Source organism: Nonlabens antarcticus, assembly GCF_015356755.1.
Classification (GTDB): Bacteria; Bacteroidota; Bacteroidia; order Flavobacteriales; family Flavobacteriaceae; genus Nonlabens; species Nonlabens antarcticus.
In genome coordinates this window covers 288,358-346,028 of the sequence record NZ_JADFCO010000065.1, presented here as the reverse complement: position 1 = coordinate 346,028, position 57,671 = coordinate 288,358, and the positions used below count along the sequence as shown (strand labels likewise).

Here is a 57,671-nt window from a genome sequence, read left to right as displayed (position 1 = left end):
ACCTGTCCAATGAAATGGAACTTCCCATTGCCGTCTACCAAGTTAGTGGTGAATATGCCATGCTCAAAGCTGCAGCAGAACGCGGTTGGCTGGATCATGACGCTGTAATGATGGAGCAAGTGATGGCCATTAAACGTGCTGGCGCTAGTTTAATCGCTAGTTATTTTGCCAAGGATGTGGCACAATTGCTACAGTCATAATCTAGGAACCTCCACAGAAAAAGAATTTAGCCCTGAATTTCAGCTTATGTAAGCCATTAATTGCGAACTTTGCGGTTGATTAATCGTTATAACAAACATCAATAAGTACCAGTGAGCGATTAACCTACTACAGAATTATAAGAATCTGTAGCTTGTTTTATATGCGACTTAACGAGTCAATTTTTAAAAAAAGTTTTTCTTACCTCTTCCGGTTTGCATTCCTAATTAGCGTCCTAGGTATTGTTTTGTTTGTTGTGGATTTTGGTTTTGATCAAAGTTCTGAAGTCCAGACGTATCTCAATGCCTTCTACTTCTTTATCGTTGTCGTAGGTATTTTCACTACCATAGTTCGATATCTAACACAACGTAAAACCTATAAACCTAAGGTTCTTGTTTTTGATGCCTTTAGTATTGCATTTACCGTATTTGTTCTAGTCGCTCATTTTTTTGGGGAAGAGGCATCACGTCATATCTCTTTTTTATATAATGATACCTGGGTCAAGGTTGCGATTATTCTGACATTTATCAGGGAGTTTTTTGAATTGAATATCAATTTCAAACGCACCTATCTCAATCCAGCACAGCTGTTTATTTTGAGCTTTTTTGGAATTATTCTATTGGGATCCTTCCTACTAATGTTACCTAAAGCTACCTATGACGGGCTTTCCTTTGTAGATGCATTATTCACAGCGACTAGTGCCGTTTGTGTGACAGGCTTGATTGTGGTGGATACAGCCACCTATTTTACAATTTTTGGACAGACCATCATCATAGTGCTGATTCAAATAGGAGGTCTGGGAATCTTGACCTTTGCGAGTTATTTCAGTTACTTTTTTAAAGGAGGGACAACCTATGAAACTCAGCTAACGTTGACGGACATGACGGGTTCCAATAAAATAGGCGAGGTTTTTTCTACGCTCAAGCGAGTGATTTTTATCACCTTCATGATTGAGTTCTTTGCCGCAATTCTGATTTATTTCAGTCTGGATCCTAAATTATTTGAATCGTTTTACGAGCGTATTTATTTTTCTATATTCCATTCAGTTTCTGCGTTTTGTAATGCCGGATTTTCTACACTTTCTAACAATCTTTATGAAAGCGGATATAGCACGAATTATTTTTTACACTTGATCTTGATAGGCTGTTTTGTCTTGGGTGGCCTTGGTTTCCCAATCGTGGTGAATCTGTTCAATTACGTCAAATATTTTATTGCAAAAAAAATGTTTTTCTTAACCCGTAAGGAACAATCCAGTCGTCCCTGGGTTTTGAACCTCAACAGCCGCATCACTCTTATTACTACTAGTATATTGTTCGTGGGAGGCGCGCTTTTATTCTACATCAATGAATATGATAATACGCTGGCTGGGCTGAGTGGTTTTGGAAAAGTGGTTACGGCACTATTTGGCGGAGCAACGCCACGTACAGCGGGATTCAATACGGTGGATATGAGTGCTCTTCATTTTTCCACGATTATGATGATTTTCCTCCTCATGTGGATTGGAGCCTCACCAGCTTCTACTGGTGGAGGGATTAAAACGAACACTTTTGCAATTGCCACTCTAAACTTCTTGAGCCTTGCCAAAGGAAAATCAAGAATCGAGGTTTACCGTAGGGAAGTTGCAGATATCTCTGTGCGGCGCGCCTTTGCCGTGATTTCACTATCCTTAATGGTGATAGGTTTTGCAATCATAGGCATCTCTTACTTTGATAGCGAGATGAGTTTGTTGAGCATTGCTTTTGAGTGTTTTTCGGCATACAGTACCGTGGGATTGAGCATAGGTTTGACCGCACAACTTACCTCCATGAGTAAATTGATTCTCGTGGCCGTCATGTTTGTAGGAAGGGTAAGCATGTTAACCGTCATGATTGCATTTGTCAAAAAAATGAAGCAGAAAAATTATAGGTATCCGGTGGAAGAAATCACCATCAATTAAAGAATCGCATTATGAAATGTATCATTGTAGGGTTGGGAAGTTTTGGCGCGTCACTGGGAGAAAAACTGACCGCCGAAGGTCACGAAATCATAGGCATCGACATCAATATGAATCGGGTAGATCATTATAAGGAGCGCATTTCCCATACGATTTGCATGGATGCTACAGACGAGTTTACCGTTAGTGGTCTTCCTCTAAAAGATACAGATCTGGTCATCGTGGCAATAGGAGAAAACCAAGGTGCCAACGTAATGTCCACCGCACTTTTCAAAAATTTCAAAGTCAAAAAATTGATCAGCCGGTCCATCAGCCCCATACACGAGAAAGTGCTTATGGCCATAGGTGTGGATCGCATTGTCCATCCAGAAGAGGAATCTGCAGAGCGCTGGGCAAAGAAGCTGATTTTTAAAGGCGTCGTGGATTCCTTTGAATTGAGCTCAGAATATAGCGTTGTGGAAGTTGACCTTCCTAAAAGTTATGAGAACAAAACCATACGGGAGATTAAAATTAGAGAAGAATATCACCTTCTAATTTTAACCACAATCAAGCAAATCGATGTAAAACCGCTGATAGGAAGCAGCCGTAAGGAAGATCGCGTGCGTGGCGTTGCAAATCCAAATGATATGCTCAATCCTGGCGATATTCTTGTGGTCTGTGGATCGCACAAGGACATTAAAAACTTTTTACAGAAAGAGAAGTAGGAATATTTTCTCGCTTTCGCGAAAGCGGAATAAGAAAAAGTAGTGGAATTTTTAAAATACACAGATTAGGTCAAAATCATGCAACAGTTAACCATCATCAAAATCGTTGGTGCCAGTTTGATTGCTAGTTATTTTGCTAAGGTTGTCGTGTGACATTAAATACAAAACCGTCCTAGTTTCTCGCAGTTTCAAAATCATTAGCCTTCAAATTCTAGTTAATTAAATTCTCTAGCTGCTAACAGTCATCTCAATTAAGGAATGATGTATAGTGTTCCAGACTAATCACCGACTGACTCAAAGCAACTTGAAATCGTAAAAAGGAAACTATAATTCATCTTTTAAAGATCCTATTAGTTAATGCTGATGAAAACAGTCCGAATTCAGTTATTTTATAAAACTTAACTAGAACCACAAATCCCTTTCCTTATTTTTACCTAAAACAACCACCATGGGATTATTAATCCTTTACGCTGTCATATCGATTTTCTTTTCTTTTTTATGTTCTATACTGGAAGCCGTCTTGCTATCCATTACCCCCAACTTTATAAAAATGAAAAGTCAGGACGGTGCCTCTTACACAGATGCACTCAACGAACTTAAAAACGATGTGGACAAACCGCTTATTGCAATACTGACACTCAACACACTTGCTCACACTGTAGGTGCCATACTTGTAGGAGTACAGGCAGAAAGTATGGTTTCTGAAGGCTTTCAGGCTGCTGTTTTAGGCATACCACTAGTAGGTGTAGTCTCTGGAATAATGACATTATTGATTTTAGTAGTTTCTGAGATCATTCCTAAAACCATAGGTGCCACGTACTGGCAAAATCTGGCTGGTTTTTCTACACGCGTACTTGTAGTAATGGTTGCAGCTTTGAAATACACAGGAATTTTATGGGTGCTGCAATTGACAACTAAGGCCATAGGGAAGAGCGCTCATATGAATACGATGACCCGGGAAGAATTTATTTCCATAACAGAAACCGCCGAGGAAGAAGGCGTTTTCCATCCATCTGAAGGTCAGTTTATTAAAAGCCTGATGAATTTTAATCAGATAAAGGTTAAAGATGTGATGACACCTCGATCTGTAATGTTTATGGCACCTCAATCCATGTTGATCAAGGACTTTTTTCAGGCTGACAAAGAATTGCGTTTTTCGCGTATTCCTATTTATGGAAAGAATAGGGATGACGTCACTGGCTATGTGTTGAAAGATGCCATTTTAGAAGATATCATCCACAATAAACCTGCGGAAACCCTAGAGGATTTACGTCGGGAGATCACGCTGGTTCGATCTGATCTAGCTATTCCAAAACTCTTTGACCAGATGATCGCCAGCAAAGAACATGTTGCATTAGTACTGGATGATTATGGCAGCGTCCAGGGACTTGTCACGATGGAAGACATTATCGAGACCATGTTAGGTCTGGAAATTATGGATGAAAGCGACAACGTGGAGGATATGCAAATGCTCGCACGCAAAAATTGGGAAAAGCGCAGTAAAAAATTAGGCAGTTTTGATAAGAAGCGCGAGGACGAGGAATAGTTAGACTTTAAATAGCTGTTTCTAAAGCAATGGTAATTCCGCTTTCGCGAAAGCGAACTCCCTCAAACTTGTTTACAAAGTAAATTTTATAGGTTAATCAATGATCTCTGCATCGAGCATGTAGTTGACAATTGCTTCCTTCATAAGCAATGACTGTTCACCGGCCTTGAGGGATGGCAGGTTTTGAAGCACGCTATAATGTGGCCATTTGTCCTCGTCAAAGTGTGAAAACTCATAATAACCATATGGTTCTAACACCCGGCAAATTGCAATGTGCATGAGCTGGTATTTCTCATCCTTCTGGAACTTGCGGTGCAACTGACCCAGTTCCTGAACACCTATCATAAACAGGATCGCGTCCAGATCCATCGCCTCACCATCACTAAAACTCTTTTGAAAAAAAGCCGTAGTGCGTTCCCATCGTTCCTTAAGTTGCTCGTCTCTCGCCATAGATACAAAGGTACGCCACGGGATTTGATAGCGACAAACGACCCTCTTTTCATTTTGGGCTAGCGTTAAGAGTTTATGATCAGAACTTTAGATAGATTTGGTTAAAATAGATCCCATGAAACAGTTTATACTTTTAGCTTTATTTGCAGTTCTTACCGGTCTATCAAGCTGCAAGGATCAGGATTCTTCAGAAACCATGGAAGAAAGTGAACTCTCTGTAGTACCAAACACAGACAGTAGATCAAATGACGTAACTACCTATGAAATAGAGGAAAAGTCGAAAACTACTTCTTCTAGCGCAGTTGATTCTGAAGAACAAACGAAGTCAAATCCAACTACTAATGTAGAGGCGGGAAAAGTTATAACCTCACCTGACGAAACTGAAAAAATAAATACCGCGAAGCCCATAGTTTCAAAGAATTATAAGGCCAGCGTATTAAGTTCTGACGGTATTATTTTATTTGACTCTAGTGGTAGGCAGGATAAACTGAGTTTTGGTCAATCTGCAAGTGGGATTATTGAAAAAATGACTACTTATTTAGGAAAACCTAGTAGCGACGCTATTGAAAACAATTGTAATGGAGCCCAAGTGCACATTGTTAAATGGAATGAATATATCTCGCTCAATTTTAAAGGTACTGGAACCAGTTCAAAACTTTCAGGCTGGAATCTTCAATCCAGAGATAAATATGCTACCCAATTTAAAACAACGAGTGGCCTGACAGTAGGCAAAAAACGCAGTGAGATACCTGCTGTTTCAGATGTAAAACCTATTAAAACCTCTCTGGGTTATTTAGAGAAAACAGAGTCATTGAACGCCATATTTTCCACGTCTGAAAAGGATGCTGTATTGACTTATTTATTTGCAGGAGTGAATTGTTATGCTATTGAAGAAGGTGTTACTCCCGAGAGTGACAAGAATTAAATTTTCTGACAAACGACTGGCTTGTCTGTAGCTGTGCTTCTGCTCCGCTCAGCAAACAGCTCCAGGCTCACTGACGTATGACAAATGACTTAGTAAGGGTGGAATGAATTCCGCCCCAGAGAATAAGATGTTGCTCTGAAACTGAGTTCCAATTTTTTTGACGAACGACAGGATTGTTCGGAGCTGTACTTTGGTTCCACTCAGCAACCAGGTCCAGGCTCTGACGTATGACCTAAGACTAATAAATATGCTTCCGTTTTTTCTGGTAGAGCGGATTGAATCACGCCCCTGAGAATAAAGTTTTGATCTTGGGCTGCAATCCAGCGGTCTTGATGTATGATACAAGAATATCAGAGCTGATGCAAAGGCGTCTTTTCATAGGGGTAGATTTAAATCTACCCCTATGAAAAGAAAAAACGGCTGTTCAAAAAGAACAGCCGTTTTTGCATTTGTAAGTCGTAAAATAAATATCCTCTGTTCTAGGTTACAAGAGGTCCCCCAAGAAACGTAAGTCGCCTTAGGTCAAACGGCGGTTGTCAAAATCCTCACGACAAGACTGTCTTAAATCTTACATCACAAGAATTCCCACAGGGAACGCAAGTCGTGTTACGTCAAACATCGGTCTTCAACCCGTCAACCGTCAGGATTTATGAATTCATCAACTCCTCAATCTCGTCTGCTTCAATGGGAATATCGCCCATCAAATTCACCGGATCCCCTTTTTCCTGAATGACGAGGTCATCTTCCAATCGGATGCCAAATCCTTCTTCTGGAATGTAGATTCCCGGCTCTACCGTGAACACATTTCCCGCTTGCATAGGTTCCCATAGCAATCCATAATCATGCGTGTCCAGACCTATATGATGCGACGTTCCATGCATGAAGTACTTCTTATAGGCTGGCCAGTCCTTATCCTCATTTTTGACATCTGCCTTATCAAGTAAGCCTAATCCTAACAATTCACTCGTCATCAAATTGCCCACTTCAACGTGATATTCTTTCCATAGATTTCCTGGAACCAGCATTTTTTGTGCGGCTTCTTTAACTCTATTTACGGCATTGTAAACTTCTTTTTGACGTTTAGTAAATTTCCCATTTACAGGAATTGTACGCGACATATCTGCAGAATAATTTGCATAAGTGGCACCTACATCCATTAATATCAAATCGCCATCCTTACATTCATTTTTGTTCTCAATGTAGTGCAGCACATTTGCGCTGTTACCACTGGCAATAATAGGTGTGTAAGCAAAACCATCGCTACGGCTCTTGATAAACTCATGCAGAAACTCTGCCTCAATCTCATATTCCATAACTCCTGGCTTCACAAAGTTCAAGACTCTGCGTAAACCAGAATTCGTAATATCACAGGCGTTTTGCATCAATTCAATCTCTAGCGGGTGCTTCACCGCACGCAAACGTTGCATGATCGGTGCACTTTTAGCATAGTTGTGAGCTGGAAATTGCGCTTTGGTTTTGAGGATAAAACGATCCTCGCGCGTCTGCATTTCTACTGACTGACGATAATGCTCGTTTGTGTTGAAATAGATGGTTTCTGCCTGAACCATCATTTCAAAAAACTTCTTGTCAAAATCTTTAAGCCAGTAAATCGTATCGATTCCCGTGACCTCTGTTGCAGTTTCTTTAGTCAGCTTCTCGCCTTCCCATACGGCAATATGTTCGTTCGTTTCCGTTACAAAAAGAACCTCGCGATGGGCTGGATCTGGGCAATCTGGAAACAAAACTAGAATTGTATCTTCTTGATCTGCACCGCTTAAATAAAATATGTCGCGATGCTGTTTGAAGGGCATGGTACTGTCTGCTCCCGTTTTAAAAACATCGTTAGAATTGAACGCTGCAAGACTTTTAGGCTTCATTTGGGCCATAAAATTCTTACGATTCGTCTTGAAAAGTGTGTTGTCTATTTGTTTGTATTTCATGAAATATTATTTATTGTTAATAGGCTTTGGTTTGAGTTCGCTTTCGCGAAAGCGAATTGATTCAACATTCTAACTATTGCCAACTCAAAAGAAAGCAGAGTAGTTTATGATTTAAGCACTGTCACGAGGAACTATTCATTCACAAAAACACCAGCGCTGGGTTTTTCATACATGGAATTATCCATGGCAGCGGCGTCAATGTCCACCTTGGTAAATTTTCTTGCTGGTCCACTAGGCTCCGTAGGTTTTCCATTCTCCACGTTGTACCAAGTCAATTCTTCAGGCAATAAAAGCCCGTTGATTTCCTGCCACTTATTATAGTTGATGTAGCTCAATTTATCAGATTTGCCCTCTTTACCATAGGTCACCGTATAACTCAACCACGCCATTTGTTTTGTGGAAGGATCGTAATAAAGGATGTATTCATCATCTGGAGAGTTGCCGATTCCTGCGTCATAACTCACTTTAATACCGGGATAACTAACGCCATTCATTTCTAGAGCAGGCACGTCTGTATAGGTAATTCCATCGTCTGCGAGGACAAAAGGCATTGCATAGAAATAGAACATAAGATTATAATAGAACTCTGCACGCTCCGGTTTAAAATAGGTGCTGTCTTGTTGCAGCCATATCTTTTCACCATCAAAACCTAAATCATACTTCTCGGTTTTAATAAAGGTTTTACGGGTCTTGAGATCAATGGTTTGAACTTCATCTTTATTCTCTCCAGGCATGGTAAAAGTCAAACTATGCATATTATTCCACTTTTCTAGACCACCGTGAGCGGCAAAAACGTCTTGCAAATTTTGGGAATATTTGCCCATATTGACTGGTTGTACTTCCATTTCTACAGGATTTGAGTCCTTTAAATCTTTGTCAGTCTGCTCTCTACAGCTTACCAGCAATAGAATAGCAAGTAATGGGAGGACTAGTTTACTCATAGAAAAGAAGTTATCTTTCAAAATTAAGCAGACCATCAAGCATTACTGTTATAATAATTGTAAATGACCTAGTTTCCAAAACAATAATAGCTTGCTTATCTTCACGCTACCTAAAGTTTACCAAATGAAATACCCATTACTCGCCGTCTCACTTATTTTAAGTTCCGCGCTTTTTGCGCAACAACCCACGCCTGCAGCGCAGGTTTTAGAAGGTGTTGAAAGCCTGCAAACCGATGCGGAAAACTCTTTTTACAAAAATCTAAAATTTGATAATATAGGTCCGACAGTAATGTCTGGACGTGTAGTTGATGTAGATGTAAATCCAGTGGATCCCACTGAAATAATGGTTGCTTATGCCAGTGGTGGTCTATGGCATACTAAAAATAACGGTACAAGCTTTACTCCTATTATGGATAACGCCGGTACTATCAATCTAGGAGATATTGCGGTAGACTGGCAGTCTAAAACCATCTGGGCAGGTACTGGAGAAAATAATTCTAGCCGCAGTAGTTATGCCGGAATTGGTGTTTTAAAATCAACAGATTGGGGCAAGACGTGGAGCAAACCTATGTTACCTGCTTCTCAACACATCGGACGCATTTTGATCGATCCAAAAAATGCAGATCACGTTGTGGTAGCGGTAACCGGACCTTTATATTCCTTAAGTGATGATCGTGGGATTTATATTACTATGGATGGAGGGTCTACATGGAACAGAACCTTAGAGGGAACAAATATGGCAGGTTTCATAGATCTAGCAACGGTTCCTAATAATTTCAACATTATGTATGCTACAAGTTGGGAAAAGGATCGAAAAGCCTGGAATTTTGATGGAGATGGGGACGCGAGTGCAATTTACAAAAGCACCGATGCTGGTCAGACTTGGAATAAAATATCTACAGAAGCAAGCGGTTTCCCAACCGGCAGCGGCGTGGGAAGAATAGGCCTAGCTGTTTATGATGAGAACACTATTTATGCACTTCATGATTCCCAGTTTAGAAGAGACAAAGTGGAGGATGACGCTTCCGCGAAAGCGAGCTCTTCTCAATCCTTAAACAAGTCAGATTTTCAGGGAATGACCATGGATGCATTTTTATCCTTAGAAGATAAAACGCTGAACGAATACCTAAAGGAAAATGGTTTTCATGAAAAATACCGCGCTCAGAACGTAAAGAACATGATACGTGGTGGTATGGCTAAACCAGCGGACCTCTCCTTATATCTGGAAGATGCAAACACCCAACTTTTTGACACACCCGTTAAAGGTGCAGAGCTATATAGATCTGATAATGGCGGGAAAACCTGGGTAAAAACACATGAGGGTCAATTAGATGATGTGTTTTATAGCTACGGGTATTATTTTGGAGAAGTAAGAGTGGATCCTAGTGATGTTCAAAAGTTATATGTTATGGGTGTTCCCATTATAAAGTCTGCAGATGGTGGAAAAAATTGGGTCAATATTTCTCGAGAAAATGTTCATGCAGACCATCATGCATTATGGGTGAACCCTAATAAAGGTGGTCATTTGATCAATGGAAATGACGGTGGATTAAATATTTCTTATGACGATGGGGAAACCTGGATTAAAAATAACTCCCCTAGCGTGGGTCAGTTTTACTACATCAATTATGATATGGAAGAACCCTATAACGTTTATGGTGGTTTGCAAGATAACGGCGTCTGGGTAGGTGCAAATAATGCTCGTGAGGATCGCTCCTGGCAACAACAGGGTCAGTATCCATGGGAATCCATTATGGGTGGCGATGGAATGCAGGTACAGATCGATTCCAGAAATAAAGATATTGTTTATACCGGGTTCCAATTCGGTAATTATTATCGCCTCAATAGAAAAACTGGAGAGCGTGCTTATATCCAACCCAAACACGAACTGGGTGAATCGCCGTATCGTTTCAACTGGCAGACTCCTATCTTGCTGAGCTCCCATAATCAGGATGTTTTATATTTAGGTGGTAATAAGTTACACCGTAGCATGAACCAGGGAACTGACTTTACAACTATTTCTCCTGATTTGACACAAGGTGGAAAGGAAGGTAATGTGGCTTATGGTACGCTAACAGCTATCAGTGAATCTCCTTTCCAATTTGGAATGATTTATACCGGTTCCGATGATGGATTAGTGCAATTAACGAAAGATGGAGGTGCAAATTGGACCAAACTAAATGGCGACTGGCCATCGGATTTGTGGGTAAGCAGGGTCGTTGCTTCCCAGCATAAAAAAGATCGCGTTTATGTAACCTTAAATAATTACCGTGCAGATGATTTTACTCCTTATGTATATATGAGTGAAAATGCAGGACAGACCTGGACAAACATAAGTACTGGATTACCTGTTTCTCCCGTAAATGTAATTATCGAGCATCCATCTGATGAAAATATGATTTTTGTGGGAACTGATAATGCTGTTTGGGTGGCAGAGCAAGCAGGAGCATGGTCCCTCTTAAATGCAGATATGCCGCCAGTTGCTGTGCATGACTTAAAAATCCAACCCAAATCCAACGATCTTTTAGTTGGAACTCACGGTCGATCTATATACAAAGCAAATCTGGATGCCTTGTCTTTAATAAAAGCTGGGTCTGAGGAAAAAGTAACGGGATATACCAGTAAGAAGCTTAAGATAGCAGCTGTAAATGGCTTTAGAGCTTCCAGTCGTTACGGTAGTACTCGATTTCTGAGCGATGAAAGTCCAGAACCTTCTGTTGAAATTTCCTATTACAGCCCAGAAGCAGGTAAAACAAAACTGGAAGTGATGAATGCTGAAGGCAAAACCATACAAGAATTCACAATCGATAGCGATGCGGGATTGAATTTCTATGAATACGATGGATCGGTTTCTGAATCTGGAGTGAAGCGTTTTGATAAAAAAGATTCTCCCAAAAAAGGAGATAATGGAAGGTATTACTTGCCGGCTGGAAAGTATACTGTGAAATTGAGCGGGAAGGGCGGGAGCGCTGTGGAGAGTCTGGAGGTGAAATAGGATTTACTATACCCATTTTTTATAGAAATAGGAAAGGTGAATTCGTGGCGATAGCCACAATGACGAATAGGTTGAAGTTAAGTGAGCTTAATCTGGAGTTCAGGTTTTTCATCTTAAGGATTCGCCGTAAACCGTTCGTGATTGTTTTGTCGTACACGACAACAATCTATTTTATGCTTTAGACACGCAAAAGAACGTAGGATGCAGTCCCAATAGTTATGGGAATAGGCAAGGAACCTTTGGCATACATTATTTCATAAGGGTGGACTTAAGTCCATCCTTATGAAATAAATATTAAAACTCCTTTCATAGAAATAGGAAAGGTGGATTCGTGCCTTTCGCCACAAAGACGCATAGGTTGAAGTTCCACAGAGCTTGAATGGATTTTAAGAACTAGGTTCAAAACTTAGAACAACTTCAACCACTCTTGGTTGTTTTGCATAGACGACAACAACCTGTCCACGCCTATTTTTTGCAAATGATCCATTATTTTTCCATCATTGGTTTTCATAAGGGCAGGCTTGAGCCTGCCCTTATGAAATAAAAGCGTCACACCTCTTCAATCACAAAAAAGCCATCATTTCCCTGTCCTTGATACAGTGGCATAAAAATGAAAGCATCCCAGGTGCTTTTGAGTTCGATGCCATTGCTAGTCGCGAGGATTTCCCCTTTGGAGATTTTTTGGAAATTGTCAAAACCTAATTTCATTTTGAAATCGTCCCCTTCCCTAATCTCGTGTCTGTGGATAATTTCAAAAGTCTTTTGATCTGGCGCATCATTTTTCAAGCTTTCCACACATTGAGGATACGTTGCAATTCTTGACAAAGCGAGTCCGCAGGCTTCTTTAAGCATTAACCAGATCATGCTTTGGTGGTGTTTTTCAGATGCTGGATCATCGTGTTGTCCGGCCTCAAAAGTAAATCCAGTCAGTCCACGATCCGTAAAATAATGATCGATGCTGCCATTGACAATATCGCTGAAACCACGAACGATATAGGTCGGGAATTTATGCGCCCACTCGTCATTATCATTCTTTACTTGAACTGACATGTAGGGCGCACTCCGGGATGATGTCGTGTGACAATCCAGGAAATAAGCTTTATGCCCTCGATGATGAGCAAGTTCCATGTCAAGAATCTCGATGATTTCTTCCATCTCCAGTTCTTCGTTGGTGTCTTTGATGAGTTTGACGATTTTCTTGGGTTTCCAGGTTCTGTTTAAATCCTCGTCTATATATCTGACCGCCTTTTGTAGGGCGACTTTATTTCCTCGCAGCCCTATTAAAGTCCCATTTATAGAGGCATTGCTGGCTCTCAATTGTTTGAAAACTTCTTCTAGTGCTCGTACGCCGCTGGGTTCATTGCCGTGCACTGCCGCAGTTACAAAAACCAGCGGCCCGTCGCCTTTGCTGCTATATCTATCTATTATTCGCTTCATTATTTATTGTTTTGGAGGTCATATTTTCACTAAATGAAATTCTCAATGTTTTCGATTTCATACTGCAATTCGTAGGGTAAAGTCTCTTATATGAGTCCGCTTTCGCGAAAGCGAACTCAACACAAAGCGAGCAAAATCTCAGAGTTTTACCCTACCATTTTTAATCCATTGCCGCCAAAACTTTGTTGCTCAATTCACCCTGGTATTTTTCTCTATAGTGCACCTTGTGCTCAATCGCCTCGATAATACTCTTAGAAAAATCTGGTAAACCGATGTCTTTGAAACGTTCCAAACCGCCCGGACTGAGAAGGTTGATCTCGATCAATTTATCATCTACAATATCCAGGCCGACGAAAAACAGGCCGTCCTTGATCAATTTAGGCGCGACAATGTCCACAATTTCTTGCATGGCGGGCGTCAATTCACTGCTGTCTGCCGTTGCTCCCAAAGAAAAATTACTACGGAACTCTCCTTCACTAGCCACTCTGCGGATAATTCCTTTCTTGCCATCTTCTTCCACAACTCTTCCATTGAGCAACAAAACGCGCACGTCGCCATGCTTTACTTCTGGAAGGAATTCCTGTGCAATCACATAACCCTCCCGCGCAATAGTCTCAATAATCTGGGTAATATTCTTCTCGTGCTTGTCGATCATATATACATTCTGGCCACCAGAACCTTCCAGCGGCTTGAGCACCATTTTATTGCCCATTTCCTCATAAAATTTCATCAAACGATCCTTATCGCGAGTAATAATGCTCTTAGGTTTGATATATTCTGGCAGCGTTTCAAAATAGAGTTTGTCTATAAAAGCGTTAGCCAACGTATGTGCATCGTTTAATACTAAAACGCCACTATCCTGAATCATCTGACCAAATCCAATTCCCGAAAACTCTGCCCACTGTCGTTCTCCTGATTCTTCTGTAGGGTTGTTTCTTAGGAATAATACATCCAGATCTGTGGAGTTGAAAAACTCTGGTTTTTTGCCTTGAAGGTATTCTAGGGTTTCATCTGGCGAGCGTTTTTTAGCAGATTTCGGAATCTTAACCGCTTCTATTTCGATAGGTCCGTTACTATTAAAGGTAAAGCCGCCCACACCGCAGACGTAAACCTCATGCTTACGGTCATGAGCCTGAGTAATTAGGCGGATGCTGGAGCCGCTTTTTTCAGTAGCTATCGCACTTAATACAAAACATATTTTCATTTTTTTATCATTTGGGCAAGATAGGTTCCTGCAGTTGTTTCTTTCATCTGGTCTTTATAGCAATCCATTTGCAGGTATCGTGGTTTTATCACCGGTGCTATCAACACTTGTCGTTCTATTAATTCCTGAATAATATTTACATGATGGAGCGCAAATTTCCCAGATAACAATAGTTCCAGATCACCACCAGAATTTAGGTAATGGCGCAATTGCACAAATCCTTTTAGGTAAATAATATCTTTCAAAAACCCGCCACCCTGAAACATTCTAGAGACGATATTGAACGCGCGATCCTTGCTGAATCCATAGGTGTTTTTAAGCAAGTCAAACATATCCTTAAAATTGCAGCCTTGCATTAAAGCATCGCCAGCAACAACACGGCCAGCAAGCGTTCGCAATCTGTTAGGGGTGATGGAGCCACTTAAAAACTCAGACATCACCGCAAGACCTTCCTGCAATGTGTCATAGTCTGCCAGACCTGCTTTTAGCTGAGATAAAGGTTGTTTTGAACCATTATAGTATGTCAAAACGTGAGTTCCTATCTCGTGTTGTAGCAATGCATTTGCCTCCTTATGCGTTAACTTATAGTTCTTAGGTAAGTAGAATTCACCCTGTGAGACCATCATCACGTTGAGATCCTCTTTAATATGAACTTTACTTTGAAATCCAGAGTCCTGTTTTTTAAAGAAATTAAATTCTTGTTGCACCAGTTCTTTAAATTGAAAGGCATTTATCAACTCTGATGGATCGGGCTCTTGTTCTTCTGGAAGAATGGAAAGAATATTTTCGGCTTCTTTTTTAAGGTCTTTTTCCACCCCATGAAATAATCTTATGCTGCTGTAGAAAAAGTTTCTGCTACCTCGCTCTTTAAGCATTGATAGTTGTTTGTCAAGTTCTTCCCGTTTTTCACTGTATAAGAAGGCCAGCGCCGGGTCGTCAATTTCATCAATACGTAAATTAAAAAGTTTGCGCTTAAGCCGGTCAGGATCTACAGGCAACAATCTATAATGGTAGTCTGGAACTTCTTTAAAACCACTCTCAAAAAATGTTTCCCTTATGTTGTTAATATTAACCGGAGCAACTAACATTAATAGACTAAATGAGGATTCAATATCTGTGAGCTGTTTGTCCAGCTTATATAATTCTTCATGAATATTCCTTTTCCCAATAGCCGAAAAACTGGGAATTCCAGAAGTCGTCTGCACCCGTATGAATTCAAAAATTGCCTTCTGCAATGCTCTAGAAAAATGATCGCGGAATCTTCTAAAAAATACGGGAAACAAAACACCCTGAGAACTGCGATAAACCGGCGGAACTTCTATATGAATTAATGTAGCACCACAATCAAGAACCTCGTCACTAGAACATGGCAAAACCGAAACACCTTCTACAGCAACCACTTCATTATCCACGGTTACCCCTAAATATGGGGCCTCATCGCTTACTCTAATCTTATGTAATTCATGTTTCAATGCTTCCATCGAGGCAGGCAAACGGGACTCTGGTGCATGAATCTTAAAATCTGTTGAGCCATAGCTGCCACTATAAATATCGACGATCAGGAACGCATTGTGTTTGCTGGTCATTGCTTCACTAACTTGAGTAATTAGCTTGCCATATTCAAAAGCAGAAACGTCTCCTATAATAAGGTATGACGCACCACTTTTTGCCAGTCTCTTTGTCCCGGCATCATTAGGTTTTATTCTGTGAAGGAATAAAAACGGTAGCTCTGGTTCTAGATGTATAAACCCTTGCCCTGGAATTTCAAACATGCTGCGCAGCCCGTTAGAAATATTTTCCATCACGCTATTAAAGGTGTCATCTTCTGAAGTAGAAATCGCTGTATTACTAGTCAAACTGATAATTCTTTGTGATTTACTGACACAAATTACTAGATTTCCCAATTGCGGTAGCCGCGTTTATAGTTTCTTTAATACATTAAACAGGTTTTCCAAAGTCTCCTATTAGAACGGAATGTCGTTTTCTGAAATCTGTTTTTTTCAGGAGTTCGCTTTCGCGAAAGCGGAAGGATTTAGAAAGAACAGACGACATTCAACAATGTAATTTGAGCACAAAATGTTCGACTGAAACCTTGTAAAGGAATAATCTAAGGCTCAGGAATTATTAAGATTGAATCCAAATAATGCTAGCAAAACCGATATTACAAAGGCCTTAATTGAATATGGCAGCATTCGCCACTATCTTTGCACTAAATTAAAAACCAATACATGAGCGCATTAGTAAAATCTTCTCTTGCACGTAAATGGGTTATGGCACTTTCAGGTTTATTCCTGGTTGTTTTTCTAACTCAGCACTTTACCATCAACATTACTTCAGTCATTGCCCCAGATACTTTTAATGAGTGGTCACACTTTATGGGCTACAACCCGCTGGTGCAATTTATATTGCAACCCATCCTTATTGCAGGTGTAATTGTTCACTTTATAATGGGAATTGTTCTTGAAATTAGAAATAATAAAGCACGCCCTATAAAATACAAGAGATTTGATGGAAACTCTAACTCCACCTGGGTGTCTAGAAATATGATCTACACAGGAGCCGTGGTTTTGGCTTTTCTAGGATTGCATTTTTATGACTTTTGGATTCATGAAATAGATTATAAATACATTACTGTAGGTGTAGAGGATCCTACAAGATATATTGAGGAATTAAGAGAGAAATTTGTAGATCCAGTGAGAACATGGATTTACGTAGGATCATTTGTTTTATTAGCACTTCACTTGTGGCACGGGTTCAACAGCTCTTTCCAATCAATGGGTGTGAAAAGCGTAAAACAGGGTGATGGGTTTAGAAAATTCACTTATGCATGGGCTATTTTGATCCCGGCAGGATTTGTTTTTATCGCTCTTTACCATCATTTTAATCATATAGCAGCATAATTATGGCAGTTTTAGATTCAAAAGTACCCGAAGGACCTTTAGATGAAAAGTGGGTCAATCATAAAAATAATATCAACCTTGTAAACCCGGCAAACAAACGTAACATTGATGTTATCGTTGTGGGAACCGGACTTGCGGGCAGCTCTGCTGCTGCAACATTAGGTGAATTAGGATATAACGTAAAAACATTTTGCTACAATGACTCGCCACGTCGTGCGCACTCGATTGCAGCACAAGGGGGAATTAATGCCGCAAAAAATTATCAAGGTGATGGTGATTCAAACTATCGCTTATTTTACGACACTATAAAGGGTGGTGATTACCGCTCTAGAGAAGCAAACACCTACCGACTGGCAGAGGTTTCTTCTAATATTATTGACCAGTGTGTGGCTCAAGGAGTTCCTTTTGCCCGTGAATATGGTGGATTGCTAGACAATCGCTCTTTTGGTGGGGTTCTAGTTTCCAGAACCTTTTATGCCGCTGGACAGACAGGACAACAGCTATTACTAGGAGCTTATTCCTCGTTAAATAGACAGATCAACCGCGGTAAAGTGGTTCCTTTTAACCGTCACGAGATGTTAGATCTTGTGATCGTGGATGGTAAAGCTCGTGGGATTATCGCCCGTAATCTAGTCACAGGCGAGATCGAACGTCATGGTGCTCATGCAGTGGTAATCGCTTCTGGTGGTTATGGAAATGTATTTTTCCTATCCACTAATGCTATGGGAAGTAATGTTATGGCAGCATGGAGAACGCACCGTCGTGGTGCTTACTTTGCAAATCCTTGCTACACACAGATTCACCCTACTTGTATTCCAGTAAGTGGCGAGCATCAATCAAAATTAACCCTTATGTCAGAATCGTTGAGAAATGATGGGCGTATTTGGGTTCCCAAAAAAGAAGAAGACGCACAGGCAATACGCGATGGTAAGAAACGTGGCGTTGACCTTAAGGAAGAGGATAGAGATTATTATCTGGAACGTCGTTATCCAGCATTTGGTAACCTCGTACCTAGAGATGTAGCTTCTAGAGCGGCCAAAGAGCGTTGTGATGCAGGATTTGGTGTAAATAAAACGGGTAATGCTGTTTATCTTGATTTTGAAGCAGCGTTCAAACGTTACGGGAAAGTGGAAGCATTAACTCATGGTCATAAGAATCCTTCTGAGGAGGAAATGATCAAATTGGGTAAAGAAGTGATCAAGAAAAAGTATGGTAATTTATTTGATATGTATCAAAACATAGCAGATGAGAATCCTTATGAAGTGCCTATGAAGATTTTCCCAGCTGTTCACTATACTATGGGCGGACTTTGGGTAGATTATAACTTACAAACGACTATTCCGGGATGTTTTGCTGCTGGAGAAGCTAACTTCTCTGATCACGGTGCAAACCGTCTGGGAGCAAGTGCATTAATGCAAGGTCTTGCTGATGGATATTTTGTATTACCTTATACTATAGGTGATTACCTGTCACATGAAATACGTACTGGAGAGATTTCTACCGATACGCCAGAATTTGAGCAAGCGGAAAAAGATACCAGAGGACGTATCGAGAAACTGATGAATGCTACTGGCACGCATTCTGTAGATTATTATCATAAGAAACTAGGTCTTATCATGTGGAACAAATGTGGGATGTCCCGTAATGCTCCAGACTTGAGATCTGCCATGGATGAAATAAGCGAATTAAGAGCTGATTTCTGGAAAAACGTAAAAGTTTCTGGAAGTGCAGATACTAAAAACCAAGAGCTAGAGAAAGCCGGCCGTGTAGCTGACTTTCTAGAACTGGGTGAGCTGTTTGCAAAAGACGCATTGGATCGTAACGAAAGTTGTGGTGGTCACTTCCGGGAGGAATATCAGACTGAGGATGGTGAGGCGTTGCGTGATGATGAAAACTACGCTTACGTTGCTGCATGGGGTTACAACGAGAATCCTCGTGACTCAGAATTGCACAAAGAAGAGCTCATATTTGACAATGTGGAGCTTAAAACTAGATCGTACAAATAAGACTTTAATGAGTTCGCTTTCGCGAAAGCGGAATACATTTTAATACATTATAACATGAAACTGAATCTAAAAATCTGGAGACAAGAAGGGCCTAAAGTAAAAGGTAAATTAGTGGATTATCCACTGGATGGCGTTGATGGCGACATGTCTTTTCTTGAAATGATGGATATCTTGAACGAGAAATTGATCAATGAAGGGGATATTCCCGTTGAATTTGACCATGACTGTCGTGAGGGAATCTGTGGTTCCTGTAACATGATGATCAATGGAGAACCTCATGGACCTCAAAAGCTGACTACTACTTGTCAATTGCACATGCGTAAATTTAGTGATGGAGATACGATAACTATTGAACCCTGGAGAGCTAAAGCGTTTCCAGTCATAAAGGACTTGATTGTTGATCGCTCTGCTTTTGATAGAATTCAGCAAGCTGGTGGGTATATTTCTGTAAATACATCAGGAAATACTCAGGATGCCAACTCTATTCCTATAGAAAAATCAAAAGCTGATGAAGCATTTTGGTCTGCGACTTGTATAGGTTGTGGCGCATGTGTTGCTGCTTGTAAAAATGCAAGTGCTATGCTGTTTACCAGTGCAAAAATCTCTCAGTTTGCTTTATTGCCACAAGGAGAACTTGAAGCTACAGAACGTGTGGAAGCGATGGTTCGTCAGATGGATGAAGAAGGATTTGGTAACTGTTCAAACACTGGAGCTTGTATGGTTGAGTGTCCTAAAGGAATTAAACTTGAGAATATCGCTCGTATGAACCGCGAGTACCTGAAAGCGGAAGTTGTAGGGTAATAGCTTCCAATTAAACTTTTTAATAAATTCCTGTTATCTTTAGATAACAGGAATTTTTTTTGATGGAAACATAAATTAAGAAGCTTATGAATCATCAATCTTATATATTCGTTTGATAAATTAAATTGAAATATGAAAAGAGCCTACTATTCAAATTCAATTAATGCATTTTTAGAAGATCCAGAATCCAGCATTTTAGGAGAACTAACATCGAACCATAGCAACAGAACCCTTGAAGAGCTTCAAATTAATGCTTGGAAAAAACAGATCCTTATTCTAAAGGATCAATTAAAAGGCATCAAAGGCGAGGTGTACTTTGAATTTGCCATTCCCAGAATGGGAAAACGGGTGGATAACATCATTATTATTCACAATATTGCTTTTATTATAGAATTCAAAGTGGGTGACTCCAATTATTCAAAGAATGCTGTCGAGCAAACTATTGATTATACTATTGATTTAAAAAACTTTCATGAAGGTAGCCACCATATAAAATTAATACCTGTTTTAGTCTCCACCAATGCCAGTCCGATAAATGTGTTAAAAACAGATGTCATAAACTATCTCGATGTTTTGAAAACCAATCCAACCAACTTATCTAAGCTGGTTTTGAACTATATCAATTACGATCAAAACCCGATAGATATCGATCGTTGGGAAAATTCTATTTACAAACCTACTCCTACTATAGTAGAAGCTGCCAAAGCACTTTATAAAGGCCATGATGTATCAGAAATCACGCGTTCAGATTCAGGTGCGATAAACTTATCCAAAACCACTCAATGTATTAATTCGATAATCAGAGATTCTAAAGAGCAAGCGAAAAAGTCTATATGCTTTATCACCGGTGTACCTGGCGCTGGAAAAACATTAGCAGGACTTAATATTGCAGTAGAAAGAATGAAAGTTGATGAAGATGAGCATGCAGTTTTTTTGTCCGGTAATGGTCCATTGGTTGCAGTTCTTAGGGAAGCATTAACTAGAGATAAGGTAGTCACAGCAAGAGAAAAAAATGAAAAGGTAACTAAAAAACAAGCTGCAATAAAAGCTAATACTTTCATACAAAACATTCATCATTTCAGAGATGATAACTTGCAATCCAATCATGCGCCTATAGAAAAAGTAGTCGTTTTTGATGAAGCTCAACGGGCCTGGGATAACAAACAGGTAAGTTCCTTCATGAAAAGAAAAAAAGGAATTGAGGATTTTGACATGTCAGAACCAGAGTTTTTGATAGACGTTATGAATAGACATTCCGACTGGTGTACTATCGTTTGTTTGATAGGTGGAGGCCAAGAGATTAATACAGGGGAAGCTGGTCTCAAGGAATGGATCAACTCCCTGAAAAATCATTTTCTAGATTGGAATGTCCATTACTCTGAGTCCATTCTAAATAGCACTAATTATTTAAAAAAAGCCCTCACCAGAGATTGGCTCAAGAATAACGGTAATAGCGAGTTAGAATTACACCTAGCCATTTCAATTAGATCGTTTAGAACTGAAAATCTATCTAGCTTTATTCATGAATTACTGGAATTAAATAAGGAAAAAGCTAACTGTATTTTTCAAGAAATTAAAAGTGTCTATCCGATTGTGATCACTCGCGATCTGGAAAAAGCTAAAACCTGGTTGAGAAATAAGGTTAAAGGAAGTGAGAGAATTGGAATCATTGCATCATCAGGAGCCAGAAGGTTAAGACCGTTAGGCATCGATGTCAAAAACGAAATTTCTGCCTCTAACTGGTTTTTGAATGACAAAAAAGATATAAGATCTTCCTATTTTTTAGAGGACGTTGCAACAGAGTTTGATATCCAAGGATTAGAAATTGATTGGGCTCTAGTTGCGTGGGGTGCGAATTTTCACATAGATCACGAAGCATGGAAGTATCAAAGTTTCAAGGGCACTAAATGGCAAAATATCAACAAAGAAATCGATAAAGAATATTTGAAGAACACATACAGAGTACTCTTAACTAGAGCGAGACAAGGAGTTGTAATATACTTGCCGGAAGGTGACCCAATTGATCATACCAGACCGAAAGTTTTTTATGATGGAACTTTCAATTTTTTAGTAGATTTAGGAATACCGGTTCTATAATATAGATTTTAAATATTAGTTATGACAGCTGATTAGCTCCTATAAGAAAGCATTTTTTGATCGGGTGAATGGGTAAGAATCTTGTATTTTTAGAACTATGCTCCAATCAAAACTCCCAAACACCTCAATCTCCATCTTTTCTGAGATGTCCCAGCTTGCCGCACAGCATGGCGCACTTAATCTCTCGCAGGGATTTCCCAGCTTTACTGCGAGTGAAGAACTGAAACAGCTAGCATCCCAAGCCATTCTGGAAGACCATAATCAATACGCACCCATGGCTGGTTTGCCGGCCTTGCGGATTGCAATCAGCAAGATGTTTGAATCGCAGCACAATGCATTTTACGATCCTGATACAGAAGTTTATGTTGTCGCTGGCGCGACCCAAGGAATTTTTACGGCGATCCAAGCCACTATCTTTAAAGGTGATGAAGTAATTCTTTTCACGCCTGCTTACGATTGTTACGAGCCTGCGATAAAGGTTGCTGGCGGTATTCCTGTGCGTATTGCGATGCGACTTCCAGATTTTACGATTGATTGGGATCAGGTAAGGTCTAGCGTGAACTCAAATACCAAAATGATCCTCATCAACTCTCCGCACAATCCCAGCGGCAAATTACTGACCCATGAGGACATGCTGCAATTAGAAAAGATTGCGGTTGAAAACAATCTGATCGTCTTGAGCGACGAGGTTTACGAGCACATGGTCTTTGACCGTCGTGAACATTTGAGCGCGAGTCGCTATCCAGCATTGAAAGAGCGCAGTTTTGTGATGGGAAGTTTTGGTAAGACTTTTCATGTGACAGGCTGGAAAACGGGCTTTTGCCTAGCGCCACCTAGGCTGATAAAGGAGTTTCTGAAAGTCCACCAAAACGTGGTTTTCTGTGTGAATCATCCCATTCAAAAAGCCATTGCAACCTATTTGCAAACGCCAGAGCATTATACAGATCTCGGCAAATTCTATCAGCGCAAGCGGGATCTTTTTCTCAACCTCATCAAGGACAGTATGTTCAAATTCACACCATCAGAAAGTACCTATTTCCAGCTGCTCGACTATTCTAACATTACAGATGAGGGTGATTACGCTTTCGCGAAAGCGTTAACCGTCAATCACAAAATTGCTTCCATTCCCATAAGTGTCTTTATGGAAGGCCGCGATCCCAAAATGCTGCGGTTCTGCTTTGCCAAAACTGATGAAGAAATCGTCGCTGCTGCTAACATTTTAAACGAAATATAAAACCCCATGTCACAAAAACTCAAAGTTTCCCTTATCCAGACCGAGCTCATTTGGGAAGAACCACTTAAAAACATGCATGCTTTTGACAAAAAATTAGAAGCGCTGTATGGCAAGACTAATCTTGTTGTTTTACCTGAAATGTTTACCACCGGTTTTTCTATGAATCCGCAAGATATTGCGTCCTCTTATTCTATTTATGACTGGATGAAGGATCATGCCATGGCCGGTGATTTTGCGATCTATGGCAGCGTGATGTTTTTAAAGGATTCTGGCAGTCACTGCAATCGTGGCATTTTTATGAAACCTGACGGCAACTTTACCATCTATGACAAGCGTCATACTTTCACGCTGGCAGGAGAACATAAGGTCTATGATGCGGGCGAGAAACCTGTAATAGCTACTTATAAGGATTGGAATTTCAATCTGCAGATTTGTTATGACCTTAGGTTTCCCGTGTACTCAAGAAATACACAGGATTATGATGTGGTGCTTTATGTAGCAAACTGGCCAGTGACACGTGTCAATGCTTGGGATGCGCTATTGAAAGCTCGGGCGATAGAAAATATGGCTTATTCCATAGGTGTTAATCGTGTGGGAACAGACGGTACTGGAATGGATTACAATGGACATTCACAGATTTACAATGTGTTGGGTCATGAATTAATGGAACATCCATGGGAAAAAGAAGGTGTTCAAACCATAGAACTCGATAAAGAGCATATTCACTCCACGCGCAACAAACTAAGGTTCCTAGAGGATCGCGATGCGTTTACTCTAGAATGATATTTGTGACGTAATCCCAGTTGGCTTGTAACGCGATCAAATCTGGGAAATACACCACTTTTTCAGGCTGTCTGTTTTCAAGGAAGTTTCCAGGGTCAAACCTACCATTATCATTTGCGTCATAAATCACGCGTATGTAATACTTATTGGGTGGTAAATAATCAAAGGTTACAGACTTGTTATCTCTTACTATAATTTCGCCGGTTACTTCTAGGTTCTCGGTTACAATTTGTACGATAATAGGAAACGCTGTCCCTCCACTCAAATTGATGGGAATATTTCCTAAGTCTGAAGAGGCTTTGGTGGTAAAAACACTAGTAATGGTGTCGTTAGTAGCCCCATAGAAATCAGTTACAGCGCCGGGAAGCGACTGTAGGCTATACTTGTTTTCTGGCTGTACATTAAATTCATAACTCCATATATTGTTGAGGGAATCCAGCTTCACAGCAAAATCTTGAGAAACAGAATCCTTGTCTATCAGTCGCATTTGTAGCGGACTCAATTTTACAATAGGCGTTGTAGCTGTAAACTGAATAGGATTTCTTAAGCTAAACTGACCGTATTTAGAAACTATCAGACTGTCTTTTTCTTGTTCCTTGAGCCTCGCTGTAACTGTCCTTTTAAATTCTTTAAGAGCTACTACAAGTTCTAAACTATCTTGCTCTAAAACTGGCTTGTACCAGTAGTTTAAAGTGTCTTTTTTATCCGCTTTGGTAATACGGCTAGCAGCTATCAAAGATTTATTCACGGGCGATATCATTGCAGAATCTAACAATCCCTCGTAACCTATCTGGATGCGCGATTGTGCTACCTGACTGGCTCTGCGCAATTCTAGATTTTGTTCTGGTTCGTATAAATTAACCTCAAAAACCTCATCAGTTGGAACGGTAATAACCTCGCTGACGAAACCTAATTTATCACTTTTAGGATCAAATTTAAGGTTACTGGATTTTTCTTTGAGCGCTACCATTCGGTACTGGCCAGCTTTCAAGTTTTCCATGGTAAAGGTGGTCAGGCTATCCAGCGTATTCACAACGTATCTGGGAACCTCATTATAAATAATGGAATCTGTATAAGAGTCGTTCACCTCATACAGCATCACGTTTATAAAATCATCTGTTTTAAATTTGAGCGCATCTGTCACGCGACCTTGAATTTTCAAAGAATCGATGTAGGAGCCTGTGCTAAAAACATACTTAAAAAAAGGATATGGATTTTCTTCCGTATTATCAATAATACTCTGTCCAAAGTTGAGTACATAAGTCGTGTTGTCCAGCAATGTATCTGTTATCTCTATCGTCAACTTTTTAGAAGCACCACCTTGAGGCTTGATTATAGGGCGATATTTAAGTGGTGGTGAGATCACCAGTTGTTTTTGCAGGTCCTTGAGTTTGACATACTCATCAAACGTAATTTCAATTTCTTGATTCTTAAAATTAACGCTGTAATTATCAGGAAATGCACGCAGAATCTCTGGTGGTGTTTCATCCACTGGACCACCCGTAGGTGAGCCTCGTTTAGCACATTGAGTCAGAGCCAGAGCAATTACAACGGCTATAATAATTAGAGAATATTTCTTTTTTACATTTTTCAAAACGCTCGCAAGTTACTAGATATTTTAAACGGATATACCCATTGTTGCAATGGAAATGCGCGTATGAGGAATTTTGAGCAATTCCCGCGCGCATAGAGTCAGCGTTGTGCCGGTTGTAACAACATCATCCACCAGCAATATATGTTGTCCAGGTTCTATTTCTTCTGTGATCTGGTACGTTTGCTGTGTTTCATTACTGCGCTGTCGTTGATTCAACTGAGCTTGTTTTTTTGTATTTTGGTTTTTAACGAGCACGCTTTCGTGAAAGCGAACTTTTAACCCATCTGCAATACATTGACTAAATTTTGTAACCTGATTGTACCCTCTTTCACGCAATCTTTTAGGATGAACAGGAACAGGAATGACCAGATCTACATCATCAAAACGAGTGTCTGCTGCCATGTAGGCCGCCATCCAGACGCCTAAAAATGTTCCTATTTCTTCTTGCTTCTGGTATTTTAATTGATGGATCATATGTTGAACAGTTCCTATTTTTTCATAATAGAGTAGGCTCGTGACATTTTCTAGCGGCACACGCGCATAAAACAATTCCATCATTTTGTCATTATCCCTCAAATCTTGATAAGCAACTGGCAATTGCGATCTACAAGAAACACAGAGCATTTTCTCTCCGTTTTGTAAAGAGTGTTCACAACCTATACAAGTCTCTGGATAAAACAAATTCACAAAGTCACTGATCCAGAAATGCATAAAATTGTATAGTTTAGTGAGTTAAATATAACTAAGCTTATGACAACGCGTCAAGACAATCGTTTTCTCAAGATCATTTTCGGAGTATTAATTCTTTTATTTATCCTGCTGGCCTACTGGTCGTATACTACTTATCAGGAAAATGAAAATATAAAAGATAGTCTTACAACAGAAAAACAGCGCATTCAAGAAGAGCTCAAGAATATATCGCTAGAATATACCGTCGAGATTGAAAAAGGCAATATGTTAAGCAATGATCTAATTACGGCTAGAGATCGCATTACAAAATTGCGAGATAGCGTGATTAATCTGGAAGGAAGTGTTGCTGTAATGTCGACGCTACGTAAGGAACTTTCTAAAATCAAGGACGATCGTCTAAAGCTCTCTGAAAAAATCGCTAAACTAGAAGCCAGCAATAAATATCTTGTCCGCATTAACGACAGCACTCTTGCAGCGTTGAATGAAGAAATTATCAAAAGCGAACTTAAGGAAGAAACGGTGGTAAAACTTACTGAAAATGTGAGCCGTGCCGCTACACTCATGCCTACTAATTTCAAAATGGAGGGAGTCATCGTGCGTCGTTCTGGAAGACAAATTGTAAATGACCGCGCCAGCCGTGTGGATGATATCAAGGTTTGTTTTACGCTCCCAGAAAACGCACTAGCAAAAACGGGTGTCAATTCGTTTTATTTGCAAGTCATCAATCCTGACAACAACGTTATGGGAGTTGCCAAAACGGTGAATTTTGAAAGTCAGACACTTACCTATTCTAAAATCGTACAATTTAATTATGAAGGTAAAGAATTGGACATTTGCGAACTTCTAGATGCAGATGTTGAAAAAATAATTAAAGGAGGTTATCGCGTTAACCTTTTCAACAACTCTATACGTGTTGCTAATAGCGAGGTTGTTTTTAGATAAATTCTTGATTGAAGTTGAAATTTCCTCCAGATTCAATTGCTAAGCATTCTGACAACATCTAATAATTAAAGTGATGATAACCGGTGTTATTGCCGTGAAACTTTAATAATTGCTCCTTCCATCTTTGAAATTCTTTGATCAATTTCGGTGAATAGTGACCTATACTTAAAAATATCCTGATAGAGAATTTTTAAATCGTGCGGAGATTCTTGATCGCTAACTCATACTTTCTCAAGACTCAGAATAGTGTTTTTCAACCTTCCTTGTCGCGGTTTTTGGTTGAGGCATATTCCGCGTTCAATTTGCTTTCACGAGTGCCGTTCAAAAAGAAAGCGAAATAACCACAAAACTGCCGTTCCATGGCTGCCTTTTTTTATTTTTGCAGTTATGGCAAATAACGATCAAGATCAGTTCAAGAAAGTGCTCTCTCATGCGAAAGAGTACGGTTATGTATTTCAATCCAGTGAAATTTATGACGGCTTGCAGGCCGTTTATGACTATGGTCAAAACGGTGTAGAACTCAAGAAAAACTTACGCGAGTACTGGTGGCAGGCGATGACGCAACTTAATCAAGATATCGTCGGGCTTGATGCTGCGATATTTATGCACCCATCTACTTGGAAAGCATCTGGTCACGTTGATGCCTTTAATGATCCCTTGATTGATAATAAAGATTCAAAAAAGCGCTACCGGGCTGACGTTCTTGTAGAAGATTACTGTGAGAAATACCTGCAGAAAGCCAATAAAGAAGTTGAAAAAGCCGCTAAACGTTTCGGTGAAGATTTTGACGCTGCCATGTATCGGGAGACGAATCCGCGAGTGATGGGTTATTTGAAACAATCTAAAGAACCCGTGGAACTTCTAGCAAAACTGTTAGAGGCAGAAGATCTTGCCGGTGTAAAAGCCCTGATTGAAGAACTAGAAATTGCAGATCCCGATACAGGGTCAAAAAACTGGACAGACGTGCGTCAATTCAACCTGATGTTCGGCACTAAAATAGGTGCAAGTGCAGATACTGCTACAGATTTATACCTGCGCCCAGAAACGGCACAAGGGATATTTGTTAACTTCTCAAACGTTCAAAAATCTGGTCGTATGAAGATCCCTTTTGGGATTGCGCAGACTGGAAAAGCTTTTAGAAATGAAATCGTTGCGCGTCAGTTTATATTCCGCCAGCGTGAGTTTGAACAGATGGAGATGCAATATTTTGTCAAACCAGGCACGGAGCTGGAGTGGTTTGAGGTCTGGAAAGAACGTCGTATGGCGTGGCATAGTTCGCTAGGATTGGGCTCAGAAAATTACCGTTTCCACGATCATGAGAAGCTGGCTCATTATGCAAACGCTGCAACTGATATTGAGTTTGACTTCCCTTTTGGTTTTAAAGAATTGGAAGGAATTCACTCAAGAACAGACTTTGACCTAAAAGCTCACGAGGAGCACAGTGGTAAAAAGCTACAGTTCTTTGATCACGAGGAAAATAAAAATTACGTCCCTTATGTGATCGAGACTTCCATAGGATTAGACCGAATGTTCCTCGCCATTTTCTCTACATCGCTTGTAGATGAAACGCTTGAAGATGGTTCTGAACGTACCGTGCTAAAAATTCCAGCTGTACTTGCACCAGTAAAAGCAGCAATTTTACCATTGCTTAAGAAAGACGGTTTGCCAGAGATCGCACAGGACATTATAGATGATCTTAAGTGGTCTTTAAAAGTTCAGTACGATGAGAAGGATGCGATAGGACGCCGCTACAGACGTCAGGATGCTAATGGTACTCCATATTGTGTAACTATCGATCATGACACTAAAGAAGACAACGCAGTTACTGTAAGAGACCGCGACACGATGACTCAAGAACGTATTGCTATCAAGGATTTGAAAGTATATCTGGAGAAGCGAGTTGCGATGAGCGAGTGGTTACGGAAGATTTAGTTTTACAAGGGTGGACTTAAGCCCACCCTTTTGATAACCACAGTGATTAATAGTAACCAGAACTCTCGCTGAGTTTCTTTACCGCTGTCCTGCTGACACCAGCCAAAAAATAGAAAGCTTTGATTTTGAAGCCGTTTACGGCGATGCAATCAGGAGTGGTTGAAGTTTGGCCAACTTTATTCCTTTTTCTGAATTAAAACTGTTTTCTGGACACCTGCAACCTTTCCGTTTCAGAATCGGTTATTGCCACTTCTTGATTCTCCCCTTTCCTGTTTTTAGGAAGGGCGCTTTTTTCAATAATTCAGATTTGAAAGTGTTAATGGCTCCTCGCCTAAAAACAGGCGAGGGCAGATTAGCTTCGCCATGTACGGCGATGCAATCAGGAATGGTTGAATTTTCACTGTAACTGATTCTAGTTTAGAACTGCAAACGGAGGTCAGTGAACCTTCAACCTATCCGACCAAAGCTCGCGTTAGCTCACTTTGCCCACCTTTCCTGTTTTTAGGAAAGGAGCTTTTAAAGTTTTGAAGTTCTATGAAAATCTGAGAACTGTGACTGCTCTTGTAACCTAAAAATATGCCTTCAACTGCACACTTCCCGTGTGCACGGTACTCGCAGTTTCTGAATTTCTCCCGCTGTAACTCAAGTTCAAATCAATAAAGTTGGTGACCTTTTTTTGTAATAAAAGATTCCAAGTTAGATTCTTGCCAGCTTGTAATCCTTCCAGCATTTGAAAACCAACCGGTGAAAATGACTGTCCTTTAAAATCATTATTCACATAACGCAGCTCGCCATTGACCGCATATTTCTGGCCATCGTTGAAGCTCCATCCTAGTCCTAGATTTTGCTGATCTAGTGTGGCCACATCATTTATCTGGTTGTCCTTTTGCTGATATTCATAAAACAAATCTACCCGATTGCTCTCTCCGAAAAGATAAGAAACCTGAGGTTTCAGTAAATTCTCGTCGATCTTAAAATTCCTATTGGCAAAATTCTCGCTGCGGCTGGCGTTAAAACCTGTTTGACCATTAAAGGTAAATAACCAGCTTTCAGCTATTTTGTGGAGGAAGTTGATCTGGTGACTTTCCAGTTCTGATTCGATGCTTCCTATACTTTGAAGGTTTTCTGTGGTGGTACTTAAATAAGTATAATTGGTCGTGTAGCGCTGCTTTCCACGGTTGAAAAACAGACTGTTCCTAAAACTCAAATTCAAGCCCAGCTGGTCGCCTCTATCATCAAACGGATTCAGATCAAACTTCTCGCCTTCTCGTATGACCTTTCGGTCGATCAGATAACTTGTCTGGTTATAAAACTTTGATGCTAATTTTTTAAAGCCTTCTTCTCCAGACCATGAAACAGGATTGAGTGTAATCGTCTGGCTGAACTTATTTTGATGTATGGGAATAAAAACCTGATTGGGCAACAAAATCCGCACGTAGCGAGCCTGATCTTGAAATTGCGCCACCTCAAACTCGTTCAGGTCCTGGATACCATCGCCGTTATAATCGATCCATGTAAATGTTCCCTGTCCGGGATTGACTTCCAGATAGGTAAAATCCTGTCTGGGAATCGTCCCGCTATTGGTATCATATGTTGTATTCCACAGCACCTTATTGTTAAAAAACTTACGCGTATAAATCAGGCGGCTGTTGAGCGATATTTCATTTTCAACATTAGGATCCTCGCTGGAAAGCACCCGATAATTTGCAAAAACCTGTAAGCTTTGAAGCTGGTCCTTAATCGGTTGGGAGCGTACAAAATAAGTGTTGGAATTGTTGACGCGCTGTAAATCTCCAGCTCTTAAACTATCATTAACCCGGTAACGGTATCCTATTTCAACAAAGGTTGCCGTAGAATCACCACGACCGGCATAAATCTCATATTCCGTGAAACGCTGCGACAATGGCGTGAGCGTTCCCGTCGCCTTATCTTGCTGCTCATTGCTCTCTAGATTCAATCGCGCACCAAGCCAATTTTTATTAAATCTCTTAATTACAGATGCACTAGCCCTGTTGAACGTAGATTGTTGCGTGGTAGAATTTGTGGAGAGCACGCTTCCGCGAAAGCGGGACAACCACCCGTCACCCTGCAATTTACCAGCAATATTGTGGCGATTGCCATTGTAGCGATCTGCAAACTCCAGATGCTGAAAGGAATAACTTGCCGCAATAGTGGAATCGCGAGCATATTCTGTCGCAACAGTAGTAAATAACTGGTCACCTAAAGTACTATCAATATTCCAATCACGGTTAAATTCGATATTATAAACCCGCTCCACATTGCGAAAATTAGACTGGATATAGTCCGTATTCAATGCGATTTTAAGCTGCTGATTTACATCCTTTTTTAATAACTGCTGCTCTAGACCCAGCTTTGCCGCAACTCCAGAATTATTTCCATCATCCAGGTCTGAAAACCGATTCAAGTCGTTGTTACTTGCAGCAAGTTCTGTAAAAACAGTAGTGGAATTCGTGGGCTGATAATTTGCTTTGATACCGGCAATGGTCAATATTTCTGGGGCAAAAAGACGTACGACAGGCTCATAATCACCCTGCAGGATTCCGTTGACGGGATCTCGATATTCATAGATATTTGCGATCGCTTGATTATTGACGAGCATGTAGTTTCCCTGGTTAGCACCCACAAAACTAAACCGCACATTAAATAAGTCCGCCTGCGGGTTTTGAGAAAACACAAATCTGGGAATCCCATTGATTACCTGACGTATATATTGGATTCGGTTTTCAGAGAAATCGGCACGCACGGCACTTGGCGCTATGGATTGGTCAGCATTATCACCGGCATTTGCGAGAATAGCTACTTGATCCTCGTTTAAGTCTTGTTGTAACGGTTGGTTTTTGGCATCGCTTTCCGTGTAAATATAGGAATCGATTTTGAAATTGCTATTTTCAAAACCGCCGTTAGTATACCCTATGAATCTTGTAAAGTTGCGATCGCTATATTGATATTCTATAGTGATACGCATCTCACTGGTAATGGGAAATGTAGGATTGAACCTGACATCTCCCGCATTGTAATCAATGATGTAATCTGCATTCTCTCCACGAGTACGCAATACACCATTCACATAAACGCGTTCACTTCCAGAAATCACCAAAATAAACAACTCGCCCTGCTGACCTATCAATTTATAAGGACCTTGATTTCCTTCTTGACCTGTAAATCGGCTGGTATTAAAAGTTCCACGAACTAAGGCACCAGCTGCACCGGCATATCCTTGTGATTCATCGCCGTTGAACCTAATGTTGCCAGTGATTCCTTGAACGCGCTTGGTAAAATTATTGAATTGATATCCTTCTTGTAATAAGTCCACATCACCAGCTCTAATGCTCCAATCCTCACTAAAAAGTTCAATAAATATCTGATCGAATTCATCGAGCCGTTGCGAATATCCATTTTGGGTTTGCGGGACATTGGCATCTTGAATAGAAGCACGTAAGGATACTTTATCTGATAGTTTTCCGGTGATTCTCAAATCAAGTTCAGAATCAACTACACTATTTTGATTATTGCCCACGCGTATCCCACGAGTAATACTACCAGAAACCTGCAAGCCATCAAAAGGAATGAAATTAGTTTTGTTGCTTGATTTCTTTAAGGCTACCAGTTGTTCCTGCCGGCTGTTGTCTCCTAAAATAATCGCTGGATCGTAGAGTTGGTAGGATTTCGTTAAGAAATCGTCTAACGGCAGATATTTCACATCTATACTATCCGTTACTATGATGGCGTTTTCTTTGAAAATGAGCCATGAATTGGTGAAATCGACTTTGTAACTGGTAGTGTCAATAATCCTACCCATTTTATCCTTGATCTGGAAAAAACCGGGATTAGTACTTATGTTGTGATAGGTAATAGTATCACGCACTGCCAATCTCTTTTTCACCACGCCATCAAAATCTTGAGCACCAATGATCCCGCTACAAAAAAAAGAAAATACAAGTAGCTTCCACCTCATCTATTGATACAACAGTCTAGTTTCAAAAATATTTTAAATCTTTGGGTTTATGGCAGATGTACCATTGTATTACAAGCAATAGAGCTTTAAATTTGAACAGCATCTATATTTTGATCATGTATAAACTATTTCAGCTTTTATTAATCCTCACGTTGATTTTTCAAACTTATTCATGCATCAACGCTGACCAAAGCGCAGCTATCCTTTTAGACGGTATGGAATTGAATCAATTTAGGGATATCGATTACAAAAATCTGCAGAAAACAATCGATGCTCGAGAAGATGTTAAAACGGGAATAGATGCTTTGAGAGCTTACTATCCTATAAATTCTGAGAGTAACAGTGAGAACGCGTTCAAGACTAAAGCCATTACAAATGAGTTGGGCAGCAACTATTTTTTTTTCCAGCAAGACAATCTTAAAGATGATTCACTAGATGCCATCGCTATCTGGATAGAATATGATCTTTCAAGTAATGGAAGAATAACTATTTTGGGTTTGAAAGAATCTTATCAATGTAAGGAAGGCCGTGGCCATCAAGAATGGTCTGACGAATTGTGTCAGTAAGCCCCTTCTAAAATTACCCGCAATCGCTCCACTACCGCATTACATTCAATAGCTTCCAAAACTTTCTCATATCCCTCTGGACATTTATTCCCGTAAATAGAAGTTGGAATTAACGGGAACTGCTCACGGCTGGCGATTATTTGATTTTCGTCGGGCTGTAAAAAAGGAACAAACCCAGCAAAAGGGTGTGTATTGCCCCAGATCGTAATTACAGGAACTCCATACATTGCAGCTAAATGACCGTTGCCGCTATCCATGGAAATCATCGCATCAAGGTTTGATATCATCGCAAGTTCTTCTTCAAAACTCATAAATCCAGCAAGATTGAACACATTAGAACTAGTACCCGCAACTATTTCCAGCTGCTTAGCTTCCTTTGATCCTCCGCCTAAGAGAACAATCTTTACATTCTCCACCTCAAGAATAGCTTGAACTAGTGCTTTAGCTTTTTTAGGAGTCAGAGATTTATATTTATGCGCTGCAAAAGGAGCAATTCCTATCCACCGGTGTTGATGGTCACCTACTAGGCTGTGGACTTTTTTAGGAATGGGGAGACGTGGCAATATATCTACGGGAGTGAGCTCGATAGGCAATCCTAATTGCTCAAAAACGTCAGCATAACGTTGTGTGGTAAGTTTAAGTTGCTGAAAATAATCAGAGTCGTTGATGAGTTTTTTTTTCTCTCTTCTCCCTTTATCTATCACAGCTTTACGAGTGCCCGGCAAGAATGCTCTCAATACTTTTGTACGCAATACATTGTGCACATCTGCTACGGCATCAATTTTCTTATTGCTGATTTCAATTGCTAAGCGACGCAGTCCCAATATTCCCTTATGTTGTTTGTCAACTTTTGCCTCGATGATAGAGATTCCAGGAACTTGCTGGATGATGGGAAAAAACCGCTTTCGCGAAAGCGAACTTATTTCCAGATCCGAATAAACTCTACGCAATGCAAGCAACACCGGTATGGTCATCGCCACATCACCCATCGCACTCAAACGCATTACTAAAACTCGCTGTGGCTGTTGCATTTTATTTCCTGGAACGCAAGACTGGATTGAGCTCGTCATCGTTATACATTTTCATCTGCTTGTAGACTTTCATGTATTTTTCACCTGTAGAAATATCTTCTAACAATTGATCAAGTGCTGTTGATAGATCAATGCGCTGTTCCAGCAGGATATCTAGCTTTTTCTGACAGGCAACTTTGTGAGATTCACTAGCATCTTGACGACTTGCCTCCTCTTCCATGTGGAATACCTTAAGTGCGAGAATAGACAGTCGATCGACTACCCAGGCTGGACTTTCTGTATTAATTGTCGCGTTGTCCTTAACGTTCACATCCTTATATTTTTCTAGAAAGTAACTATCGATATATTCCACCATATCAGTTCTATCCTGATTGCTGGCATCAATCTGCCGCTTCAATGTAAGTGCCGCTACTGGATCAATATTGGGATCACGTATGATATCTTCATAATGCCATTGTACGGTATCTATCCAGCTCTTGCGATACAATAAATACTCGATTAAATGCGTATTGCGATCGTACTTATTATCAAATTCCTGATCTACCGTGTTTATAATGTGGTAATCATTGATGACTTTCTGGAAAACTTCATTGGCTTTTTTAGAGAACATATCTGGAAATTAAGACGCAAATATAAAGTTTCTATAAGTAGCGATTACCTTGTAAATACAGCAATAACTAACAGAAAGACCGGTACCAAAAAAATAAACTCGCGAAATCCCTTGTGGTGAATATGTTCCATCGCGCGTGCTTGAAAAATAGCAAGAACAGGAATTAATACTATTACAAATTGTTCATTCACAAACAACGCGAGCAGTGTGGCACAAATTCCTGAAATAGTTAACACAGAGAATCGAGGCCTGACCCGCTGTTGAATGTCCACTAATTTTATAACGTAAATTACAAAACCGATGACTGCAAAGACACAAAGGATCCATCCTATTAAATCACTGGTTTTCCATTGTTCTAACATTCCAGAGGCCGGGTAAGCCTCTCTATAGAATAAAGCACTCAAAATTTCATAGTTCATAAAAACCTCTACAAGGAATGATAGAACTGCAACGCAAATTAATGCGACAAATGGTATCACCCAGTGCCGCCATTTTGTACGGTCAAATAGGAAAACAGCCGAAAAAACCACCAAAATAAAAACAATCATGGGTGGCTGGATCAAACTTGCAATGGCAATCCATAAGGTTCCATCAAAAATTTTGCGAATGGTGGAGGTGCCTGTTTTGAGACTGAGTAGCCTGCGTAACGCAAATAATAATAAAAGCAAACACACCGCAAACTCCCACTGTATTCCTAATATAACAGCACAAAGTGTCAAGGTTGCATAAGAAAAGAGCCCGTATGAATTCTGTCCTGTAAGTTCGTTTTTTAGAATGATGAATTGAACTAACAATAAAGCGAGCGGCAGTAAGCATCCTATTATCAGAAATTTCCATTCCCAACTGCCGTTTAATAAAACTAACAAACCTATACTGACTGGACCTAACAATAAGATGCCCACTAAATAATGAAAGGGTTGGGAAGTGCTAAAAAATCTAGAGAGCATATGAATTTTTCACTATTTTTGCAGTCTTAAAGCAAGTTAGAGCAATGAAAGATTTATTTGAGGGAATCGCATATTTATTTGAAGAAATACTAATGGTACCATTTAACTGGATACGCGAGCTGGAATTGGAAAACTGGTGGTTAGCAAACTTATTTTCTTGGGTCGCGATCATTTTTTTGATCCTTGCATTAGGTTACTGGATGAAACAACTGCGCATTTTTGATAAAACTGGTGAAGAAGATCGCTCACAAACAGCGCATTCCTTTTTGAAATAATTTTATAGGTCGAAGCCTATATCTTTTCTATAATACATCCTGTCAAAATGTAGCTTTTCTATATTTTCATAGGATTTTTTTGTGGCTTCTTGGAACGTTTTACCTAAACTAGTCACGGCAATTACACGACCGCCTGCTGTCAGGATTTTACCGTCTTTTTCTGTAGTTCCAGCGTGGAAGATGATACTTCCATGGACATCATTCAATCCTTCTATTTCCATTCCTTTATCATAAACTTCTGGATAGCCCCCAGATACAAGCATTACCGTCGCGGCACTTCTCTCGTCAATAGTTAGGGTTTCCTTGTGCAATTCCGCTTTCGCGAAAGCGTGGAAGTGAGAAAGTAAATCACTAGAAACAAGCGGCAAAACTACCTCAGTTTCTGGGTCGCCCATTCTTACGTTGTATTCTATAACGAGGGGCTCGCCATCCACTATCATTAAGCCGATGAAAATGAATCCCTTATAGGTTATATTCTCTTTTTTTAGACCTTCAACGGTAGGGATTATAATTCGATCTTCTACCTTTTTCATCAAGACCTCATCTGCAAAAGGCACAGGGGAAATGGCGCCCATCCCGCCGGTATTTAGGCCCATATCTCCTTCTCCTATGCGCTTGTAATCCTTAGCACTAGGCAATATCTTATAACTATTACCATCTGTGAGGACAAAAACGCTCATCTCAATCCCGTTGAGAAATTCTTCAATAACCACTTTATTAGATGCTGCACCAAATTTTCCTCCAACCAACATGTCTTCAAGAGACTCCTTAGCCTCGTCAGCATCTGTAAGAATGAGTACTCCTTTCCCACCTGCAAGTCCATCAGCTTTTAGAACATAAGGTGGTTTTAAACTGTCTATGAACTGCATTCCAGCCTTTAGATTTATTTTAGTGAAGCTCTCGTATGCTGCGGTAGGAACTTTATTGCGCATCATGAACTCCTTAGCAAATTCTTTAGAGCCTTCTAATACGGCACCCTGCTTTGATGGACCTATGACGTTAACGTGTTTGAGCTGTTCATCCTGCTGGAAGTAATCAAAGATTCCTTCTACTAGTGGAGCTTCTGGCCCAACAACAACAATCGTTATATCTTTCTCAAGAACGGTTGCCTTTATCATTTCAAAATTAGTTATTGCTAGGTCTAGGTTTGTAGCGATTTGTGAGGTTCCCGCGTTACCGGGAGCCACAAATAATTTAGTGAGTAATGGACTGGCAACAATGGATCTGGCAAAAGCATGCTCACGGCCGCCGCTTCCTAATATCAAAACGTTCATAGGTGGTTATTGAGAAAGCAAAAATAAAAGTTTTACTTTGCTATCCACCGTGAATCCTCGTTTAAATGGCACTTCCTTTTTTTAGAAAATCCCTACAATTTCAAGGTTATGATTTGAAGAAAGCTTCCCGGCTATTAGAAGAGATTTCGTGCTGGAATGAAGAACAAGTTTTACATCAGCGGCAAGAGATCTTAGACCATCATTTAAGATCCAATTCTTTTTATAAAAGTCACGTAATTGATGAAACCTTAGACTGGAAAAACCTTCCTATTCTCAACAAAGCAGATCTTCAACTGCCACTGCGCCAAAGATTGAGTACTGGTTTTACCTTAAAAAATATCTATAAAGGAAAAACCAGTGGGTCTAGCGGTCATCCTTTTTCGTTTGCTAAAGATAAATTTTGCCATGCGATGACTTGGGCTGCTTTTGATAGGGCTTATCAACAACACGGTATAGATTTAGATAAGTCTCTCGAGGCTCGGTTTTATGGGATTCCTTCAAAAGGTGTGGATCATTTTAAGGAACGCTTGAAGGATACTGTGGGCAACCGGCGTCGCTTTCCCATATTTGATATGAGTGATGTCGTTCTTGAAGGTTACTTAAAGAAATTTCTCAAGAATTCCTATAATTATATCAATGGTTATACCAGTAGTATCGTGCTTTTTGCAAAGTATTGTCAGCGTCAAGGAATTGTTCTAAACGAGATCTGCCCCACTTTAAAAGCCTGTATCACAACCAGCGAAATGCTTTTTGATGATGACCGGGAATTGCTAGAACAAGTTTTAGGTGTTGTGATAATCAACGAATATGGAAGTAGCGAAACTGGTCTGATAGCCATTCAAAATCCCGCAGGTGATATGGTTTTAAATACCAGTACGCTTTTTATAGAAGTGGTTGATGAAGAAAACTATCTGGTTCCTGATGAGACGGTCGGGAAATTAATCATTACAGATCTATTTAATAAGGCTCATCCCTTTATCAGGTATGAGATAGGTGATTTGGGCAGCATTTCCTCAAAAAATGGACAACGAATTCTGAATAAATTGGAAGGAAGAACCAGTGATGTGGCTCGATTACCTAATGGCAAGGTCATTCCTGGACTGACTTTCTACTACGTTACAAAAAGTGTGATCAATGAAAAAAGTACGGTCACTGAATTTGTGATTGTACAAAAAGAGCCTTTATTATTTGAAGTGCGATATGTAGCCACCATAGAACTTACATCAAAGGAACAACAGCAAATTCAAACCGCTATGGCAAATTATGCTGATGCTTCAATAGATGTCCAGTTTCAAAAACTATTGCAGCTGGATCGCAGTAGTCGAGGGAAGTTGAAGCAGTTTGTGACAGAGGTTTGATTTGATATTTAATGTTAAGAAGTGAGAAGTGTGTTTTTCCACTTTTTTACTCTTGTAAAGGCAATATGAATAATGATTACCCCTTTTTAAAAAACCTATGTGAGATTAACTGGGGTAACTTATAGACTTTGTCCAACGCTTAATGATTTTAGTGAAGGAGCGTTTACTCAACGAACTCTAATTTTCATGGTACTCTTCACAAAAAATTGCTCATAAAAAAAAAGCAACAGACACCAACAGCTTTTCAAATAGCCATATCCTAAATGTTCCCGATATACCGCAAAATTATATTTGATCAAATCTACTTTAGAAGCAGATAGCCCGGCCCCTAATCTATAACTGGCCATGGGTTCTTGAATTCCTATCGCTGGTCCACCTTTTTTTAAAACGTCCAGCCACATCGCCCAGTCTTGTCTCTTGCGCATGTCAGAAATCGGGACTTTACCAATCGCTTTGACGTCATAAATTCCTGTGAGGTTTCCTAAATAATTGGTTTTATGAAGCTTTTCATAGGTCAATTCTGTAAAAACCTTGTGGATGGCGATCGATTTTAGCGGATTTTCTTCAAATATCTCGTAAGCGGCATAACAAATAGATCTTCCACTGGATTGCAGCGCATTTATTTGGGTGCTTAATTTTTGCGGCTTCCACAGGTCGTCTGCATCAAGAAAAGCGATATAACGTCCCGTGGCGACCTCTAAAGCTCTGTTACGGGTTGCTCCTGCACCTTTGTTTACTTGGTTTTGCTCAACTATAAATTTAATCTCTAGTTGTGTATTTTGTTGAGCAACCGCTTTCGCGAAAGCAAAACTTCCATCACTACTTTGATCATCAACGATGATAATTTCAAGCGGACGATAATCTTGATTTGTAATACTCTCCAGCGTTTCAGGAAGGGTTTCACGATTATTAAAAACGGGCACAATGACAGAAACAACTTTCATCAGTACGCTTTTTCGTCACCAGAAAACAGGTTCAAAATGGTCTTGAAAATAATCCGGATATCCATTGTCGTGCTCCAGTTCTCAATGTAATAAATGTCATTACGCACCCGACCCACTATATCGTCGTCAGTTTCTACCTCGCCGCGATAGCCGCTGGTTTGCGCCAGTCCCGTAATGCCTGGTTTTACAAAATGACGCACCATGAATTTATCAATACGCTCTGCATACATATGTGTGTGGCTTACCATATGTGGTCGCGGTCCTACCACACTCATGTCGCCTTTCAAAACATTGAAAAATTGTGGCAATTCATCAATGCTGGTCTTGCGTAAAAACTTCCCAACTGTTGTAACGCGCTGATCATTTTTAGAAACCTGATCAATATCTGCGGTTTTATTGAGCACCATCGAACGGAATTTATAGCATCTAAATTCTTTATAATCAATACCGTTACGTCCTTGTTTGAAAAATACAGGGCCTTTAGACTCCAGTTTTATCAATAATGCTATGATGGGCGTGAGCCATGATAGAATTCCTACAATAACTAACAATGAAAAAAGAATATCAAAGGAACGTTTTGCTAATTGATTGACAGGATCATCCAGTGGAATTTCTCGCAACGATAGAATGGGTGTCTTGCCGTAATAGTCGTATTTCAAATGCTTTGAAAGTAGGGTGTCTGGATCAGGTAGGAATTTTAAAGTACGCAAATTATTATCGGCATAATCTGTTATTTCCAGTAGCTCTTCATTGTTCAACTCTTTTACGGAACAAAAGATTTCGTCAATTTTATTTTCGAGAATAAAATCTTTAATTGTCTGAATATTGAAACCAGTTGATTTAACATCAAACATGTTTTGTAAACGGTAACCATAGTCGGGATGGCTTTCAAAAAACTGCTGGAGTTCCAGTGTTTCCTTATTCTCGCCTATCAATACTACATTGCGAAAATTCCCACCCAGATAGCTGCGGTAATTTTTAAAAATATAGTAGACTGTTATTTTTACAAGCGCTATCGTTGTAAACACGACTGCTATGTATTTAAAAATATAACCGCTGGTACTGTCGATCTGGTAATAATATCCAAAGAAAGCAAACACCACAAGGGTAAAAAATAATAACTGTTTGAGCAGCAAACTCAATAATGTAAACAGATTTGTATTGCGGTGTATCTGGTAGAAACCCAACTGCATGGAAACAATAATCCAGCAAACCCCTATAAAAATGGAAAACGATAGGGTGTCAAAGCTTAATTTGAAAAAGAAATTAGTGCTATAGATAATAATAGCCAGATCAAATAAGTATGAAATGGGTCTTATCAAGCTGGAATACCGGCCGTCGCGATAACTGATGCTATCTTCTGCTGTGTTCGCTAAAATCTTTGTGTTCACTTTTTTTGAGTTCTTCTGGAGACAGCTTTTTAAAATAATCGTAGGTCAATTTCATGCCATCTTTACGGTCAACCTGCGGTTCCCATCCCAGGATCTCTCGAGCTCTGGAAATATCTGGCTGGCGTTGCATGGGGTCATCTTGAGGTAGCGATTGATAAACTACTTTCTGGTCAGTTCCCGTCAGGTCTATAATTTCTTGTGCAAATTCCTTAATGGAGATCTCATGCGGATTACCAATATTTACGGGATCTGCATAATCGCTATGTAGCAATCGGTAAATTCCCTCTACCTGGTCATCCACATAGCAAAAAGAACGTGTTTGCGTTCCATCACCAAATATTGTAATGTCCTCACCTCGCAACGCCTGTCCCATAAATGCAGGAATTACTCGTCCATCATTCAGCCTCATTCTAGGACCATATGTATTAAATATACGTACAATTCTAGTTTCCAGCCCGTGATATCTATGATATGCCATAGTCATGGATTCCTGAAATCGCTTAGCCTCGTCATAAACACCTCGTGGTCCTATTGTGTTTACATTCCCATAATAATCCTCCGTTTGTGGGTGGACGAGTGGGTCTCCATAGATCTCTGATGTTGATGCGATGAGAAGCCGGGCGTTTTTGGCCATTGCAAGACCTAGTAAATTATGGGTTCCCAGGGATCCTACTTTTAAAGTTTGAATTGGAATTTTCAAATAATCAATTGGGCTTGCTGGTGAGGCAAAATGTAAGATATAATCCAGATCGCCTGCCACATGCACATATTTTGAAACATCATGATGATAAAATTCAAAATTCTCCAGCGGGAAAAGATGCTCAATATTCTTGAGGTCACCGGTAATCAGGTTATCCATTCCTATGACATGAAAATTCTCCTTTATGAACCTGTCACAAAGGTGCGACCCTAGAAATCCTGCGGCTCCCGTGATGAGTACTCGTTTTTTCATAGAATATTGAAACTTCAAAAACGTAAAGATAGAGAAATGCTAGTCTATCAGAGCGGCGAGCTTTTTAATCCAGCTGTCAAGGATTTGGGTTTTTGAAAATTTTTCCACAACATAGGATCTCGCCCGCCCTCCTATCAAGACTCTTAATTGTGGATCTGCTTTCCATTTTAAAATTAAATCTGTTGCAATTTTTACATCATAATCTGACAGATACACGCCGCCATTTGATGACTCTAAAACGGATCGGACTTCTGACGCGCTGTTTCCTAAAACTAGCGAGGGCTTCCCGCTGGCCATCATTCCCAATAATTTTGACGGCATCACGGTATCGATCACATCGTTTTTCTGGAAGAGGAAGTGAGCGTCTGCACTTGATAATAAATAGAATAAATCACCATAAGGTACTGGGTCGTAATAGTGAATATTTTTCTGTTCTAGTTGCTTCTTAAGCCATTGCATTTTAGCCCCAGCACCTACAATGATGATGTCGATTTCTTGTGGTGGTATCGCTTTCGCGAAAGCGATAAAAAATTCCCAATCCTGCTTATCTCCCACATTGCCGCTATACAGCAACTTGAATTTATCACTGCGTAAATAAGGATGGTAATGCGATGCAGTTGGTTTGATTTCTTCTGGATCAATCCAGTTGGGTAAATAAAAGGTAGCGGTTTTAGTCTTTGATTGTAGTTTTTTAATCATCAAATGGCTGATGGTACTGACGCTAGCTGCCTTTTTCAGTATTCCAGATTCAACTTTAAACAGCTGGTTGAATATCTGCTTTTTTCCAGTTCCAGAAATACCCGACTGCAGCGCTGCATCAAACTCAAAATCCTGAATGTGAATCCAGTGTGGGGCTTTATGTTTAATCGCATGCCTATTGCCTAAATATGCAGAAGTCGTGAACGGAATGACCGAGATTACCAGGTCTGTCTTATCAATTTTTTTGAGGTTGCGCCAGCTGCCCCAGGTGAAGCTTAAAATATGCAGTACACGCTTGAGAAATGTGGGCGTTGCCGGTACATATTGTTTATATCTGTACACTGTGATATTTTCGTGTTGTTCCAGCACATAACTTCCAGCCTGATCATATGGTGCCTGGATTTTCCATTGTGGATAATAGGGCATTGCGGTAACTACATCCACATGCGCTCCCGCACATTCAAGAGCTTTCACCATCTGTGTAGAATACAAACCTATGGCCGTATCCTCTGGAGCATAGTTGAGACCTATGAAGGTGATGTGTTTCCCTTGAAGCTGCATGAATCTAGCGGTCTTTGATGACTGTAGCAGGTTGTCCTATGCAAATCTTACCCGCTGGTAAATCCTTAAAAACACTGCTGCGAGCACCGACCACGGTTCCTCTTCCAATGATAATACCTGGGGCCACAAATACATCTGTAGCCAGCCAGCATTGGTCTTCAATAACGACTTTATGACTACTGATGTCAAAGGTTGTTTTGAAAGGATCATGAGTTCCTGTGCAAATGTAGCAACGCTGGGAAATCACAACATCATTTCCTATTTCAATAGGACCCAAACTGTAAAGAATCACCTCATCGCCTATCCAACTATCATTACCTATTTGAACTTTCCAAGGGAACTGAACTTTTACTGAAGGCCTAATAATTACATTACGACCGACTTTTGCTCCGAAAAGCCTGAGCAAAAACCTACGCCACCCGTACATAAATTGAGGGGAGCAAGCGAATAAGCTGCTTTGAACTAACCACCATAATTGAACAGTCACAGCATTTTTACCACGAAAATTAGGCGGTAGTTTGAACTTGTTGAGTTGTTGGTAATTTTTCACATGGCATTCTTATCGTGCTGGCAAAGGTAGCTTCTAGATATTTTATAAAGCCACAGGCCTTTACAGCTATTCAAAGTCCTACCTCTGGAAAGGTTTCTTACGACAACTTAATCATTGCAAGAACTCTCTTGCGGAGTATGAACCATCATTTGAGTTTGTTGTAGGGAACCTTCTATGGGAATTAGTTTTAAGACATGTTCTGTGTTTCTGGATGATTGAAATAATGTCACTTCCTGATCATCCTTAAGGTGAATAGGGTTTTTGAATTGGTTTTTAACTTCAAATTCAATAGTTACTTCCTTGAACTCTTCTGCTCTTTCTCTTATTAAAAATAGGGTAACGTCTTTTTGTTTAAACGAGATCAATCCGTTTTTTGAGGTAAAATCTTGTCCGTTTACCCCATTGCCTTGTGGGCCTGAATTATCTCCAACAACGTCAAATTTATACGTCATTTTAATCCAGTCAATATCGCTAAAGTTGACTTTCCATTTTTCTGGAAACTGTGTCATTTCTCGATTTAAATATATCCTGTTTATCGCTGGCCACCACTGACCAGGAACAGAAGAAGGTCTGGTGACCGTATAAGCTTCTGCTAATTGATGAGGCTCTTTTCCATCTATGAGTACTTTGAATGTACTGCCTACAGCACCTTTATTAGGCTTTAATACCACCTTATTCCCTGTAAATAAGATTTCCTTGTTATTTTTAATTTTAAGTAGAGAATTATGGACAACTGTGCTTTTATTTCGCCCATTTCTCTTTACAGCTTTCTGTAAGCTTTCGAACAAGATATACTCAAGTAGCGCATTTCCTTCTTCATTTGGGTGAACGTCATCTCTTAGAAGACTTTTAATGGTGTAGTCAGGATTTAAGGTTAGGAAATCCTTCCAGTATTGTCGAACATTTATAAAACCGAAACCATATTTGTCTGCCAGATTTTTAATTGTGGATGATTCCTCGTCTTGGTACTTAATATGATCTTGTTGTTTGAGACTGCCTTCTACGTAAGATATATGATGATCAAAAATCAGAACGTCACTTGTCAATCTTGAAGTAATTTCACAAAATAATTCCTCCAGCTCTCCCGTTTTTGTGCCGCCATATACATGAAATATCAGTAAATCTGGATGCGCTGGATATAGATCGTGATACGCTGTTTCTTTGATCAAGTTTGCCTGATAGCCACCTATTGCATTGTTAAGCAATTGAAACTTAACGTCAGGGAAGTCATTTTTTAAACGTTTCTCGACGCTCTGCATATCCATTCCAGCCACAATGGATTGCCCATAAAATTGAATTTTAAAAGGTCTTGTGCTTTGGGTTTTATTGTTCAGATAGTTTGCGGTCTGTTGAAGCTGAGCGGTTAACTGTGTAGAAACTTCTATAGGGGGAAGTTTTGCTTTATTTAAATTGTGATTAAAACCATAACAGCACTGGATCAAGAAGAGTAAAATGATGGTAACCCTCATATTACCATAGATTTATAAAGAGAAGTCCATTGTGGTAAAATGGTTTCCCAAGAGTAGTTTCTCTTTACAAATTCCCTTAATTGTAAGCCTCTTTCATCTCGTTCAGGCTGCTCCCATTGAGCTGCCTGAATGATGGCATCTTTCAGATTCTCAAAATCAGGATGTACCAAAATACCTCCATTCAGGTTCCAATCTTTCAGTAAGCCGGTTTCAAAAGTCGTGATGACTGGCGTTGCCATCATTGCGGCTTCTAAGTTTACCATTCCCACAACTTCTGAAAAACTGGGAGCCACAAATGCATGTGCATTTCTATATAGCTGTTGTTTTTGCGCTCCATGTACCTCGCCTATAAATTGGATTCTAGAATCATTTAGCCCATTTACTTTACGTTTTAGTTCTCGCGAATACTCGTTAGGTGAGCCTGCTATTTTTAGATCAAAGTCGAGCTCTTTGAGCATGGAAAATACTTCTATCAAAAGCTGTACTCCTTTTTTAGGGTGTATCCTTCCCAGGAACAAGAAATAGGGTTTTTCCACCAGTTTTCTGACGGGTAACGGTTGCATTTCAATGGCGTTTGGGATGCAGACTATCTTGCTTTTAGGGAAAAGCTTTTGCAAGTTGCTTTTTTCTTCAGGTGTAATGGCGTGGATGTAGTTCGCTTTCGCGAAAGCGGAACTTGTCAAAAGCTTAAAATACAATTTCTTCTTTACCACCCCATCCTTCCATAACCACGGTTCATACATACCATGTGGGCTGACGATAAACGGGATCTTTTTTTGAGAGGCAATTTTGGCTGCGGCATACTGCGCATGCATCCATACCCCATGCAGGTGAAACATCGCATTTGCAGGGAGTTGTTCCAGGTGATTTTTCAATGCAGGCGAATATAACCAGGGTCCCTTTTTCTCAAATGCAGTGATGTTTTGATCCTGCTTATCCTTATTAGTGGTCAAAATAGTCGACTTGGGGAAGTGCTTATGAATATCATTTACAACGGTACGAATACCGCCGCTTGCTCTGGAAACATCTTCTGTAATGTGAAACAGGGATTTCATTTTTTTAGAACAGATTGAAGTGAGTCTCTATCCTCACTCGTTTTTACAGGAAAATTATAATTTATCATTATAAAGAAATTGACGAAAAATGAAAAATAGAGAATCCCATTTTCTCTCTCCATGATATTTTCTGAAAACATAACGATACAATAAAATAAAGTTACTGCAATCAAAAGATAGTTACGCTTATCGAAAGCACGAGCCATATGGTATATCAAGAATAAAGAAAATACGAGGAGTCCCAAAAAGCCTACTTTTATGATGATCCCTAGAAACTGGTTGTGAGAATTATAACGGTTTTCAGCAAGAAAGGCGCTGGTTTCCTGATAACAATTTAGGAGCTTGTTTTTACCATCCCCCACACCATAACCGAAAATCCCAGCTTCTGGTAAAATTTCTACCGCACATTTATAGATAGAAAATCTAATGTCTGTAGAGGTTGCCTCTTGGGTTTCAGCGTCCTGAATTTGCAGGAGCTCTGAAAATTTATCGTTCGCTTTAGGATTTAGAATTACTGTTCCAATAATTAAAAAAGCACAAGCGCCGAATATTATGTATAGATTCCGGCTTTTGAGCATCAATAATAAATATCCCAAAACTAATATAAGAGCGATTATAGGTCCTTTTTTAATGACCATCATGAGAAAACCTATCAAAATCAAATTCATCACAACTAAGGCTATTTTTGGCCAAAGAGTCACTCCTTTCTTAATAATGAATACTGAGAAAATTATGGAGATCCCTATGTGCATGCTCAAATAAATAGGATGAATATTCCACCCACTTACATCGGTTCTTATGATATTGACATAGTGCACTAAGATTTCTTCAAAATTGAAAACCTGCAAAAATTTTAGAAAAGACCCCAGGCATAACAGTACTGTGGCCATAATGAATAACCACATAAACTTGAAACGATTTTTTAATAACAGTTTCAGATAAGATTCATTCATAATGGCAAACAGGAACGGAAACACAATAATAGACGCTCCAGTCTCCAGCTTTTTGAGCCCATAGGCAACATCGTCCGTATATAATAGGCTTATGACATAGCAAATAAAAAGTCCCGAGTTTAATAAAAAATAGAACCATTTAAACTTTTGCTCTTGTTGTAAACTTGTTACAATGCTTAAAATCACAAGTAACGCTATTGCGGTAGGTCGCACACCCCTTGGAATGATGGGCATCAAGAACATCAATCCTGTGCATACGATCAGAGCTTTCGACAACCAGTGACTTAGCTCTTTTTTACCGTCCATATTTTTTGATCTAATAGCAGGTGCGATATTTTTAAAATCAATTTAGGTATCACGTATAAACCTATAAAAGTTCCTACAAAGTAACTATAACCATTTGTAAAATCGCCTCTAAGTAAAAATAGTAAGTGAACGGCAAAATAAAATGCGACGGCTTTTTTTAAATGATCATGGCTATTGAGCCAGGTCAAAAAGTAGACGATCGTTAGTGCCAGTGCCACTGCCATAATCACAACACCTAAAAAGCCAAAATTCATATAACCTTCTGACACTAATGGGTTTGATAGATTAGCAAAGTAATAATCGTAATTATTGATTAAATGATCCCCCACGACTTGTCCAGAAGCATCAGGTTTTCCTGACCATATGCTTCTAGGGATGAAAAAAAGCAAAGCGCTCAACAATTGATATCCCCATGAAAAACCATTCTTTTCCACAACTTCAATCACGACACCTATATTACAAAAAGCGTCATAGTTTAAGGACATAAACCCTTTACTAAGAGAGCCTTTATCGATGACATTTGTAAAAAGACTTGGGTTATTTACCATTTCCTGAAACCCATAATCAGAATGGGTAAGAATTTGAAGCAACGGGAAAAATAGGATCATGATCACAAAAAAAGTTAAACTCATTTTCACATTACTGTTCAATATTTTAGGAAAAAATAGAAAGATCAACAAAAAATAAATTGGACCTAATGCGTTGCGTTTCTCTACAAATGGATTTTTAAGTAGAAATAATACAATGATCAATAAAGCGGATAGAATAAAACCTAAGAGCCATGTTTGTGTAGAGATGCCCTTCTTGTTCATCAATTTTTTTGAAAGCACAATACCAGCTAATGGAATAATAAACAATACCTTTTTTTGAATCAATTGTGACCCTGGGGAATAGGAGGATTGAATATATTCTGGTCTGGCGAGCTCCTCCATTAAAAACGGATAACCTACCGCTATTACAATAATAGAAATGAATAAAATAATAACGATGCCCCTAAGTTGCCGCGTTACTTTGATAGGTTTAACGACCAGTTTATCCACTGTTTTTCTTCTGATATAATCTTTAACACCCACATAGAACAGAAAGAAAACAACGTGAAACAAAGCAATGAGTCCATTTGTTTTTATAAAAAGATCTTCTTTGAAGGGGAAGTTGTGATCAAAAGTCCCGTCAACTTGCGGCGCTAGAACTCCTGCTTGAATTATAGGGGCCACCAGAAAAAACAGGAAACTAAAAACAATATAGGTACTTAGAAAAGGACTGTAGCTCTTCTCAATGAATATATGGTAGTAAGTAATCAAAGTCAGTAATAACGCATTCCCGAGAAACGATAACCACAATCCCAGCGTCGCGTCAAAGGTGGAGAACAACACCACCATGGAAAACAAGTAAATAAAGATGAACAAATTGCGTAAAAGCATAGGATAGCTAAATTCTTTTATTCAACAATTACTTGTTTATCTTTTGAGTTGTCATCACCCAAATAAAAATAAGCTGATACAATCAACATTAAAAATTCTGTTGAAATCGTAGTGATTACTGTTCCCGTTAAGCCTAGATAGGGAACCAATGCAAAACCCAATATAAGATTAAAGATAGTTGCAGACACCATTACCCATAGCCTTTGATGGAATAACTTTCGAGAAGGCGCGTATAGATTTGTAAATAAAAGACTTAGACCAACAAACAGAACAATTAAACCCATCCATTCTAACAAGTGAATATTTGCTGCGATAGCAGGATCTGCATATAAAAACTCTACAATCCACTGACCTAAAAAAACGACAAACAGTAATCCTATAACACCTATTGCCGTTGCTCCGGCAATCAATTTCCTCATCAATATTCTCTTTTCAATAAATGGTTTTCTGGACATGTAGGGATATACTGCTTGACAAATAGGTAGATACATTTTTCTCGCAGCTAGCATTAACTTGTCAAACGCACTAAAAATACCTACAACGCTGTCACCTGCAAATAACCCTAACACAACGCCATTTGCAGCATAGGTGAATTGGGATGATATATCTGAAAGGAATATATGAAAGCTATCCTTATAGAATTCCTGTGAATTTCTAAAGTTAGGCCATTGCCATTTCACATATTTGAGGCTCAAAAAAAGCATGACCAGGCCAGCAGATAAATAGCCTATGGAATTGAAAATAGGTACATAAATATAGTCAGACGGCGAGCTTATAAAAACAAATAGCAGCACGGTAAATAAAATTTTAGAAATCGCATTTACCGCTGTAAGTAAACGCATGCGCTCGATTCCCTGAAAGAACCAATCACCTAAAATCGTTTGACCTATAACCATTCCATAACTCAACAGATACACCTCCCATTCCACCGCAAATCTGGGAATAGCAAATACAAATGCGCAAAGCAACAAGAACACAACAACCAGTAAAACTGCTCTTGCCCAAAATACTTTAAAATAAATTGTGGAATAATCACTGCCTTTTTCTTTCAGTAGGGAAATTTCTCTTACGGCAGTTGTACTAAATCCAAAATCTGTAGCAGCAACACATAGAGCCATCACATACTGAGCAAGCATAACCAGACCAAAACGTTCCAGCTCCAAAGTCCGCTCTAAAAACGGAATAATTAAAAATGGAAGCACATAATTTAGACCCTGTAAAACCATCAAAGCACTGTAGTTTTTCGCTACCGTTTTTTCCTCTGATTTTAATTTTTTTAAAGGTTTAAACATCTCTGTTGTAACTTCTTAAAACATGATCTAATGCTGTCCTCGTTGAGTTGATGGTATACTGGAAAGTTACTGCTGTTGATGTTGTGTCCATCACACTATAATTAGGACGGACAGCTGCAGTCTTAAAATGATTGGTTGGAGATAACTTTTTTGATGAAGATGTCTTGTCTAATATCGCTTTCGCGAAAGCGAACCAGCTCATGCTCCCTACATTAGTAAAATGATAGCTTCCGTAATTCTTTGGATCATGATGAACAACATGATTAATGAACTGAGCCACATCTAACGCGCTTGTAGGGGAACCTATTTGATTATCAACCACCTTCATTTCATCCTGATCATTCTCCATCACCCAACGGAAGAAATTTTTACCATGTGGTGCATACAACCACGACAATCTAAAGATATAATAGTTAGTCCCAGAACGTTCTATGGCACGTTCTCCCAGCAGTTTGCTTTTCCCATACACATTAATAGGATTAGTACTGTCTTGCGGCAAATAAGGCGTCTTTGCGGTTCCATCAAACACATAGTCCGTAGAGAAATGGATCAAGGTGGCATTATGCTGTGCTGCTAATTCAGCTAATTTTTCAACCGCATGGTGATTAATTCTGTGGGCAATTTCAGGATTTGATTCTGCTAGATCTACTGCGGTATAGGCAGCACAATTGATGATATAATCAGGCTTTAACCGGGCAATAGTTTTAGATAATTGCTGGACACAGATAATATCTAGTTCTCTGCTTTTAAAAGCATGCATTTCAACGTCCTTCAACTCGTTGCAAATAGTAGTTCCCAGCATTCCTCCAGCGCCGGTAATCATCACTTTTTTCACTGTAATAGTTTTATCGAGTTGCCTTAGGATAAGCCTTTAGAAATCTCCAGACCAGTGGAATAACAGCTATCAACAATGCGATCCCAAAAAACACAAGCAACATCTTGAGTTTAATGTATTGTTTTGCAATTGCTCCTTGTACAATATACTGTGATTCTATGTTGACCGTATTTTCTGACCCGTACTGATCATCTCGCAACACGTCTAGATCGTATAGTAAGGCTTGTTTTTGTTTAAAAAGATTCATCAATTTATCGGAAGATTCTCGATCACCCAGATACAAATTTGTAGAGTTACCACTAGGCCTATTGCTTTTGAGCATATCCTGATAAGCAACAATCAAGGAGTCTAATTCTATCAACTGCGCCTGCTTTATATCAACGTTGAACCGCACGCCTTCCACCATGACTAGCCGGGCAGCTTTGATTCCACCTGTTTCTTTTACATTTACAATTCTATCACTAATCTTTTCTAAAACCCCCCTGCTACTGGCTTCAGCATTTATTTCATAAAACTCATAATCTATTTCTCGTTTGGCGTCTTTAAAACCATCAAAAGTGAAATTATCTAGTGCCATCGTATCTGTCCTTCTAGCAAGGCGATCGTATTCTATCAGTAATTCTGTGTCGCTAAAGCTAGGCTCTATGTCAAAGGATTTCAATCCTGAGGCTTCCTCTTTAGAAATACCTAATTCCTGGGATAGAAGCTCATAATCTTTCTCTTCCGTAAGTGAGTTGTAGTAATTAATATTTGAGATGAGCTGTGCCGCACTTTGGAAATTAGGCGATACCCGTAATTGAGCGGAGTAATTTGTCTTATTCTCGGTATCTAAGTAATAACCTAAAGCAAGTCCTAGAATCAAAAATATCCCGATCAGAATAATATTTTTCTGTAGAAAGATCAAAAATAAAATAATACCGTGTCCTATCGCTTTAAAAAAAGCTCCTATGGCATTAAAAAAACCTTTAACTCCATTACCTATCCATACAAAAACCGGTACCAGATCTACCTCTTGCTCATCGCGGTGGTTATCATTGTGTGGTTGCTCCATAAATTGACGCTTCTATGCTGTTCAAATATAATGTAATAGAAAAGCACTGTCTACTCTTGCTCGTCGTGCTTAATTTTACTCACACTATCCTTAAGTATCTGTTCCAGAATTTTCTCAGTAATCACATAAACTGGTTTTACTCCAGTAAGGCCTAAACCACCACTGGCAAGTGTATGACCAGTTTTAAGAGGGTTATCACTCGCATAATATGCGTAACGCACCCTTACATTCTTACTGATACTGCGACGAACTTTTGAGGCTGCCTGAATTGCTTTTTGATAATGTGCACCTTCCATTTCTAGACCGATAACCCGCCAGCTAGAGCTGTAAAAATATTCCAAAACATCCCGATTTTGAAGCGAAGTTCCTAAAACCGTAACCATAGATCCTGAAACGACATTGAGACCGTCCGTGTTTAGATCTTTTTTACTAAGACGGTTTTTAATAGGATAATTATCTGCCGTTCCTTCAAATACGTGCGCATCTGGCACCATAATATCGCCCTTGTCGCCTTCTAAAATTCCAGCCTTCCCCATAATGCTGACAGATTTTATATTCATCAACAGGATTTCCTCGCTATTATTATAGGGTTTGAGCAGTTCGTCTAGAGTTTCATAGGCCTGTTCACCAAACGCATAATCCATAACAATCAGCACCGGTTTTTGTGCAATGTCGCTTTCGCGAAAGCGATCTTCACAGAAACCTACATTATCAAATAATGTTTTTGCGGTATCAAACACTTGAACGTCAATGTTAGTACCACTGGCATCAGGAAGTTCATACATACCGTTTTGAAGCGCAAATTTTCTAATGGCATCCCTATTTTTCTTTCCATCATGCGTGCTCAAGGAAGCAAATGTTTCCATACGTCCCTTTTTTGCGATTTGAGCCCCTAGAACTTTAGGACCGTAAATGGAGTTCATTACGGAGTGCAAGTTAGCACTGATAATGTGCAACGGTCGATCAAAAAGATCGTTTTCAATCAGGTGTTTTTTGATACGCGTTGCCCAGCGATCACCGTGAATGTGATGTCCCAAACGCTCTCTCAACACTGGCGAAAACGTCACGACCCGCTTCTGCTCATCCATGATCTCCCGTTTGCCCAACAATCCTAAATAATATATCGTGGTCAAAAATTGATGCGGATTTGCAGGTGTTGCAAAATCGTCATATACATTCATTACCTCTTCAAAAGTGCGGCCTAAAATATTTGCAGTATGAATGACTGCTACCTCTTTTTCATCCTGATTCAGCTCTTCTTTTTCAATGGCATTCTCAAGGCATTTCCAATCACGGGTGGTATTTCCATTGTCACCTATAATGACGCGTTTCATTATTTTATGCGACTCCACCATCAAGAAGGTAAGGTGTGTGAGAATATCATAAATCTCAGATCTACCGCGGGTAATTTCAATATTCATCTGATGTTGATCAATACGATAGCAGTTGCGGCGTCGTTTTTTAGGAATGATAGGTTTAAAATGTGATCTACTGTATCCTTCATCACTAGTTAGATTGATATAGGTGCATTCCTCGATTCCCATAGGCAATCGATCCATTACATAAAGCAAACCGCTCAACTCGATCTTATCCTCTGCAATGGAACCATATATCTCTGGACGTATGGTTAACAGTGCTTCTCTCAAAGATTCACCACTCACGCCCATAGGCTTGTAAAAGCCGCGATTAAATAGATGACGCATAGTAATGTACATGCGTTCAATCGCATTTGTGCTTTCTTGAGCTCTCGTTCTGGGTTCTACGGTAATTATAGGCATAAAATGTATTTCTATGTAAAGATAGTATTATCAGCTTAGTGACGATTAGTTATGGGTTGAGAGTTTATGGTTCTGGTTTTTAATACCGCAATCCGACTTTGCTCTCCTATTCATTGAAAATCCTAAGCGAGATCCCATGAATTCATAATTTCTTATATTCTATGTTTAAAAACCTGTCCATTAAGAATTAGTGCTCTTTAATTAAATTTTTTGTTGTTTTAAGTTTTGAGTAACATAAGCGTGGGGTACAGTAAAAAATCGATATGCTCACAAGATTTTATGCATTAAGAACTTCTGCTATGGTGATTTATGCAATTGAGCATCAAGCTGATATCAAAAAACAACTCAAAAGTTTATTTCATCACAAAATATGATACAGCGTGAATAGCATACGCTAACTGTAGTATACCTTGAGCAAACTTTTAAATAGATTCTTTTTAGATTTCATATCGAGAAACCCTCGGCAACATTAAATAATCGATAATTGAGAATTAAATAATAGCAATACCTAACCGAATAATTACAGGAAGTATCATTCTATAGCATAGATTATTTTTCTTCCAGCAATGTATTAAAAAATTAAACTTAGCATACGATTGCAAAATGATGCGTTTCCTAAGATCTATGAATGATCCTCATTCTAGGACTCATAATCCTCTAGGAACCCGGCAATTTTCCTGTCATTAGACAATCGTGGCAATTTATTTTGCCCGCCCAACTTTCCTATACTTTTCATGTAATGTTGAAAAGCGCCCGTCTTCAAAATTTTAATTTTGAGCGGTTGCAGAATTTTACCCTTAATTAAGTCGTCATAATAACTGTTCTGCTGGCGCATTTCTAGGTCTAGGGTTGCTTTAAAAACCGTTAGGGACTCTTGAATTGGAATTTCATCCATTTCTACGAACCACTCGTGATACGGTAGTTCGCCATCTGGAGTTTCCAGTTGTGGTGCGACGGTAAACTCGTTGATGATCCATCCATGTTGCGCAACTGCAGCTTTCATAGCTTCTTCCACTTCTTTACCTATCACATGCTCACCGCTCGCGCTTATGTAATGTTTAATGCGGCCAGTAACGACAACCCTGAAGGGCTGTAAACTTGTAAAAGCAATGGTGTCGCCTATGTTGTACGCCCACAATCCCGCCGTGGTGGAAATAATAAGCACATAATTCACGCCTATTTCAACATCTGCAATCGTTAGTCTAGGCGGGTTCTCTTGATGAAATTGATCTGCTGGAATGAATTCGTAGAATATTCCTGCGTCTAACAGTAGCAACATTCCTTTTTCAGACTGCTTATCCTGATAGGCAAAAAAACCTTCGCTAGCTGGAAAAAGTTCGATGCTGTCAATGTCTCTACCTATAAGCGATTTGAATTTAGCTTTATAGGGCTCAAAATTTACACCGCCATAAATGAGTAAACTCAAATCTGGAAATACCTCGCCCACTTTTTTTCCCGTGCGTTGTACAATGCGCTCAAAATACATTTGTAACCAGCTGGGGATTCCAGAAATGACACTCATGTTCTCTGGTAAAGTCTCATCAATGACGGCTTCAACTTTAGTTTCCCAGTCATCAATGCAATTGGTTTCCCAGCTAGGCATGCGATTGCGTTGCAGGTAATCTGGGACATAATGGGCAACGATACCACTCAAACGGCCCAGCTGGATTCCATTTTGGGTTTCCATTTCTGGACTGCCTTGCAGGAAGATCATCTTGCCATCCACAAACCTAGAATTTCCCGTCTCGTGGATATAACTAAGGATTGCATTGCGCGCTGCCTTGATATGTTCCGGCATGGATTCCTTAGTTAGTGGGACGTATTTTGCACCGCTGGTGGTTCCAGATGTTTTGGCAAAATAGAGCGGTTTTCCCGGCCACAATACATCACTTTCACCAGCTACTACTCTATCTACAAAAGGTTTTAGATCCTCATAATCCCTTACTGGGACTTGACTAACAAAGTCTTGATGGCTTTTTATATTTTGGAATGAGTGCGCTTTCGCGAAAGCGGTATTTTCTGCAACGCTCAACAAATTGTCAAAAACACGTTGTTGAGAACGAACAGGATGATTAGACCACTGCGCCGTTTTCCTATGAATGTGAGCGGCAAATAAGCGCGCGGCGATTGACTTAAAGGACATTACTCAAAATTTATAAAATTGGTAGGATCCAGCGGGTAGCCATTGCTCCACAACTCAAAATGAAGATGTGGGCCATTTGTCAATTCACCAGTGTTTCCCACGCTGGCGATTACCTCACCGGCCAGGACTTGATCGTTTTGTTGCTTCAAAAGGGTACCACAATGTTTGTAAACCGTAATGAGTCCGTAAGTATGTTCTAATAAAATGGTGTAACCCGTCTCTGCACTCCATCCAGAAAAAACGACTGTTCCTGCGGCGGCGGCCTTGATAGGCGTATTTGTGGCGGTGGTAACATCTACCGCATAATGCTTATCGCGAACGCTGAAACCATTTGAGATACTGCCACGTAAAGGTTTGAAGAAGACAAAATTTGTTCGCGCTTTTGCCCCTTCCAGTACATTATACTTATCCTCGCGAGCCACTTCTTCCCGCAACAAACTATCTTCCTTGCTGGGAGCAAAATCTTGCAAGGAAATTTGCGTTTCTACCTGGGCGATGCTATCTATTCTAGCATATTCCTCAGTAGTTATATCTCCTTTCAGAACCATTTTTATGCGATCATACTGTTGCTCATTGAGCGCAAGTCGTATTTTGAGGGAGTCCGTTTCCTGCATCAATGCGGTAGTCTCATTGCGCAATTCACTGCTAGAATAGCCCGGTATGAATTCACGTACCGGTGTAAATGCAATAAATATTGTAGTTAGTGTAATCAAAATTACAGCGCTCACCATGGTGACTACAAAAACGTTAAGCCTGTTTAATTTGAGGCTGAAACGTTCTTCAAATGTGTCATCATTGAGCACCACCATACGGTAGTGACTGCGCCATTTGCTTCTATATTTCTTCTTGGGTTCTTCCATGTCCTTCTACAAATATAAATTAAACGCAGGGGAAGCTCATGGATTGTATCACACATGTACTTAAACATTATGATGTTGAGTTATCGAGGTTGTATGTCTTATTGTATCTTTGAAGCCATTAA

45 protein-coding genes (1 of these 45 running past the window's edge) are annotated in these 57,671 nt (G+C 39.7%); 17 read left to right on the top strand and 28 right to left on the bottom strand.

What is annotated here, in order from left to right:
• The 4 genes from hemB to IQ282_RS09625 all read left to right on the top strand — a co-directional run.
• On the top strand, positions 1-200 hold the 3' portion of the coding sequence (gene hemB, locus IQ282_RS09640) for a porphobilinogen synthase (RefSeq protein WP_194851650.1). It extends 778 nt beyond the left edge of the window; only the last 200 of its 978 coding nucleotides appear in the window; its start codon lies off the left edge, out of view; it ends in the stop codon at positions 198-200.
• Positions 201-361: 161 nt separating this feature from the next.
• Positions 362-2,134, top strand: coding sequence for a TrkH family potassium uptake protein (locus tag IQ282_RS09635; protein WP_194851649.1), 1,773 nt, complete (start codon positions 362-364; stop codon positions 2,132-2,134).
• Between the two features lie 11 nt (positions 2,135-2,145).
• Complete coding sequence (locus tag IQ282_RS09630; RefSeq protein WP_194851648.1) at positions 2,146-2,835, top strand: potassium channel family protein; 690 nt, start codon at positions 2,146-2,148, stop codon at positions 2,833-2,835.
• Between the two features lie 448 nt (positions 2,836-3,283).
• A complete protein-coding gene (locus IQ282_RS09625) occupies positions 3,284-4,381 on the top strand; it encodes a CNNM domain-containing protein (RefSeq protein ID WP_194851647.1) in 1,098 nt (365 codons plus the stop codon).
• Between the two features lie 93 nt (positions 4,382-4,474).
• Here the strand turns inward: IQ282_RS09625 and IQ282_RS09620 are convergent, their stop codons facing one another.
• Positions 4,475-4,831: a hypothetical protein gene (locus IQ282_RS09620; protein WP_194851646.1), complete on the bottom strand. Its 357-nt coding sequence runs from the start codon at positions 4,829-4,831 to the stop codon at positions 4,475-4,477.
• Between the two features lie 115 nt (positions 4,832-4,946).
• On the opposite strand from IQ282_RS09620, the gene IQ282_RS09615 reads away from it, so the two are divergent.
• A complete protein-coding gene (locus tag IQ282_RS09615) occupies positions 4,947-5,756 on the top strand; it encodes a hypothetical protein (protein ID WP_194851645.1) in 810 nt (269 codons plus the stop codon).
• A gap of 647 nt (positions 5,757-6,403) precedes the next feature.
• On the opposite strand, the gene IQ282_RS09610 is transcribed toward IQ282_RS09615, so the two are convergent.
• Together IQ282_RS09610 and IQ282_RS09605 are read right to left on the bottom strand one after the other, a co-directional pair.
• Positions 6,404-7,696 carry an aminopeptidase P family protein gene (locus IQ282_RS09610; protein ID WP_194851644.1) on the bottom strand — a complete coding sequence of 431 codons (1,293 nt, stop codon included), beginning with the start codon at positions 7,694-7,696 and terminating at the stop codon, positions 6,404-6,406.
• 131 nt (positions 7,697-7,827) lie between these two features.
• Entirely contained in the window at positions 7,828-8,637 is an 810-nt protein-coding gene (locus tag IQ282_RS09605) for a DUF6503 family protein (RefSeq protein WP_194851643.1), read from the bottom strand.
• Positions 8,638-8,761: 124 nt separating this feature from the next.
• Between IQ282_RS09605 and IQ282_RS09600 the strand changes: the two genes are divergently transcribed.
• Entirely contained in the window at positions 8,762-11,632 is a 2,871-nt protein-coding gene (locus IQ282_RS09600) for a WD40/YVTN/BNR-like repeat-containing protein (RefSeq protein ID WP_194851642.1), read from the top strand.
• A gap of 549 nt (positions 11,633-12,181) precedes the next feature.
• On the opposite strand, the gene IQ282_RS09595 is transcribed toward IQ282_RS09600, so the two are convergent.
• The 3 genes from IQ282_RS09595 to IQ282_RS09585 all read right to left on the bottom strand — a co-directional run bounded on the left by IQ282_RS09595 (position 12,182) and on the right by IQ282_RS09585 (position 16,129).
• Positions 12,182-13,069 (bottom strand): M14 family metallopeptidase, encoded by an 888-nt coding sequence (locus IQ282_RS09595; protein ID WP_194851641.1) that lies wholly within the window; start codon positions 13,067-13,069, stop codon positions 12,182-12,184.
• A gap of 160 nt (positions 13,070-13,229) precedes the next feature.
• Positions 13,230-14,273: a glutathione synthetase gene (locus IQ282_RS09590; protein ID WP_194851640.1), complete on the bottom strand. Its 1,044-nt coding sequence runs from the start codon at positions 14,271-14,273 to the stop codon at positions 13,230-13,232.
• Entirely contained in the window at positions 14,270-16,129 is a 1,860-nt protein-coding gene (locus tag IQ282_RS09585) for a flavohemoglobin expression-modulating QEGLA motif protein (RefSeq protein WP_194851639.1), read from the bottom strand. The genes IQ282_RS09590 and IQ282_RS09585 overlap by 4 nt, the downstream gene beginning before the upstream one ends.
• Before the next feature lie 372 nt (positions 16,130-16,501).
• Between IQ282_RS09585 and IQ282_RS09580 the strand changes: the two genes are divergently transcribed.
• The 6 genes from IQ282_RS09580 (at position 16,502) to IQ282_RS09555 (ending at position 24,094) form a co-directional block, all read left to right on the top strand.
• Positions 16,502-17,173: a succinate dehydrogenase cytochrome b subunit gene (locus IQ282_RS09580; protein WP_194851638.1), complete on the top strand. Its 672-nt coding sequence runs from the start codon at positions 16,502-16,504 to the stop codon at positions 17,171-17,173.
• Between the two features lie 2 nt (positions 17,174-17,175).
• Positions 17,176-19,179, top strand: a complete 2,004-nt coding sequence (locus IQ282_RS09575) for a fumarate reductase/succinate dehydrogenase flavoprotein subunit (protein ID WP_194851637.1) — start codon at positions 17,176-17,178, stop codon at positions 19,177-19,179.
• 54 nt (positions 19,180-19,233) lie between these two features.
• Complete coding sequence (locus IQ282_RS09570; protein WP_194851636.1) at positions 19,234-19,980, top strand: succinate dehydrogenase/fumarate reductase iron-sulfur subunit; 747 nt, start codon at positions 19,234-19,236, stop codon at positions 19,978-19,980.
• 132 nt (positions 19,981-20,112) lie between these two features.
• Positions 20,113-22,077, top strand: a complete 1,965-nt coding sequence (locus tag IQ282_RS09565; RefSeq protein WP_194851635.1) for a DUF2075 domain-containing protein — start codon at positions 20,113-20,115, stop codon at positions 22,075-22,077.
• Positions 22,078-22,174: 97 nt separating this feature from the next.
• Positions 22,175-23,311 (top strand): methionine aminotransferase, encoded by a 1,137-nt coding sequence (locus IQ282_RS09560; RefSeq protein WP_194851634.1) that lies wholly within the window; start codon positions 22,175-22,177, stop codon positions 23,309-23,311.
• Positions 23,312-23,317: 6 nt separating this feature from the next.
• Positions 23,318-24,094 carry a nitrilase family protein gene (locus tag IQ282_RS09555; RefSeq protein WP_194851633.1) on the top strand — a complete coding sequence of 259 codons (777 nt, stop codon included), beginning with the start codon at positions 23,318-23,320 and terminating at the stop codon, positions 24,092-24,094.
• On the opposite strand, the gene IQ282_RS09550 is transcribed toward IQ282_RS09555, so the two are convergent.
• Together IQ282_RS09550 and IQ282_RS09545 are read right to left on the bottom strand one after the other, a co-directional pair.
• Positions 24,081-25,688, bottom strand: a complete 1,608-nt coding sequence (locus IQ282_RS09550; RefSeq protein WP_228547284.1) for an Ig-like domain-containing protein — start codon at positions 25,686-25,688, stop codon at positions 24,081-24,083. The genes IQ282_RS09555 and IQ282_RS09550 overlap by 14 nt on opposite strands.
• Positions 25,689-25,712: 24 nt before the next feature.
• Positions 25,713-26,399, bottom strand: coding sequence for a ComF family protein (locus tag IQ282_RS09545; RefSeq protein WP_194851632.1), 687 nt, complete (start codon positions 26,397-26,399; stop codon positions 25,713-25,715).
• A 39-nt stretch (positions 26,400-26,438) separates the two neighbouring features.
• Here IQ282_RS09545 and IQ282_RS09540 point away from each other — a divergent pair, with 39 nt between their 5' ends.
• Both IQ282_RS09540 and IQ282_RS09535 read left to right on the top strand, forming a co-directional pair.
• Positions 26,439-27,320, top strand: a complete 882-nt coding sequence (locus tag IQ282_RS09540) for a hypothetical protein (protein WP_194851631.1) — start codon at positions 26,439-26,441, stop codon at positions 27,318-27,320.
• Between the two features lie 387 nt (positions 27,321-27,707).
• Positions 27,708-29,252, top strand: coding sequence for a glycine--tRNA ligase (locus tag IQ282_RS09535; protein ID WP_194851630.1), 1,545 nt, complete (start codon positions 27,708-27,710; stop codon positions 29,250-29,252).
• A gap of 568 nt (positions 29,253-29,820) precedes the next feature.
• On the opposite strand, the gene IQ282_RS09530 is transcribed toward IQ282_RS09535, so the two are convergent.
• On the bottom strand, positions 29,821-33,228 hold the full coding sequence (locus IQ282_RS09530) for a hypothetical protein (protein ID WP_194851629.1): 3,408 nt from the start codon (positions 33,226-33,228) through the stop codon (positions 29,821-29,823).
• A gap of 116 nt (positions 33,229-33,344) precedes the next feature.
• Between IQ282_RS09530 and IQ282_RS09525 the strand changes: the two genes are divergently transcribed.
• Positions 33,345-33,794 (top strand): hypothetical protein, encoded by a 450-nt coding sequence (locus IQ282_RS09525; protein ID WP_194851628.1) that lies wholly within the window; start codon positions 33,345-33,347, stop codon positions 33,792-33,794.
• Here IQ282_RS09525 and IQ282_RS09520 read toward each other — a convergent pair.
• From IQ282_RS09520 to IQ282_RS09510, 3 genes are read right to left on the bottom strand one after another with little or no spacing between them, the layout of a single operon-like run.
• Positions 33,788-34,864: a glycosyltransferase family 9 protein gene (locus IQ282_RS09520; protein WP_228547283.1), complete on the bottom strand. Its 1,077-nt coding sequence runs from the start codon at positions 34,862-34,864 to the stop codon at positions 33,788-33,790. The genes IQ282_RS09525 and IQ282_RS09520 overlap by 7 nt on opposite strands.
• Positions 34,827-35,435, bottom strand: a complete 609-nt coding sequence (locus IQ282_RS09515) for a DUF4254 domain-containing protein (protein WP_194851627.1) — start codon at positions 35,433-35,435, stop codon at positions 34,827-34,829. Before IQ282_RS09515 ends, IQ282_RS09520 begins: the two co-directional genes overlap by 38 nt.
• Positions 35,436-35,479: 44 nt before the next feature.
• Positions 35,480-36,382: a DUF6427 family protein gene (locus IQ282_RS09510; RefSeq protein WP_194851626.1), complete on the bottom strand. Its 903-nt coding sequence runs from the start codon at positions 36,380-36,382 to the stop codon at positions 35,480-35,482.
• 44 nt (positions 36,383-36,426) lie between these two features.
• On the opposite strand from IQ282_RS09510, the gene IQ282_RS09505 reads away from it, so the two are divergent.
• A complete protein-coding gene (locus IQ282_RS09505; RefSeq protein WP_194851625.1) occupies positions 36,427-36,657 on the top strand; it encodes a DUF6341 family protein in 231 nt (76 codons plus the stop codon).
• Between the two features lie 2 nt (positions 36,658-36,659).
• On the opposite strand, the gene purD is transcribed toward IQ282_RS09505, so the two are convergent.
• Positions 36,660-37,931 carry a phosphoribosylamine--glycine ligase gene (gene purD / locus IQ282_RS09500; RefSeq protein WP_194851624.1) on the bottom strand — a complete coding sequence of 424 codons (1,272 nt, stop codon included), beginning with the start codon at positions 37,929-37,931 and terminating at the stop codon, positions 36,660-36,662.
• 65 nt (positions 37,932-37,996) lie between these two features.
• On the opposite strand from purD, the gene IQ282_RS09495 reads away from it, so the two are divergent.
• A complete protein-coding gene (locus tag IQ282_RS09495) occupies positions 37,997-39,289 on the top strand; it encodes a phenylacetate--CoA ligase family protein (RefSeq protein WP_194851623.1) in 1,293 nt (430 codons plus the stop codon).
• 167 nt (positions 39,290-39,456) lie between these two features.
• Here the strand turns inward: IQ282_RS09495 and IQ282_RS09490 are convergent, their stop codons facing one another.
• The 15 genes from IQ282_RS09490 to IQ282_RS09420 form a co-directional block, all read right to left on the bottom strand.
• The gene (locus IQ282_RS09490; protein WP_194851622.1) at positions 39,457-40,233 is read right to left on the bottom strand and encodes a glycosyltransferase family 2 protein; all 777 of its coding nucleotides are present in this window, start codon (positions 40,231-40,233) and stop codon (positions 39,457-39,459) included.
• A complete protein-coding gene (locus IQ282_RS09485; protein ID WP_317174195.1) occupies positions 40,233-41,624 on the bottom strand; it encodes an undecaprenyl-phosphate glucose phosphotransferase in 1,392 nt (463 codons plus the stop codon). Before IQ282_RS09485 ends, IQ282_RS09490 begins: the two co-directional genes overlap by 1 nt.
• Positions 41,587-42,576, bottom strand: coding sequence for a UDP-glucuronic acid decarboxylase family protein (locus tag IQ282_RS09480; RefSeq protein WP_194851621.1), 990 nt, complete (start codon positions 42,574-42,576; stop codon positions 41,587-41,589). Before IQ282_RS09480 ends, IQ282_RS09485 begins: the two co-directional genes overlap by 38 nt.
• Positions 42,577-42,615: 39 nt before the next feature.
• Complete coding sequence (locus IQ282_RS09475) at positions 42,616-43,836, bottom strand: WcaI family glycosyltransferase (RefSeq protein ID WP_194851620.1); 1,221 nt, start codon at positions 43,834-43,836, stop codon at positions 42,616-42,618.
• Between the two features lie 4 nt (positions 43,837-43,840).
• Positions 43,841-44,386, bottom strand: coding sequence for a putative colanic acid biosynthesis acetyltransferase (locus IQ282_RS09470; RefSeq protein ID WP_194851619.1), 546 nt, complete (start codon positions 44,384-44,386; stop codon positions 43,841-43,843).
• A gap of 107 nt (positions 44,387-44,493) precedes the next feature.
• Complete coding sequence (locus tag IQ282_RS09465) at positions 44,494-45,855, bottom strand: SGNH/GDSL hydrolase family protein (RefSeq protein WP_194851618.1); 1,362 nt, start codon at positions 45,853-45,855, stop codon at positions 44,494-44,496.
• Complete coding sequence (locus IQ282_RS09460; protein ID WP_194851617.1) at positions 45,852-46,910, bottom strand: glycosyltransferase; 1,059 nt, start codon at positions 46,908-46,910, stop codon at positions 45,852-45,854. Before IQ282_RS09460 ends, IQ282_RS09465 begins: the two co-directional genes overlap by 4 nt.
• Positions 46,907-48,169: an O-antigen ligase family protein gene (locus IQ282_RS09455; RefSeq protein WP_228547282.1), complete on the bottom strand. Its 1,263-nt coding sequence runs from the start codon at positions 48,167-48,169 to the stop codon at positions 46,907-46,909. The genes IQ282_RS09460 and IQ282_RS09455 overlap by 4 nt, the downstream gene beginning before the upstream one ends.
• The gene (locus IQ282_RS09450; protein WP_394355200.1) at positions 48,148-49,548 is read right to left on the bottom strand and encodes an O-antigen polysaccharide polymerase Wzy; all 1,401 of its coding nucleotides are present in this window, start codon (positions 49,546-49,548) and stop codon (positions 48,148-48,150) included. The genes IQ282_RS09455 and IQ282_RS09450 overlap by 22 nt, the downstream gene beginning before the upstream one ends.
• Before the next feature lie 59 nt (positions 49,549-49,607).
• The gene (locus tag IQ282_RS09445) at positions 49,608-50,882 is read right to left on the bottom strand and encodes an oligosaccharide flippase family protein (RefSeq protein WP_194851615.1); all 1,275 of its coding nucleotides are present in this window, start codon (positions 50,880-50,882) and stop codon (positions 49,608-49,610) included.
• Positions 50,875-51,717 (bottom strand): dTDP-4-dehydrorhamnose reductase, encoded by an 843-nt coding sequence (gene rfbD, locus IQ282_RS09440; RefSeq protein ID WP_194851614.1) that lies wholly within the window; start codon positions 51,715-51,717, stop codon positions 50,875-50,877. The genes IQ282_RS09445 and rfbD overlap by 8 nt, the downstream gene beginning before the upstream one ends.
• A 10-nt stretch (positions 51,718-51,727) precedes the next feature.
• On the bottom strand, positions 51,728-52,768 hold the full coding sequence (locus IQ282_RS09435; RefSeq protein ID WP_194851613.1) for a hypothetical protein: 1,041 nt from the start codon (positions 52,766-52,768) through the stop codon (positions 51,728-51,730).
• A gap of 50 nt (positions 52,769-52,818) precedes the next feature.
• The gene (locus IQ282_RS09430; RefSeq protein WP_194851612.1) at positions 52,819-54,546 is read right to left on the bottom strand and encodes a DUF6909 family protein; all 1,728 of its coding nucleotides are present in this window, start codon (positions 54,544-54,546) and stop codon (positions 52,819-52,821) included.
• Positions 54,547-55,186: 640 nt separating this feature from the next.
• The gene (locus IQ282_RS09425) at positions 55,187-56,689 is read right to left on the bottom strand and encodes a GH3 auxin-responsive promoter family protein (protein ID WP_194851611.1); all 1,503 of its coding nucleotides are present in this window, start codon (positions 56,687-56,689) and stop codon (positions 55,187-55,189) included.
• Complete coding sequence (locus IQ282_RS09420) at positions 56,689-57,549, bottom strand: M23 family metallopeptidase (protein ID WP_194851610.1); 861 nt, start codon at positions 57,547-57,549, stop codon at positions 56,689-56,691. Before IQ282_RS09420 ends, IQ282_RS09425 begins: the two co-directional genes overlap by 1 nt.
• Positions 57,550-57,671 lie beyond the last annotated feature (122 nt).

What these genes read in the sequence shown, in the direction of transcription:
- IQ282_RS09635 (WP_194851649.1), top strand. Translation starts at nt 362, where the DNA reads ATGCGACTTAACGAGTCAATTTTTAAAAAAAGTTTTTCTTACCTCTTC.
- IQ282_RS09630 (WP_194851648.1), top strand. Translation starts at nt 2,146, where the DNA reads ATGAAATGTATCATTGTAGGGTTGGGAAGTTTTGGCGCGTCACTGGGA.
- IQ282_RS09625 (WP_194851647.1), top strand. Translation starts at nt 3,284, where the DNA reads ATGGGATTATTAATCCTTTACGCTGTCATATCGATTTTCTTTTCTTTT.
- IQ282_RS09620 (WP_194851646.1), bottom strand. Translation starts at nt 4,831, where the DNA reads ATGGCGAGAGACGAGCAACTTAAGGAACGATGGGAACGCACTACGGCT.
- IQ282_RS09615 (WP_194851645.1), top strand. Translation starts at nt 4,947, where the DNA reads ATGAAACAGTTTATACTTTTAGCTTTATTTGCAGTTCTTACCGGTCTA.
- IQ282_RS09610 (WP_194851644.1), bottom strand. Translation starts at nt 7,696, where the DNA reads ATGAAATACAAACAAATAGACAACACACTTTTCAAGACGAATCGTAAG.
- IQ282_RS09605 (WP_194851643.1), bottom strand. Translation starts at nt 8,637, where the DNA reads ATGAGTAAACTAGTCCTCCCATTACTTGCTATTCTATTGCTGGTAAGC.
- IQ282_RS09600 (WP_194851642.1), top strand. Translation starts at nt 8,762, where the DNA reads ATGAAATACCCATTACTCGCCGTCTCACTTATTTTAAGTTCCGCGCTT.
- IQ282_RS09595 (WP_194851641.1), bottom strand. Translation starts at nt 13,069, where the DNA reads ATGAAGCGAATAATAGATAGATATAGCAGCAAAGGCGACGGGCCGCTG.
- IQ282_RS09590 (WP_194851640.1), bottom strand. Translation starts at nt 14,273, where the DNA reads ATGAAAATATGTTTTGTATTAAGTGCGATAGCTACTGAAAAAAGCGGC.
- IQ282_RS09580 (WP_194851638.1), top strand. Translation starts at nt 16,502, where the DNA reads ATGAGCGCATTAGTAAAATCTTCTCTTGCACGTAAATGGGTTATGGCA.
- IQ282_RS09575 (WP_194851637.1), top strand. Translation starts at nt 17,176, where the DNA reads ATGGCAGTTTTAGATTCAAAAGTACCCGAAGGACCTTTAGATGAAAAG.
- IQ282_RS09570 (WP_194851636.1), top strand. Translation starts at nt 19,234, where the DNA reads ATGAAACTGAATCTAAAAATCTGGAGACAAGAAGGGCCTAAAGTAAAA.
- IQ282_RS09565 (WP_194851635.1), top strand. Translation starts at nt 20,113, where the DNA reads ATGAAAAGAGCCTACTATTCAAATTCAATTAATGCATTTTTAGAAGAT.
- IQ282_RS09560 (WP_194851634.1), top strand. Translation starts at nt 22,175, where the DNA reads ATGCTCCAATCAAAACTCCCAAACACCTCAATCTCCATCTTTTCTGAG.
- IQ282_RS09555 (WP_194851633.1), top strand. Translation starts at nt 23,318, where the DNA reads ATGTCACAAAAACTCAAAGTTTCCCTTATCCAGACCGAGCTCATTTGG.
- IQ282_RS09545 (WP_194851632.1), bottom strand. Translation starts at nt 26,399, where the DNA reads ATGCATTTCTGGATCAGTGACTTTGTGAATTTGTTTTATCCAGAGACT.
- IQ282_RS09540 (WP_194851631.1), top strand. Translation starts at nt 26,439, where the DNA reads ATGACAACGCGTCAAGACAATCGTTTTCTCAAGATCATTTTCGGAGTA.
- IQ282_RS09535 (WP_194851630.1), top strand. Translation starts at nt 27,708, where the DNA reads ATGGCAAATAACGATCAAGATCAGTTCAAGAAAGTGCTCTCTCATGCG.
- IQ282_RS09530 (WP_194851629.1), bottom strand. Translation starts at nt 33,228, where the DNA reads ATGAGGTGGAAGCTACTTGTATTTTCTTTTTTTTGTAGCGGGATCATT.
- IQ282_RS09525 (WP_194851628.1), top strand. Translation starts at nt 33,345, where the DNA reads ATGTATAAACTATTTCAGCTTTTATTAATCCTCACGTTGATTTTTCAA.
- IQ282_RS09520 (WP_228547283.1), bottom strand. Translation starts at nt 34,864, where the DNA reads ATGACGAGCTCAATCCAGTCTTGCGTTCCAGGAAATAAAATGCAACAG.
- IQ282_RS09515 (WP_194851627.1), bottom strand. Translation starts at nt 35,435, where the DNA reads ATGTTCTCTAAAAAAGCCAATGAAGTTTTCCAGAAAGTCATCAATGAT.
- IQ282_RS09510 (WP_194851626.1), bottom strand. Translation starts at nt 36,382, where the DNA reads ATGCTCTCTAGATTTTTTAGCACTTCCCAACCCTTTCATTATTTAGTG.
- IQ282_RS09505 (WP_194851625.1), top strand. Translation starts at nt 36,427, where the DNA reads ATGAAAGATTTATTTGAGGGAATCGCATATTTATTTGAAGAAATACTA.
- purD (WP_194851624.1), bottom strand. Translation starts at nt 37,931, where the DNA reads ATGAACGTTTTGATATTAGGAAGCGGCGGCCGTGAGCATGCTTTTGCC.
- IQ282_RS09495 (WP_194851623.1), top strand. Translation starts at nt 37,997, where the DNA reads ATGGCACTTCCTTTTTTTAGAAAATCCCTACAATTTCAAGGTTATGAT.
- IQ282_RS09490 (WP_194851622.1), bottom strand. Translation starts at nt 40,233, where the DNA reads ATGAAAGTTGTTTCTGTCATTGTGCCCGTTTTTAATAATCGTGAAACC.
- IQ282_RS09480 (WP_194851621.1), bottom strand. Translation starts at nt 42,576, where the DNA reads ATGAAAAAACGAGTACTCATCACGGGAGCCGCAGGATTTCTAGGGTCG.
- IQ282_RS09475 (WP_194851620.1), bottom strand. Translation starts at nt 43,836, where the DNA reads ATGCAGCTTCAAGGGAAACACATCACCTTCATAGGTCTCAACTATGCT.
- IQ282_RS09465 (WP_194851618.1), bottom strand. Translation starts at nt 45,855, where the DNA reads ATGAGGGTTACCATCATTTTACTCTTCTTGATCCAGTGCTGTTATGGT.
- IQ282_RS09460 (WP_194851617.1), bottom strand. Translation starts at nt 46,910, where the DNA reads ATGAAATCCCTGTTTCACATTACAGAAGATGTTTCCAGAGCAAGCGGC.
- IQ282_RS09455 (WP_228547282.1), bottom strand. Translation starts at nt 48,169, where the DNA reads ATGGACGGTAAAAAAGAGCTAAGTCACTGGTTGTCGAAAGCTCTGATC.
- IQ282_RS09450 (WP_394355200.1), bottom strand. Translation starts at nt 49,548, where the DNA reads ATGGTGGTGTTGTTCTCCACCTTTGACGCGACGCTGGGATTGTGGTTA.
- IQ282_RS09445 (WP_194851615.1), bottom strand. Translation starts at nt 50,882, where the DNA reads ATGTTTAAACCTTTAAAAAAATTAAAATCAGAGGAAAAAACGGTAGCG.
- IQ282_RS09435 (WP_194851613.1), bottom strand. Translation starts at nt 52,768, where the DNA reads ATGGAGCAACCACACAATGATAACCACCGCGATGAGCAAGAGGTAGAT.
- IQ282_RS09430 (WP_194851612.1), bottom strand. Translation starts at nt 54,546, where the DNA reads ATGCCTATAATTACCGTAGAACCCAGAACGAGAGCTCAAGAAAGCACA.
- IQ282_RS09425 (WP_194851611.1), bottom strand. Translation starts at nt 56,689, where the DNA reads ATGTCCTTTAAGTCAATCGCCGCGCGCTTATTTGCCGCTCACATTCAT.
- IQ282_RS09420 (WP_194851610.1), bottom strand. Translation starts at nt 57,549, where the DNA reads ATGGAAGAACCCAAGAAGAAATATAGAAGCAAATGGCGCAGTCACTAC.